Annotated in this window: 44 protein-coding genes (2 of these 44 only partly in view); 10 read left to right on the top strand and 34 right to left on the bottom strand. The window is 70.1% G+C overall.

The features are described 5' to 3' along the window. The 3 genes from WME90_RS48510 to xylB all read left to right on the top strand — a co-directional run. On the top strand, window positions 1-470 hold the 3' end of the coding sequence (locus WME90_RS48510; RefSeq protein WP_437278930.1) for a hypothetical protein. It extends 529 nt beyond the left edge of the window; 470 of the gene's 999 nt are visible here — the last part of the coding sequence; its start codon lies beyond the left edge, outside the window; it ends in the stop codon at window positions 468-470. Between the two features lie 154 nt (window positions 471-624). Further along, window positions 625-1635, top strand: a complete 1011-nt coding sequence (locus tag WME90_RS48505; protein WP_437278929.1) for a zinc-dependent alcohol dehydrogenase family protein — start codon at window positions 625-627, stop codon at window positions 1633-1635. 101 nt (window positions 1636-1736) lie between these two features. Next, complete coding sequence (gene xylB, locus WME90_RS48500; protein ID WP_437278928.1) at window positions 1737-3293, top strand: xylulokinase; 1557 nt, start codon at window positions 1737-1739, stop codon at window positions 3291-3293. A gap of 128 nt (window positions 3294-3421) precedes the next feature. Here xylB and WME90_RS48495 read toward each other — a convergent pair whose 3' ends face one another. The 5 genes from WME90_RS48495 to WME90_RS48475 all read right to left on the bottom strand — a co-directional run bounded on the left by WME90_RS48495 (window position 3422) and on the right by WME90_RS48475 (window position 11684). Then, complete coding sequence (locus WME90_RS48495; RefSeq protein ID WP_437278927.1) at window positions 3422-4753, bottom strand: DNRLRE domain-containing protein; 1332 nt, start codon at window positions 4751-4753, stop codon at window positions 3422-3424. A gap of 299 nt (window positions 4754-5052) precedes the next feature. Continuing rightward, window positions 5053-5862 (bottom strand): metallophosphoesterase family protein, encoded by an 810-nt coding sequence (locus tag WME90_RS48490; protein ID WP_437278926.1) that lies wholly within the window; start codon window positions 5860-5862, stop codon window positions 5053-5055. A gap of 6 nt (window positions 5863-5868) precedes the next feature. After that, entirely contained in the window at window positions 5869-6819 is a 951-nt protein-coding gene (locus tag WME90_RS48485) for a diacylglycerol/lipid kinase family protein (RefSeq protein ID WP_437278925.1), read from the bottom strand. A gap of 260 nt (window positions 6820-7079) precedes the next feature. Further along, window positions 7080-8852: a sensor histidine kinase gene (locus WME90_RS48480; protein ID WP_437278924.1), complete on the bottom strand. Its 1773-nt coding sequence runs from the start codon at window positions 8850-8852 to the stop codon at window positions 7080-7082. Window positions 8853-9026: 174 nt separating this feature from the next. Next, a complete protein-coding gene (locus WME90_RS48475) occupies window positions 9027-11684 on the bottom strand; it encodes a protein kinase domain-containing protein (RefSeq protein ID WP_437278923.1) in 2658 nt (885 codons plus the stop codon). A 59-nt stretch (window positions 11685-11743) separates the two neighbouring features. Between WME90_RS48475 and WME90_RS48470 the strand changes: the two genes are divergently transcribed. After that, a complete protein-coding gene (locus tag WME90_RS48470) occupies window positions 11744-12673 on the top strand; it encodes an FHA domain-containing protein (RefSeq protein WP_437278922.1) in 930 nt (309 codons plus the stop codon). Window positions 12674-12983: 310 nt separating this feature from the next. Next, complete coding sequence (locus tag WME90_RS48465) at window positions 12984-13547, top strand: hypothetical protein (RefSeq protein WP_437278921.1); 564 nt, start codon at window positions 12984-12986, stop codon at window positions 13545-13547. A 42-nt stretch (window positions 13548-13589) separates the two neighbouring features. Here the strand turns inward: WME90_RS48465 and WME90_RS48460 are convergent, their stop codons facing one another. The 4 genes from WME90_RS48460 to WME90_RS48445 all read right to left on the bottom strand — a co-directional run bounded on the left by WME90_RS48460 (window position 13590) and on the right by WME90_RS48445 (window position 17875). After that, window positions 13590-14438, bottom strand: coding sequence for a mechanosensitive ion channel family protein (locus tag WME90_RS48460; protein WP_437278920.1), 849 nt, complete (start codon window positions 14436-14438; stop codon window positions 13590-13592). Window positions 14439-14508: 70 nt separating this feature from the next. After that, window positions 14509-15165 (bottom strand): hypothetical protein, encoded by a 657-nt coding sequence (locus WME90_RS48455; RefSeq protein WP_437278919.1) that lies wholly within the window; start codon window positions 15163-15165, stop codon window positions 14509-14511. 32 nt (window positions 15166-15197) lie between these two features. Further along, entirely contained in the window at window positions 15198-15740 is a 543-nt protein-coding gene (locus tag WME90_RS48450; RefSeq protein ID WP_437278918.1) for a hypothetical protein, read from the bottom strand. A gap of 365 nt (window positions 15741-16105) precedes the next feature. After that, on the bottom strand, window positions 16106-17875 hold the full coding sequence (locus tag WME90_RS48445) for a cytochrome-c peroxidase (protein WP_437278917.1): 1770 nt from the start codon (window positions 17873-17875) through the stop codon (window positions 16106-16108). Between the two features lie 456 nt (window positions 17876-18331). On the opposite strand from WME90_RS48445, the gene WME90_RS48440 reads away from it, so the two are divergent. Further along, complete coding sequence (locus tag WME90_RS48440) at window positions 18332-19546, top strand: D-alanine--D-alanine ligase family protein (RefSeq protein ID WP_437278916.1); 1215 nt, start codon at window positions 18332-18334, stop codon at window positions 19544-19546. 57 nt (window positions 19547-19603) lie between these two features. On the opposite strand, the gene WME90_RS48435 is transcribed toward WME90_RS48440, so the two are convergent. From WME90_RS48435 to WME90_RS48350, 18 genes are all read right to left on the bottom strand, one after another. Continuing rightward, a complete protein-coding gene (locus WME90_RS48435) occupies window positions 19604-20719 on the bottom strand; it encodes a TauD/TfdA family dioxygenase (protein WP_437278915.1) in 1116 nt (371 codons plus the stop codon). 319 nt (window positions 20720-21038) lie between these two features. Then, window positions 21039-21314 (bottom strand): hypothetical protein, encoded by a 276-nt coding sequence (locus tag WME90_RS48430; RefSeq protein WP_437278914.1) that lies wholly within the window; start codon window positions 21312-21314, stop codon window positions 21039-21041. Window positions 21315-21636: 322 nt separating this feature from the next. Further along, a complete protein-coding gene (locus WME90_RS48425) occupies window positions 21637-22497 on the bottom strand; it encodes a carbohydrate ABC transporter permease (protein ID WP_437278913.1) in 861 nt (286 codons plus the stop codon). Continuing rightward, a complete protein-coding gene (locus WME90_RS48420) occupies window positions 22494-23375 on the bottom strand; it encodes a carbohydrate ABC transporter permease (protein WP_437278912.1) in 882 nt (293 codons plus the stop codon). Before WME90_RS48420 ends, WME90_RS48425 begins: the two co-directional genes overlap by 4 nt. Then, window positions 23372-24718: an ABC transporter substrate-binding protein gene (locus tag WME90_RS48415; RefSeq protein ID WP_437278911.1), complete on the bottom strand. Its 1347-nt coding sequence runs from the start codon at window positions 24716-24718 to the stop codon at window positions 23372-23374. The genes WME90_RS48420 and WME90_RS48415 overlap by 4 nt, the downstream gene beginning before the upstream one ends. A gap of 37 nt (window positions 24719-24755) precedes the next feature. Next, entirely contained in the window at window positions 24756-25901 is a 1146-nt protein-coding gene (locus WME90_RS48410; protein WP_437278910.1) for an ABC transporter ATP-binding protein, read from the bottom strand. A gap of 9 nt (window positions 25902-25910) precedes the next feature. Then, window positions 25911-26714, bottom strand: a complete 804-nt coding sequence (locus tag WME90_RS48405) for an HAD family hydrolase (protein WP_437278909.1) — start codon at window positions 26712-26714, stop codon at window positions 25911-25913. Between the two features lie 313 nt (window positions 26715-27027). After that, window positions 27028-28359, bottom strand: a complete 1332-nt coding sequence (locus tag WME90_RS48400; protein ID WP_437278908.1) for an aspartate kinase — start codon at window positions 28357-28359, stop codon at window positions 27028-27030. Window positions 28360-28498: 139 nt separating this feature from the next. Next, window positions 28499-29680, bottom strand: a complete 1182-nt coding sequence (locus WME90_RS48395; protein WP_437278907.1) for a YkgJ family cysteine cluster protein — start codon at window positions 29678-29680, stop codon at window positions 28499-28501. A 580-nt stretch (window positions 29681-30260) separates the two neighbouring features. Next, window positions 30261-31847 (bottom strand): MSCRAMM family protein, encoded by a 1587-nt coding sequence (locus WME90_RS48390; RefSeq protein ID WP_437278906.1) that lies wholly within the window; start codon window positions 31845-31847, stop codon window positions 30261-30263. A 246-nt stretch (window positions 31848-32093) separates the two neighbouring features. Then, a complete protein-coding gene (locus tag WME90_RS48385; protein ID WP_437278905.1) occupies window positions 32094-32666 on the bottom strand; it encodes a hypothetical protein in 573 nt (190 codons plus the stop codon). A 683-nt stretch (window positions 32667-33349) separates the two neighbouring features. Next, complete coding sequence (locus WME90_RS48380) at window positions 33350-36883, bottom strand: DVUA0089 family protein (RefSeq protein WP_437278904.1); 3534 nt, start codon at window positions 36881-36883, stop codon at window positions 33350-33352. 159 nt (window positions 36884-37042) lie between these two features. Beyond that, complete coding sequence (locus WME90_RS48375) at window positions 37043-37684, bottom strand: NAD(P)-dependent oxidoreductase (RefSeq protein ID WP_437278903.1); 642 nt, start codon at window positions 37682-37684, stop codon at window positions 37043-37045. 102 nt (window positions 37685-37786) lie between these two features. Then, complete coding sequence (locus WME90_RS48370) at window positions 37787-38560, bottom strand: endonuclease/exonuclease/phosphatase family protein (RefSeq protein WP_437278902.1); 774 nt, start codon at window positions 38558-38560, stop codon at window positions 37787-37789. Between the two features lie 176 nt (window positions 38561-38736). Continuing rightward, window positions 38737-39303, bottom strand: coding sequence for a cytochrome c maturation protein CcmE (locus WME90_RS48365; RefSeq protein WP_437278901.1), 567 nt, complete (start codon window positions 39301-39303; stop codon window positions 38737-38739). Window positions 39304-39485: 182 nt separating this feature from the next. Next, on the bottom strand, window positions 39486-41186 hold the full coding sequence (locus WME90_RS48360) for an RNA polymerase sigma factor (protein WP_437278900.1): 1701 nt from the start codon (window positions 41184-41186) through the stop codon (window positions 39486-39488). A 41-nt stretch (window positions 41187-41227) separates the two neighbouring features. Continuing rightward, entirely contained in the window at window positions 41228-41911 is a 684-nt protein-coding gene (locus tag WME90_RS48355; RefSeq protein ID WP_437278899.1) for a sigma-70 family RNA polymerase sigma factor, read from the bottom strand. An 893-nt stretch (window positions 41912-42804) separates the two neighbouring features. Beyond that, window positions 42805-43272, bottom strand: a complete 468-nt coding sequence (locus tag WME90_RS48350) for a hypothetical protein (protein ID WP_437278898.1) — start codon at window positions 43270-43272, stop codon at window positions 42805-42807. A gap of 1071 nt (window positions 43273-44343) precedes the next feature. On the opposite strand from WME90_RS48350, the gene WME90_RS48345 reads away from it, so the two are divergent. Continuing rightward, entirely contained in the window at window positions 44344-45429 is a 1086-nt protein-coding gene (locus tag WME90_RS48345) for a hypothetical protein (RefSeq protein ID WP_437278897.1), read from the top strand. 161 nt (window positions 45430-45590) lie between these two features. Here the strand turns inward: WME90_RS48345 and WME90_RS48340 are convergent, their stop codons facing one another. From WME90_RS48340 to WME90_RS48330, 3 genes are all read right to left on the bottom strand, one after another. Further along, the gene (locus tag WME90_RS48340) at window positions 45591-46679 is read right to left on the bottom strand and encodes a hypothetical protein (protein ID WP_437278896.1); all 1089 of its coding nucleotides are present in this window, start codon (window positions 46677-46679) and stop codon (window positions 45591-45593) included. A 237-nt stretch (window positions 46680-46916) separates the two neighbouring features. Beyond that, window positions 46917-47186, bottom strand: a complete 270-nt coding sequence (locus tag WME90_RS48335) for a hypothetical protein (protein WP_437278895.1) — start codon at window positions 47184-47186, stop codon at window positions 46917-46919. 7 nt (window positions 47187-47193) lie between these two features. Continuing rightward, the gene (locus WME90_RS48330; RefSeq protein ID WP_437278894.1) at window positions 47194-48132 is read right to left on the bottom strand and encodes an NAD(P)-dependent alcohol dehydrogenase; all 939 of its coding nucleotides are present in this window, start codon (window positions 48130-48132) and stop codon (window positions 47194-47196) included. On the opposite strand from WME90_RS48330, the gene WME90_RS48325 reads away from it, so the two are divergent. Then, window positions 48131-49123, top strand: coding sequence for a class I SAM-dependent methyltransferase (locus WME90_RS48325; RefSeq protein WP_437278893.1), 993 nt, complete (start codon window positions 48131-48133; stop codon window positions 49121-49123). The two genes, WME90_RS48330 and WME90_RS48325, sit on opposite strands and share 2 nt — an antisense overlap. Before the next feature lie 184 nt (window positions 49124-49307). Here WME90_RS48325 and WME90_RS48320 read toward each other — a convergent pair whose 3' ends face one another. Then, entirely contained in the window at window positions 49308-52490 is a 3183-nt protein-coding gene (locus WME90_RS48320) for a fibronectin type III domain-containing protein (protein WP_437278892.1), read from the bottom strand. A gap of 966 nt (window positions 52491-53456) precedes the next feature. On the opposite strand from WME90_RS48320, the gene WME90_RS48315 reads away from it, so the two are divergent. Continuing rightward, the gene (locus WME90_RS48315; protein WP_437278891.1) at window positions 53457-54086 is read left to right on the top strand and encodes a LysE family translocator; all 630 of its coding nucleotides are present in this window, start codon (window positions 53457-53459) and stop codon (window positions 54084-54086) included. On the opposite strand, the gene WME90_RS48310 is transcribed toward WME90_RS48315, so the two are convergent. The 3 genes from WME90_RS48310 to WME90_RS48300 are packed head-to-tail and all read right to left on the bottom strand — an operon-like array spanning window position 54061 to window position 56317. Then, complete coding sequence (locus WME90_RS48310; RefSeq protein ID WP_437278890.1) at window positions 54061-54852, bottom strand: hypothetical protein; 792 nt, start codon at window positions 54850-54852, stop codon at window positions 54061-54063. The two genes, WME90_RS48315 and WME90_RS48310, sit on opposite strands and share 26 nt — an antisense overlap. A 9-nt stretch (window positions 54853-54861) precedes the next feature. Beyond that, on the bottom strand, window positions 54862-55524 hold the full coding sequence (locus tag WME90_RS48305) for an alanyl-tRNA editing protein (RefSeq protein WP_437278889.1): 663 nt from the start codon (window positions 55522-55524) through the stop codon (window positions 54862-54864). A 7-nt stretch (window positions 55525-55531) separates the two neighbouring features. Continuing rightward, window positions 55532-56317: a 2OG-Fe(II) oxygenase gene (locus WME90_RS48300; protein WP_437278888.1), complete on the bottom strand. Its 786-nt coding sequence runs from the start codon at window positions 56315-56317 to the stop codon at window positions 55532-55534. A gap of 567 nt (window positions 56318-56884) precedes the next feature. Between WME90_RS48300 and WME90_RS48295 the strand changes: the two genes are divergently transcribed. After that, window positions 56885-57671 carry the start of a hypothetical protein gene (locus tag WME90_RS48295; RefSeq protein WP_437278887.1) on the top strand. It continues 2729 nt past the right edge of the window, so 787 of the gene's 3516 nt are visible here — the first part of the coding sequence; it begins with the start codon at window positions 56885-56887; its stop codon lies off the right edge, out of view.

Here is a 57671-nt window from a genome sequence, read left to right as displayed (position 1 = left end):
AGCGGATCGCCAAGGTCCACAAGTCCGCGACCGGCCTCCTGCACCCCCTCGGCGATCTCATCCCGTTCAACAAGATGCCGGCCGAGCACCACCGCGCCTACGCAGAGGCGGTCGTGGATCTCCTCTACGGCGCGGGCGACTACGCCGCGCGCTTCGACCGGCTGGCCGGCGTGCTCGCCGCGGCCAAGGTCGTCACGTGGCCGCTCGTCACGATCCTCGGCGCGCTCGTCTACCCGGACGAGCACGTCTTCGTGAAGCCCTCCTTCTTCGAGAAGCAGGCGGTCGTGCTCGGCTTCAACCTCGCCTACGATCGCGCGCCGAGCGCCGAGGGGTATGCCCGGATGCAATCGCTCGCGCGCGAGCTCGAGCGTCGCCTGCGCGAGCGCGGCCTCGCCCCGCGCGACCTGATGGACGTCTACGCGTTCCTCTGGCGCACGATCTCCCCGTCCAAGCCGTCCACGAAATCCTGACATCCCGCGTCAGGCCGCCCTGCGCGACGTCGTTGGACGCTGCGCGGGGTGGCCCTACGCTGCGCGAGGCGGCCTGAGGCGGCGTGACGCGCCGCCGACGACCCTCGACGCGCGGCCGTGGCCCGCCTATGCGACCCTCCAAGGAGGGTTTCGCATGAAGGCAGCCGTGCTCGAGGCCGTGAAGAAGATCGCCGTACGTCAGGACGTCGCGCCGCCGCAGATCGGCCCGCGCGACGTCCTGGTCCGCGCGAAGGCTTGCGGCATCTGCGGGACCGACGTGCACATCTGGGAGGGCGATTTCTTCCCGACCTTCCCGCTGATCCCCGGGCACGAGCTCGCCGGCGAGGTGGCGGCGGTAGGCGACGAGGTCGAGGGCCTCCGGCCCGGCGATCGGGTGATGGTCGACCCGACGGTGACCTGCGAAGAGTGCCACTTCTGCATGATCAACCGGCAGAACCACTGCCTGAAGTGGAACGCTGTGGGCGTGACGCGCGACGGCGGCTTCGCCGAGCTCGTCCGGGTCCCCGCGAAGAACTGTTATCGCTTCGAGCGCGTCTCGTTCAGCGAGGCGGCCTTCTGCGAGCCGCTCGCGTGCGTCGTCTTCGGTCAGGATCGCGCGCGCATCGAGATCGGCTCGGAGGTCCTGGTCCTCGGCGCCGGCCCGATCGGCCAGCTGCACCTCCAGGCGAGCCTCGCGAACGGCGCCGCCGCGGTCACCGTGGTCGACATGGTCGAGTCGAAGCTCGATCTCGCCCGCCAGCACGGCGCGACCGAGGTGGTGCTCGCCGACAACGCGCTCCAGGCGAAGCTCAAGAAGATCGCGCCCTACGGCTTCGACGTCGTGATCGACGCGACGGGCATCGCCCGGGTGCTCGGCGACTCGGTCCAGTACGTCAAGAACGGGGGGCGGTACCTCGTGTTCGGCGTGTGCGGGCCGCACGACAAGGTCGAGGTCTCGCCGTTCGAGATCTACCGGCGCGATCTCGAGATCATCGGCAGCTTCGCGATCCGGCGGACGTACGATCGGGCATTCAAGCTGATGGAGCGCGGCGCGGTCGACGTGAAGAAGCTCCTGTCCGAGGCGATGCCGGTCGAGGAGCTCCCCCGCGGGCTCGAGATGATGAAGAAGGGCACCGCGCCCATGAAGCTCCAGATCGTGTTCTAGCCGCTCGGCTTCGCGCTTACGAAACTTACGACATTCGTGGTTAGTTAATAGTCGTTACGAAGATCACCGAATACTACGAAACTGCAAAAAGGACGCTTTCCATGGCCATCGTGATCGGAATCGACGTCGGGACCAGCGGCCTCAAGGCCATCGCAGTCGAAACGGAGCGCGGCGCGGCGGTCGCGTCGGCGCACCGCGAATACCCGCTCTCCACGCCGCACGCAGGGTGGGCCGAGCAGGATCCCGAGGACTTCGCCGCGGCGGCGCTGAGCGCCCTCGGCGAGCTGGCCCGCGCCCTCGGCCCGCGCCGCGACGACGTGCGCGCGATCGGGCTGACGGGGCAGATGCACTCGGCGGTCTTGCTGGACGAGGCGCAGGCCGTCATCCGGCCCGCGATCCTGTGGTGTGACACGCGCACCACGGCCGAGTGCGAGGCGATCCGCGCGAACCCGAAGGTCGGCGACGCTGGGCTCGCGCGCCTGGTCGGCAACCGCGCGCTCGAGGGGTTCACGCTGCCGAAGCTGCTCTGGCTGCGGGCGAACGAGCCCGAGGCGTTCGCCCGCGTCCGCACGGTGCTCATGCCGAAGGATTTCGTGGGCTTGCGGCTGACGGGCGAGCTCGGGACGGACGACAGCGACGCGAGCGGCACGCTGGCGTTCTCGCCCGGGGATCGCTCCTTCAGCGCCGAGCTGCTCTCGGCGGTCGGCGTCCCGCGCGCGGTGTTCCCGCGGTCTGCGCCCTCGAACGCGCCGCTCGGCCAGCTGAAGGCCGAGGTCGCGGCCGCCACGGGGCTGCCGGCGGGCATCCCCGTCGTGCGGGGCGCCGCGGACAACGCGGCGGGCGCGGTGGGGCTCGGCATCGTGCGCCCTGGCCGGGCGATGGCCTCGGTCGGCACGAGCGGCGTGATCCTGGCGCACACCGACTCGTGGATCGTGGAGCCCGAGATGCGGTTGCACAGCTTCTGCCACGCGGTCCCGGGCCGCTTCTACCTGATGGGGGTGATGCTCGCCGCCGGCGGCGCGCTCCGCTGGTACCGCGACGTCCTCGGCGACGGGGAGCGCATGGCGGCCGAGATCCGCAAGGTCGATCCGTACGAGATCATCTCGGACACGGCGTCGACGGCGCGCCCCGGCGCGGGCGGCGTGGTCTTCCTGCCGTACCTGATGGGCGAGCGCACGCCGCACAACGACGCGGCGGCGCGCGGCGCGTTCGTGGGGCTGAGCGCTCGGACGACGAAGGCGGACCTGTCGCGCGCGGTGCTCGAGGGCATCACGTTCGGGCTCGCGGACTCGCTGGACCTGATGCGCGGCGTGGGGCAGACGAACGGCGCGGCGGCGGTCTCGATCGACGAGATCCGCCTGACCGGCGGCGGGGCGCGGAGCCCGTTCTGGCGCCAGCTGATGGCCGACGTCTTCGAGGCGCCGGTGGCGATCACGACGTCGACCGAGGGCCCGGCGTACGGCGCGGCGCTGCTCGGCGCGGCGGGCGCGGGGTTGTTCCCGTCGGTCGAGGATGCGGCGGACGCGTTCGTTCATGTCGTGTCCCGGGTCGCGCCGGACGCGGCGCGCTCGGCGCGGTACCGGGAGATCCATGCGGTGTACCGGGGGCTCTACAACGACCTGCGCGGGCGGTTCCGGGAGCTCGGGAAGCTGGCGTGATGGGGTGAGGCGGGGGTCCTGCGGGGCGCGGGACTAAGGCCTTTCTGGATGGCTCGGCGCCCAGCGAGGGAGCTCGCTGGGCGCCTGCCGTCAGCGCAGAGCCTGGGACGACGCCAGGCGACGTGGGTTTAACGCGGCTTCGGCACGTAGCAGAGCTGCATCCACGGCCGCCTCAGATCCGACGAGAAATCGCTGGCGAAGAGCTGGATCTGCTCGCGGTCGTCCGAGCGGAGCAGGATGCCGTAATTCTCCGCCTCGCCGCGAAGCCAGTCCAGGACGAGCCCGGTCACGTCGAACGAGAGGACTTGACCGTCCTCCACGATGGCCTTCACGCCGCCGGAGACCGCGACCGGGGCGGGGTCGAACCCGTCCTCTGCGAAGGAGGCCCAGGATTCGCTCTCGTCCCAGTCCTTCACCACGCGGTGCACGGAGATCGTCGCCGGCCCGCTCGTGCTCGCCACCCGCAGCCCGACACGGGCCATGAGGAGCGTCGCCCCCCGGGGAGGGTCCGCGGAGAGATCGAAGCGGAGCAGGGCGCGACGGACCGCGTCGGTGCCGCGCGGCGCCCCCACGAGGAGATCGGCGCGCCCACCGAAGCTCTGTTCAGGCTGGTCACTGGCGATGTACGTATCGCGGACCTGACCGGGGGTGATGCCGCCGCGCAGGATCAGGCGGCTATCGAGCGTGGACTCCTCGCCAGCGAGCACCTTGTCCAGGAACTCGCTGCGGACGCCAGGGACGGCCACGCGCCCGAGCGCGCCCAGGGCGCCGCAGAAATCGGATCTGGCGACGAACGAGCTCACACCCGCGACGACCTCGACGCCGTTCTGCTGGATCAGCGCTGGACCGCCGCTGTCGCCAAAGCACACGCCGCCCTGTCCGTCCGACTGATCGATCACGATCGTGAGCGGCTCGACCTCGCTGACGCGCGCTTCCGCCCTCCGGCGGATCGAGTTCTGCGCCGGGGTGCCGCCGTACCCCACGACGGTCACGGCGCTCCCGACCGTGACATCGTCGGGCGCCGATGCGAGCGGGATCGGCGTGACATCGAGATCTCCCGCGCCTCTGGCCGTCACGACGCAGACATCGTGGTCGTTGTTGAGCACGTTATAACATGGGTGAAGCGCGACCGAACCGGCATCGACATCCAGCGCCTTTGACGGCTGGAGGAAGTCGGGACCGACGAGGACCTTCTTCGGAGCAGATGGCCAGCAGCAGTGCGCGGCGGTCAGCACGTGGACCTTGTCGCCATCGGCGCTCCGGCGAACGATGGTGCCGCTGCAGCCTCCGTCCAGGGACACCACCGCCGTGTGTGTGTTGTCCGCGCGAGCGTCGGCGCCGATGACCGCTGACCGCCCCTCCCCGCTGTCCTCGCGAGAGACGATCTCGGCCGGTTGCGCGCAGGCCGCCGCCGACAAGAGCACGGAGATGGCCAGCCGGGCCACCGTGAGCGTTCTCATGATCCGACCTCCCCCAGACCACCAGCACGCGGGCGACGCCCTCACGTGTCCTCGAACGTCCCCGATGTTCGTCCGTCCATTAGGAATCTTGTTGGCGATCCCGGCTCCGTCAATCGATCGCGCAGCGCAGCCGCGCTCGCTCCGCAATCCTCGCCCTGAACGAGCGGCGATCGCGAGCCGCGTGGAAAGCGCATCTTCACCCCTCCCGCGAAGAACGCGACGGCGCGCATTCTCCAGAGATCGCCCATTTCACGCCGCGAGCGCGCTTGGCGCCAGCGCTGGAGCCAAGCGGCCCGGGCCTACGCCGCCCGCACCCACCCCCGCGCCGTCTCCTCGAAATGCTCCGCGCGCGCGATCTCGAAGACGCTGCTGTCGGGTTGCCAGGAGTTCCGCTCGATATCGATCTTCCGCCCGTCGACGCGGATCACGTTGAACGCGTTCTGCTCCCCACGCCCGCGCGTCGAGGTCGCCGTGCCGGCCTGGATGATGAGCGAGGAGTGGCCGCCGGCGTCGAAGCGCTCCGCGGAGTGCCCGGTGTGGCTGAGGTGCAGGTGCCCCGACAAGATGACGTCGACGCCGCAGCCCGCGATCGCCGCCATCGCCTGCCTCGCGCGCCCGACGATGACATGCGGCGAGTTCTCCGGCAGATCGAACGGATGGTGCGTGACCACGATCTTCGTGATCTCGGGCCCGAGATCGCACATCCTCTCCTTGATCCCCAGGATCTGACGCGCGTTGATGCGCCCGTCCTTGATGGTCAGCGAACGCGCGGTGTTGATGCCCAGGATGGCGATCTCCCCGTCGAGGTGGAACGGCGAGAGGTCGTCCGTGATGTGGCTCCGGTACCTGTCCAGCGGGCGAAAGAACCTGTCGAACAGGTTGTAGAGCGGGACATCGTGGTTGCCGGGCACCACGATCTGCGGGGACGGCAGCGCGTCGAGGAAGGCGCGCGCCTCGGCGAACTCGGCGTCGCGCGCCCGCTGGGTCAGGTCGCCGGAGATCACGACCACGTGAGGATCGAGCCTCCCTATCCTGTCGATCAGCGGGCGGAGGATCGCCTTGTCGACGCGGCCGAAGTGCAGATCCGACAGGTGCACGAGCGTGCGCACGGTGCGTCATCCCCCCAGCGCAGCGATACGGCGAGAGGGGTCCTCCCGCCGTCGCGAGCCAGCGTTGAGCTCGGACGACAGCGGCGCGACGACGCGCAGCGCCAGAGGCCGCACGCGATAGCAGAGCGGCGTCGCCATCCTGAGGACCTCGCCGTCCGCAGCCACGTAAAGGCGGCGATGGGGCGCCTCCACCCGGAGCGCCGTCGTACGCAAGATGCTGAAATCGGTCGATTTGTGGATGCGTCCGGCGACCGCGCTGGCGATGAGCTTGACCGTGGAGAGGCGGCTCTCCGCGTGCGCCACGCACACGCCGAGCTCGCCCGAGCACGGCGGGCGCTGGCGGCCAATGTCCACATCGCCGAGCTTGAAGTCGTTGTTCGCGACGAAGACGAACGGCGTCTCCAGCTCGATCTCCTGCCCATCCAGGACGAGCCGGAGATGGACGCGCTCGTGCCGCTGGATCCCCGAGGCGGTCGCCAGCGCCAGGGCGACCCACTTGTTGAGCCCACGCCTCTTCCGGAGCGCCTCGCGGCCACGCACGATGCCCGGGTAAATGCCCAGCGTCGAGTTGTTCACGAAGGCGCGACCGTTGACCTCGCCGACATCGACCCGGACGCGCCGCCCCTCGACGAGCGTGCGCACGGCGCCCTCGAGCGTCAGCGGAATACCGAGGTGCTTTGCAAAATGGTTCACCGTGCCGAGCGGAAGGACCCCCATCGTCTTCTCCGTGCCGGCGATCGCGGAGGCGACGGTGTTCACCGTCCCATCGCCGCCCGCGGCCACCACGAGGTCGTAAGGCCCCCGCGCCACCCGGCGGGCGAGCTCCCCCAGCTGCGGCCCCTTCTCGGCGCACAGCACCTCCGCGACAAAGCCGCGCTCTCTCAGGAGCTCCCAGAGCCGCGCTCGCTGCTCCGCCGCGCGGTTCGACCGGGAGGAACAGTTCAGGAGGACCGCCATGGATCGATGCATCACCGTCGCGCTCCCGGCTTGGGTAAAGGGCCCACGCCCGCCCGACAGCGAGAAAGCAGATCGCGCGCCACCGTCCCCGCAGCGGGCGATCGCGGCGCTCCCGCTGCGCCACGCAGCGCGGAGCGTGGCGGATTGCCACGCTCGCCTCGCGCCGCGCCACAGCGGGCGCTCCCGCTCGCCTCGCGCCCGCGCCACAGCGGGCGCTCCCGCTCGCCTCGCGCCGCGCGCCATGCGAGAGCGGGCGTTCCTCAGCGCATGCCGATCCCGCCGTCCGTCTCCAGCCGAGGCCAGGTGAAGAAGAACGTGGCGCCGGCGCCCCGCTCCGACTCGACCCACACGCGCCCGCCCTTGCTGAGCACGATCTTCTGGACGATCGCGAGCCCGATGCCCGTCCCCTCGATGTTGTCACGCGCGTTCAGGGTCTGGAAGATCTCCCATACCTTCCCGTGGTATCGCGGGTCGATCCCGGGCCCGTTGTCCTTCACCGAGAACTCCCAGAGATCGCCCACCTCCCGCCCCCGCACCTCGACGCGCGCGTCGGGGCGATCGGCATACTTCAGCGCATTGCCGATCAGGTTCATGAAGACCTGCTCCAGCGGGACCCGCTCGGCGAGGAGCGTCGGCATGCCCGCCGCGATGTCGATCGACGCGCCCGGAGGGACGGCGAGCAACGCGAGGACGTCGTCAAGGAGCTTCTGGACGTCCACGATCTCGGGCCTGTCGCGGAGCCGTCCAGCGCGCGAGTAGCGAAGGATCCCGTCGATGAGCGCCTCCAGCCGGACCACGCGCGAGCGCAAGAGATCCATGTGCTGGCGCGTCTCCGGCGTCGCCTTGTCCACGAGATCGTCCTCTATCCACTGCGAGAGGTTCGCGATGGCGCGGAGCGGCGCCTTCAGATCGTGGCTCGCCACGTAGGCGAAGCGGTCGAGCTCCTTGTTGCTCCGCTCGAGCGCCTGGATGAGCTGCTGCGCCTTCCGGAACAGGTGCGCGTTATCCATCGCGATGGCGGCCTGCGCCGCGAGGCCGACCACAAGCTTCTCCGCCCGCTCGGTGAAGACGCCCCGCCCGGAGTGCCCGAAGAACAGCCCGCCGATGACATGCCCCGAACGGGAGACCACCGGCACGGCAAGGTAGCTGACGACGGGCAAGTGGCCCTTCGGCATCCCGTGGTGAGGGGCGTTGTTCCCGTAACGCGCGTCCTTCGTGACATCATCGAGCCGCACCACGCCCTCTCCGTTGAAGGTCGGAGCGAACACGTCGGTGTTCCGCGGCATCGGGAACCCGGAGAAGTGCTCTCGATCCACGCCAGAGATGGTGTAAAGCATGTAGCTTTTCCCATCCGAGTTCGTGACGTTATAGAAGAACGCGCCGAACTGGGCGCCGCTCAGCCGGGTGGCCGCGTCGGTCACCGCCTGCACGAGCTTCTCCAGATCCAGCTCGGCGGCGAGCTGCTTGCCCGCGCGATTGAGCAGCTCGAGCGTCTCGCCTTCTTCCTGGAGCCTGTCCTCCGTCTGCTTGCGCTCGGTGATGTCGAGCACGATCGTCCCCACGCCCAGGATGCGCCCGTCCTTCGCCCGCACCGGCGCGTAATTGACCAGCCAGGAGCGCGGTCGCTCCGAAGTCCGCGTCATCCCCGTCACCTCGGCGGTGAACGCGTCGCCCGTCTCCAGGACGCGCCGGAGCGGGCCGACGATGGCGTCGCCCATCTCCGGGAGCAGCTCGGGGATCGTCCTGCCGAGGTGCGCCTCGAGGGGGATCCCGCTGAGATCCGCCAGCGCCTGGTTGAGCCGCACCACGCGGAGGTCGGGGTCGATCACCCCGAGCCCGGCGGTCGTGGCCTGGAAGAAGGCGTCGACGAGCGCGCCGTCCGCCAGAGACTCGTGCAGCGCCTGGCGCTCCTGACCGAGCAGCGCGGCCCCCGCCTCGCCGCGCTGCGGGGACGCCGGGGTGACCTCCACCGCCGTGCACGAGGCCGGCTCGGAGGGCTCCGCCGCTCCTTGATGCGAATCCGTGTTCTCCATGGACCTCGTGGACACAGGCTGTCCCTCCGAGCCTAGCGCTCGAGTGCAAACGCGACATCCGCCGTCTGTCGCCAGGCCGTTCTCTCGGCTCCAGCGCGAGGGGGCGCTGGCGGACGCGGCCGGAGACGACCGCTTTCGCCAGCGCGTTTCCCGGCACACGCCGGCGACGCTCGGCTACACGCCGGCGACGACTGGCCGGGCGAGGCGGAAGCCCACGGCGCTGAAGCGATCCTCCGGGCGCGCGGCAAAGCGGCCTGCTGCGCGGCACGCCGCGGGGGGACCGGAGCTCCACGCGCCCCCGCGGATCGAGCGGAGCCCCGGGGCCGCCGCGTCCGCCGGCTTCAGGCGCGCGATGCGGTCGACCACGGTGGGGCCATCGGGCATCCACAGCTCGGCGCACCAGTCGCGGACGTTGCCGGCCAGGCCCCGGGCGCCGTGGGGGCCCTCGTCCGTCGGATGGTCGTCCACCGGCGCCGGGCTCGCGGGGCCGGGGCGGCCCCCCACGATGCAGGCCCACGTCGGCTCGGGCTCGTCTCCCCACGGGAAGAAGCGCCCGTCGACGCCGCGCGCGGCCTTCTCCCGCTCGAGCTCGCCGACGAGGCGCCACGGCGCGCCGGTGCGCGCCTCGATCCAGGACGCGTAGGCGACGGCGCTGCGCCAGTCCACCGAGGCGACGGGGTGCCGCGCCTGCTCCGCGCGCGCCTGCGGGCCGAGCACGAAGCGCCCGTCCCCGTCGCGCGCGAACAGCGGGATGTCCACGTCGCCGGCGATCGCGCGGGCGACGCGCGGGCACGCCGCCGCCGCCTCCGCCTCGCGCCCGCGCAGGTCGTTCAGGAAGGCGAGGTACTCGGCCTGCGTCACCGGGTGCCGCCGCACCACGAAGCCGTCGACCCAGATCCGGCACGCCGGCAGGCCGTCGCCGGCCTGCGGGTCCCCGCCGGCCGAAAAGAAGCCCGCCGGCACGTAGACGTCCTCTTCGCCGAGCGTCTCCGAGGGCAGCAGGGGCACCACGAACGGCTCTGCGCTGCCCGGACGCACGCCGTCCCAGTGCTCCCCGCGGCCGATCTTCACGGGGTACCGCGCCTCGCGGTACCCGGGCGCGCGGATCAGGAGCAGGTAGCTGCCGCGCGCGAGCGGGACCTCGAAGAGCGGCGTGTGGCCGAGGAGCCCCTGGGGCTCGGCGTGCAGCCGGCGCTCCCGCTCGACGTAGCGGAGCAGCCAGACCTGCGCCCCCTCGGGATCGGTCCGCAGCGAGAGGGCGCCGGTGCCGCGGAGCAGGGCCGCGTGCCGCTCGCGCGCGTGCGCCCTGAGGAACGCCTCGGCCCGCGCCGCGGCCTCGGCGTCGCGCGCCTCCTCGGCCGCGCGCAGGTCGGCCAGGTGGGCGTCGGCGAGCGCCGCGTGCGCGTCGTCGCAGTCAGGAGCCTCGTTGAGCGCCGCGCGGAGCTTCTGGTGCCAGGTCGCCTCGTCCAGGGCGGCGGCGCGGTCGAGCGCGCGCGCCTCGTCCTCGAGCGCCCACCCCTGCGCCTTCTCCGCGGCGGGCGCGAACGACTCGAGGCGCCCGAGCACCGCCTTCGCCTCGGCCCGGAGGGCCCGGGCGCGCGCGCGGAGGCCCTCGATCTGCGGCGCCAGCGCGCGCGACTCCTCGACAAGGGCGCGCGCCCGCTCGCGACGGCGGGCGCCGTCGAGGAAGCCGCGGATCTCCGCGGCGAGCACCTCGGCGCTCGCGTAACGCGAAGGCGGCTCGCGGGCCATCGCCCGCTCGCAGATCGCGATGAGATCGCGCGGGATCTGGTCGCAGCACCGGACGGCGAGCCGCTCGGGCGGCCGCTGGACCACCTGCGCCAGGACGGCCAGCGCCGTGCCCCGGAACGGGGGCTCGCCGCAGAGGAGCTCGTACAGGACGGCCCCGAGGGAGTACACGTCGCTCGGAGGCCCGAGCTGCTCGACCTCGCCGCGCGCCTGCTCCGGGGGCATGTAGACCGGCGTCCCCAGGACGAGCCCCGCGTGGGTGTGGTGGCCGCTGTCCGGGAGCGCGCCCGCCAGCGCGCCGCGCGCGGTCGCGCGGGCGATGCCCCAGTCCATCACGAGGACCTCGCCGAACTCGCCGATCATGACGTTGTCCGGCTTGAGATCGCGGTGGAGGACGCCCTGGCCGTGCGCGTACGCGACCGCCTCGCAGACGCGGACGAAGACGTCGAGCCCGCGGCGCAGCGCCTCGGGCGAGGGGCCGGCCTCGCCCGCGGCGTGCAGCGCGCGGATCAGCGCGCTCAGCGTGCGGCCGCGGACCTCCTTCATCGTGAACCAGAGCTGGCCCGTCGGGAGCATCCCGCAGTCGTGGACAGGGACGATCCCTGGATGCTGAAGGCACGCCGTGAGGCGCGCCTCGTCGAGGAAGCGCGCCCTCCCGTCCGCCTCGTCTTGCCCCTCGATGTGCAGCAGCTTCATGGCGAGCACGCGGCCCATCACGCGATCGCGCACGCGCCGCACCTCGCCCATGCCTCCGCGGCCGATGGCCCCGAGATCCTCGTAGCGGTCCCACGGCCACGCGGGGGCCGGCGCGTGGGCCGCGGGAGGCGCGGCGTCCGGGCGCTGCTCGGCGGCCACCAGCGCATCCCCGGTCGCCGCGGGCGCGCCCCCGGTCGGCCTGGGCGCGCCGTTTGTCGCCACCGGCGCGCCCCTGGCTGCCGGCGGCGCGTCCCGGACCACGGTCGCCGGCAGCTCTTCCGTGCGCGCGGCGTGCTCGGCGAGCACCCGCTGGATCTCCGCGCACGCCGAGGGAGACAGGTGCAGCTCACCCGCCAGCTTCCGGAGGAGTGCCGCGGGATCGCTCATGGGAGGCCTCGCCTTCGACGCGGTTGATGTGGTCGGCGGCGCCATCTTACGCTGCATCCATGGCGGTCTTGAAGCATGAAGCCCACGGCGTTCGGGTGACGCTCCCGGCGCGCGCGCGGGTCGGCCGCGCGCGCGACTGCGCCGTGCGCCTCGGGGACCGTTGCGCCTCCGGCGAGCACGCCGTCCTGTTCTGGGACGGGGCGCGCTGGTGGATCCGCGACCTCGGGAGCACGAACGGCACCCACGTCGGCGGCCGGCGGCTCACGTCCGCCGAGCGGGTCGCGCTCGACGCGGGGACGGAGGTCGTGTTCGGCGGCGACGCCGAGCGCTGGATCGTGGAGGAGGCCGGCGCGCCGGTCACGAGCGCGCGGGCCGAGCTCACCGGCGAGGTGCGCCAGGCGGAGGAGGGCCTGCTCGCGCTCCCGGACGCCGCCGATCCCCGGGTCACGCTCTTCGAGGATCAGCACGGCGCGTGGCAGATCGAGATCGACGGGAGCACCCGCCCGGCCGTGGATCAGGAGCGCATCGAGGCCGGGGGCGCCTGGGTCCTGCGGGTCCCGCCGAGCGCGGTCGACGCCGTCGTGGCGACGACCGCGTCGAGCGCGGCGAGCCCCAAGCTCCTCGGCCTGACCGTCCTGCGCTTCGAGGTGAGCCACGACGAGGAGCACATCGCCGTCTCCCTCGTGCAGGGGCACAGGGTCATCCAGCTCGCCGCGCGCGCCCACCACGAGCTGCTCCTCATGCTGGCGCGCTCCCGGGTGCACGACCGGGACAGCGGGCTGCCCCCGGCCGAGCGCGGGTGGCGCTACGTCGACGACCTGCTCGGCAAGCTGCGGCTCGACCTCCATCACCTCAACGTCAACGTCTTCCGCGCGCGCCAGCAGCTCGCCCGCGCGGGCGTGCTCGACGCCGGCTCGCTCATCGAGCGGCGGACGACCTCGCGGCAGCTCCGGCTCGGCACCGAGGCGATCGAGGTGATCCGGCACTGATCGCGGCCTCGCGGCCGGACCGCCCCCCTCGCGCGTGACCGCCTGTCATCGACGTCGCGGCCAGGCGGATCCAGCTTTCCTCTTGTCGATGCCGGGTGAGGCCGCGGGTCGCGCGTCGTGGACGCGCACGTGCGCCGCCGCCGGAGCGCGCGCCGGCCAGGGCCTGCGCGCCGCGATCGATGCTGTCGAGATCGTCATCCCAGGAGAGAGCGCGACCATGACCAACGAAGCAGACTCAACGCACGTTGCGCCCGCCGAGGGCGCCTCCCTTTCAACGCGCGGCAACGCAAAAGGCCATTTGAGCTCCGGCGTGATCTACCAGATCCCGCCGGACGTGAGGCTCAGGATCTTCTCGACCGTGGATCTCGTCCGGATCGTGGCCATCGGGGCCACCGGGGTCTCCAACGGCCAGCTGAGCTTCCAGGCGCAGACGGAGTACTGGCGCTGGGCAACCACGCTCACCTTCTCGAGCACATTGACCTTCGCGTCCGAGGTGATCCCGAGCTTCACGGCGCCCGCGCTCGACGCGTACCTGGACGCCGTGAGCCCGAGCAACCAGTTCACGGCCCCCCGGAACCCCACCCAGGGCGACTGGACGCAGGGGACGCGCGTCGTCCCCGGGACCCGCACCGGGTTTCTCTACCGGATGCCGAGCCCTGACAACGCCCAGGTGAAGATGGGAGTCCTGTTCGAGAAGGACAACCAGACATCGGCCCTGATGGCGGCCGCCTGGTACGTGAAGACGCAAGCGCCGAGCAACGGCCTCGCGTTCAACAAGAAGATCTTCTCGAACACGCTGACCCGGGTGAGCGGCACGAACCCGAACGCCATCGAGGTGGGCACCTGGTATTATATCCTGATGGGCACGCCCTGACCTCGAGCAGGGCCGGCGGAGAGAGGCACCGCGCGCGCCGCCTCAGAGGAGCGGGGTAGATCGACGCTCCGGCTCCCGGAGGGGGATGTGCAGCTCGCGCTGGGGCATCGGGACGACGATCCCCTCCGCGTCGAGCCGCTGCTTGAAGTGGCGCGTGAGCTCGAGCCGCGCCGGGAAGAAGTCGGGGGGGAGCGTCCAGGCGCGGACGAGCAGGTTGACCTTGTCGTCCGCGAGCTCCACCACGTCGACCGATGGCGCCGGCTCCGGCAGCACGCGCGGCTCGTTCGAGAGGACGTCCCGCAGCGTGGCGACGGCGTGGGCGATGTCGGCGGTGGCGCTGACGCCGATCGTGAGGTCCATGCGCCGGCGCTGCGCCCGGGTGAAATTCTGGATCTTGGCGGACCGGACCTTGGAGTTCGGCAGCGTGATGGGGACGCCGTCGAAGCTCGTCAGCTTGGTCTGGAACACGTCGATGGCGTCGACGATGCCCGAGGTCCCGTCGACCTCGATCGCGTCGCCGACGTCGAACGGGCGGAGCACGAGCAGGACCAGCCCGGCGGCCACGTCCGACAAGGTGTCCTTGAGGGCGAGGCCGATGGTCAAGCCCGCGGCGCCGAGCACGGCGAACAGGCTCTTCGTATCGACACCGAAGCGCTCGAGCACGGCCATCGCGGTGACCGTCAAAATGGTGAGGCGACTTACGCTTGCCAGCAGAGGGACGAGGGTCGCGTCGATCTGCGTCCACTTCCTGCCGAGCGACCGCACGCTCCGCGCGGCCCAGGCCGCGGCCATCCACCCGACGATCGCGATGAACAGAGCGCTCGCGACGCCGGACCCGTGGCTCTTCAGGAGCTCGATCGGCGTGCCCCACGTCGGAATCCCCTGCTCCACTGCGCATCCTCCTCGGCGCCACGCGCGGCGCGCCCTGCGCCGGGCTGTCTCCGCGCGCGGCCGGCGGGAGTCAACCGGCGAACGTGACGAGGCGCCGGAGCCGCTGGGCCCCGAGCTCCACGCCGTTCGCGAGGCCCCGGAGGAGGTGGGCGATGACGTCGTCCTTCGCCGCCCGCATGGCGCGCGCCGGGCGCGCCGCGAACCACGCGAGCTCGTCGGCGACCACCTCCACGAGGGGCTTGCGCATCGAGAGCCAGCGGGCGCACCACGCGGCGAGGGGCGTGTCGCCCTCCACGGTCGCGACGTACTGGAGCAGCTCGACGAGATCGACGCCGTGCCGCATCCCGAGGAGCGTACCGCGATAGGACCTCTCGGTGCTGAGCAGGTGATCGGCGAGGCGCTCGCGCAGGGCCGAGAAAGCCTCGCCGACCGCGAGGCCGCCCGCGCTGATGGGCAGCTCGCGCTCGCGGAGGAGCGGGCAGATCTCCGACAGCGCGGCCTCCGCGTGGGCCGAGACCGCCCGCATGGCGCGCGCCGGCGGCACATCGCCGAGGCGATCCGCCTCGATCCGCGGGTGGATCATCGCCGAGCGCTCCGTCTGGAACAGCTCCCGGACGAGGCTCGTGAGGAACGCTCGCCCTTTCCGGCTCTCTTCCTGCGGCCCGGACTCGTCCCCTGAAAGGCCGGCCTCGCCGTTCATCGCACCGTTGATTTGGAGTTCCTGCATGTTCGTCCCCTCTCCCCTTCTCGCGGGGAACGTCAGGACCTGCTCGCGGCGCGCCGCGCTCCGGTCCTCGCCCCCGAGGTCGTCTTGCGCGAGGCCGCGGCCCCGCCGCGGCGGGCCGTGCCCTTCGTGGCGCGGGGGCGGCCGCTCGCCGTCTTGGCCGAGGTGCTGCGAACCTTTGTCGAGGTGCTGCGCGACCGAGCGCTGGACGCGGCGCTCTTCTCCGCCCTCGCCGCCCTCGCCGGCGCCTTCTTCGCGGTCGTGGACCGCCCGGCGCTCGCCGCGTTCCGCTTGCGGGTCGCCGCGGCCTTCTTCGCCGCCGCGCTCCTCGCGGCGGCCGGCCGCGCCTTGGACGCGGCGCCCCCCTTGCGGCCCCCCTTCTTCGCCGGCTCCTTGTTCACCGGCTTGCCCACCCCCGAGCCCGACTTCTTCCCCCCTCCGGTCATCTTGTTGACGGTCGCCCAGGCCCGCCGCTCGGCCTCGTCCTCGGAGACCCCGCGTTTCTCATATCCCTCTTCGATGTGCTCGGCCTGCCGCTTCTGCTTCGTCGTGTAGCTGGATTTGTCGCCTCTAGGCATGGTGCCCTCCTTAGCGAGCCTGTCCGCCTCGCGGGTCGGCGGCCTCGTTGGAAGCGCCGGCTCGCCCTATGGTGAGAACGTGAGAATCACGAGAACGTGCGAAACGTGCGAAAACGACAGACCGTGCGTGTGGCTCGGGTCCATCGAGCCACGACGTCTGTTGTGTCTATTTCGAGGGGCCAGCAACGGCTGTGCCGTCGGAGAGCGCGACGCCATCCCCTGATGGCGCGTCCGGATTCCCCGTCATGCGCTGCGCCCCCGCGGCGCCGGTGGCCGGGTGACGGGGGCTCGTATCGTGGCAATCGGCCCCGGATGTCGAGGAACGCCTCGGCCGTACCGCGCGAGGAGCGCGGCGAGCCGACGGCTCAGAGGGACTCGAGGTAGGCGACCAGATCGTCGAGCTGCACGGAGGTCAGGGCGGAAACATCGCCGTGGTCGTCGCCGCCGCACGCGGGATCGAAGCGATCGTGAAGCGTCGCCGCGCAGCCGTCGTGCATGAACGGGGCGCGCCCGGAGATGCCGATGAGCGAGGGCACCTGCAGCAGCTCGCCCTTGCCCACGTCCTCGTTCCGGTTGTTCGTGAGCATCGGGCCACCGTGGCACTCCGCGCAGCCCACCTTCTTGTCGTGGAAGAGCACCTCGCCCCGCGCCACGGCGGCGTCGTCCTCGGGCGGCGACGCAGGGAACGCGGGCAGGCTGTCGAGGTAGCGGGCCACCAGATCGAGCCGCCGGGCGCCGGGCTTCGTGCCGCCCATGCGGGTGACGAACACCTCCCCCATCAGGCCCGCGAGATCCTGCAGATCGCCGCTCCAGTGGAGGGGCGCCGTCTTCAGGATGCCGCCGCCCAGCGCCTGCGTCCGCCGCAGGCCCACGGGATCGAAGTCCCACGTCCGGCCGTCCTCGTGCCCTTCGGGGTGGCACGACGCGCACGCCACGGCGCTCACGCCGTTCGGCGGGCGGTGGAACATCTCGTGGCCGGTGTCCCTCACGCTCTCGCCCGGTAGATCGATCTTGCGCCCGTCGAGCACCAGCAGGGCCGCCGGCTCCCGCAGCTGCACGACGATCTCGCCCTGGCCATCGAAGGCCACGGCGACCGGCTGCCCGGCCAGCGGCCGCGCCACGACCACCGGCCTGCACTTGTTGTTCACGGCGTCGCTTTCCAGCTGGTCGATGGGGACGCTCACGACGATGTTGTTGCCGGCCCCCGCCACGGCCACCCGAGCGCCGTCGGACGAGACCGCGAGGTCCACCGGCAGCGAGATACCCGCGATCGCGGCCGCGGGCAGCGACGTGACCGAGTTGTCAGGGACGTCCGCCGCGTCGATCCTGCTGACCGCGCCGTGCACGATGTTCCCGTCGCAGTCGGCCGACTGGTAATAGCCGCCCGGGTTGAGGGTGACCTTCGACGACATCGCGCGCTGGTGCACCATCAGCGCGCCGCCGCCGGCGAGCGGCGCCATGCGCCAGGCCACGGACGGCGCATAGTCCGAGTTGGCGAACCCGTTTGAATGGAAGACGGGGAGCGTGCGGCGCGAGAGCACCGCACCGTCGGGGCCCACGACAAGCGTCTCTGCGGACTTGAAGCGGCTGACCAGGAGCCGATCCCCCTCGACCACGACGTCGCGCAGATCGGAGGCGGGGCGGAGCCTCCGGACGGCGGCGCCTCCGGAGGCGGGGAGCGTCACGAGCTCGCCGCCGGCGCAGGCGACGTGGATGGCGTCGAGCGTGGCGTCGTAAGCGACCCCCCGAGGCGCGCGGCAGACCTCTCTGCGCTCGATGACCGACCGCGCCTCGATATCGAGGGTCACCACGGCGCCGGCGCGCCGGAGCGCCACGTGGACCCGCCCGCTCATGTCCTGGACGAGGCGCCCGGGCTCGTCGCCGCGCTCCAGCAGGACCGCCGCCGGCTCGCCGCCGTCGAGATCGACGATCCAGACGCGATCGCGGTCGGGGTCCGCCGCGACCGCGGTGTGACCGTCGCCGGCGATGATCAGCGTCCCGCCGCTGATGGCCGGCGGCGGCACCTCCGTCACCGTGATCCGCTGATCAGGGTCGTCGGCGTCGAACTGGGCCACCAGCGCTGGATCCCCCGGGCCGCACGCCGTGAGAGCCGACGAGAAAACGCTCGTGGACAAGAGCCCTGCCACCACAAGAGAACGAGAAAGTGACTCACGCATGGGGTCCTCCGTTCGCTGCGCGCGCGAGCTCAGCAAGAAGGATTCCAGGCAGGCGTCGAGATTTGGACGCCCGCGATCGCCGGGCGCCTGTGCGCAGCACGGCCCGGAGGACCGGCGCGGGGAGGGGCGTCCGCCGGCGCGGCGCGAAGGATGGCGCGCGCCGGAGGGTCCCGCCGACCGTGCCCGACGTGCGCCGCCAGCTCCGGGCGCTGCCGTGGACCGAGCCGGCTGAACCCGACGCGCATTGGCGGATGTGCTGGGCGAGGGCAAAGCTCTCTGCAGGAAACGACCTCAGGAGAATCGCGCAAGCCGGTTGCACTCTCGACGGGGTCCGGCAAGCTAAGACCTTGACCATGAATCGCTGTTCAAGGCCCCTATCCCGGGAAAAGCGGCACCCCTTCGAAGCACCCATCCATGCAAGCACGCGAAGCCATCCCCGCTCCAGAGCCATTGTCGAGGCTGGTCAGCCAGCTCGATGAGGCGTATCAGGCCAGCCGGAGCTCCGGCGTACAGGTCGCTCTTCCCGCGCTCAAGAGCTGGATGGATTCGCTCACCCGAACCCTTCGGATCGCGGTGATCTACGGCGGCAGCAAGTCCGAGCCCGACGCCACGCTGTACTGCTCCGCCAATCTCCGGCCGTGGAAGAGCTACTACGACGTCGCCACCGACATCCAAAAGGCCCTCGAGCGGATCGGGTTCAGCGACGTGGCCCTCATTCCCGACGACATGAGGATGCCCGCGCGCCTGAAGGAATTCGGAGCCCATCTCGCCTGGATCAACTCGGCCGGGATGCAGGGAGAGAACTCTATCTGCCATGCCGCGGCCACGCTCGAGATGCTGGGGGTCCCCTACATCGGGCACAGCCCCCTGGATGCGTCGCTGCTGGATACCAAGGATTGCTTCAAGCGGCAGCTGGAATCGCTCCGGATCGCCACGCCCGAGTTCGTCGTCTGGCACCCGCTCGACGGCGCGCCGGAGGAGCGGATCCGGCGCGCGTTCGAGAGCTATCCCGGTCCTTTCGTTGTGAAGCCGAGCACCGGGCGAGCGTCGCTGAACGTGCATTTCGTGGAGGAGAGCGGGGAGCTTTCCTCGTTCGTCAAGGAGGTGTTCGCCCTGACGCGCACGAGTGTCATCGTCGAGCGATACCTGAGCGGCCGGGAGTTCTGCGTGGCCGTCTGCGGCGGCATCCTGCACCGCGGGGATATGTTCTTCGGCAGCCGCCATCCCCACGCTTTCTCCGCGATGGAGCGCCGCTTCGAGCCCGGCGAGCGCATCTTCACCTCGATGGACAGAAGGCCCCTCAGCCACGATCGCGCGATGCCCGTTCCGGACACGGACCAAGCCCTCAAGAGAGACCTGCTGGCGCTCGCCCGCGAGCTCTACTCCGCCCTCCGGCTCAGGTCGCTCATCCGCATCGACCTGCGCGCCGACGAGCACGGGCGTCTTTACGTCCTCGAGGCCAATCCCAAGGCGGATCTAAGGAACCCCCTGAGCCTGGTCGTCATGGGTCTTCCAGAGACGGGCATGTCCTACGAGGATCTGATCTTCAGCCTGCTCGCCGATCGCGCCATGGACCTGTTCCGCTTCAACCGCTCGCGGGTGGAGCACCTGCTGGCGCTGGCTGCGTAAGGAGTCCCTCGTGGTTCCCCCCGGATGGAGGAGCAGCGCCGGGACGGGCTCCTGCTCTCACCTCGCGCGCCCGTGCGAAGCGCGGGCCGCTCGCTCGTCCCGGGGCGGAGTGTGGCGCTCCTTGAGCACGGTAAGGATGCGGCGCTCGCCTTCGAACGAGTTTCGGCCGTGGTAGGAGAGCATGTTGTCCAGCATCATGAAGTCGCCCTTCTGCCAGGGGAACTTCACGGTGTTGGCCTCGAACGCGGCGTGGATCTCCTCGAGGATCGACTGCTCGATCGGGGCGCCGTTGTCGCCGTAAAAGGCGTTGGTGTTCTGCTCGTGCGGCGCGAGCGTCAGGATAGCGCTTATCTGCTCACGCGAGAGCCCGGGTTCGAGCAGCCTCACCGACGGGGTCATGGCGCCCCGGACGTCCGACGCCATCGTGCGCAGGTACGACTGGTTATGGAGAAATAGCTCCCCGGTGATGGGGTGGTAGGCCGCGCCTTGCGCGATGTTCCTCGTCCGAAGCCTCTCGCCGCGCCATTCCGGCTCGAGGCCCAGCTCGCGGCATAACTCGCTGACCTTGCCCTTGTCCGGGGTATCGAAGGACAGCTGCCAGCCCGAAACGATCGCCGATCCCAGGTCTGTTTTCGGGTCGTAGTTGCGGATGTAGAGGACCTCGCGGTCGTGGAACCGCTTGAGGATCCTGGAACCCAGGCTCTCCTGGAAGCTTCGGGAGCTGCAGATCAGCGTCTCCCCGTCCTTGCGCGGGGCCAGGTCGCAGTAGAAAAAGACCTTCATGGGCCACGAAGGCATATAGGCCAGTTCATGGTGCTGCGCGAGCTTCACTCCCGGCGGGGCATACGTGGAGACATAGACGTCATCCGAGTACCTCTCCCGAGGGCCTGTTCCCCCGATGTACTCGAAGCGGACCTCGTCGGAGAGCAGGCCCACGAGCCGCCGGAAAGGCGCGACACCCAGATCGAAGCCGTGGAAGAGGATGCCCCCGTACTCCAGCGTCGCGTCGCGGATGAACCGCTCGTGCCTCTGAACCCAGAGGAAGATGGAGTCGGGCGCGCTGCTCGGCTCCAGCTGCAGGATGAAGCCGTGCTCAGGGAACCGAACCGAGCACTTCACGCCGTCCAGATCTTCGTGCGGCGGAGCGATCTCCTTCTTTCTGTCCAGCTTCACGGTTCCCCGCCTTTCGTATAGTCCTGGTCGAGCCGCATCAGCGACGACGACGACGTAGACCAGGCGCTCCCGAGGGTCATACAAGGCGGGGAGGCAGGGAGAAAAGACTCAGTAAATCTCCCTGTCTCCCCGCCTCCCCGTGATCTTTCTCGGGTAAATTTGACCACCACCGGCGAGGGGGCAGGGACCCGTTGTCATCCAGCGGGGGACTCGCCGTCAGGGGACACGAGGTCGTGTGCGACGTGCGGCGACATGGGTGAAGGGGGCCAGCCCGTTCGGCCGCCCCAGGGAGCCAACCGCCGTCCGCAGCAGGCCGCGATCAGCGGTAAGGGCCGTATCCCAGCTCGTGCTCGATCTTGACCAGCTTGTTGTACAGGCCGATCACGAGCAGGGATGGCGCCCACTGACCGATGAAGTTCGCGATCTGCTTCTTGCCGGCCAGCATGAAGCCGGCTGACACCGCCATCGAGCCGATCGCCAGCCCGAGATAAGTGCCGGACGGAACCCTGGCGGTCCTCTCCTCGATCTTCGTCGTGATCTTGCCCTCTTCCTTCTGCGCCATCTGCTTCTGCATCATTGGTTCGGTCGTGGTCATCGTGGATCTCCTTCGGCAGCGCCCGGCCGGCGCTGCCGCGGCCGGTGCTGCGTTGGCCGCCGCGAGCCGGTGCTATGACCGGGCCAGAAGAAAGGGCGTCCGGACGAGAACAAACCGCGCAGCGAGCTCTCCTGCCGTCGGCGTCGCAGCGCCGTGTGCCGCCAGGTGAACGCCGCATAGGCGAAGCGTGGAGGGCGGCGATAGCCACGATGGCAGGGCTCGATCGCGCCCGACGCTCACTGCCACGTCGATGCACACGCCGGCCGGTAGACCGCTCGATCGCCGGCCTCCGGCGCCGGCTCTGCTCGGGCGCCCGCGCCGCTCAGATCCGCGCCGTCACCGCGCGCAGGATCTGCCGCTGCGCCGCCGCGAACACGAGGAGCACAGGCAGGCTCAGGATCACGTTGCCGGCCATCACGAGGTGCCAGCGGACCCCTGTCCCCTGCTCGCGCAAGAGCGCGATCGCGAGCGGGAGCGTGCGCACCTGGTCGTCGGTCGTCATGACGAGCGGCCAGAAGTAATCGTTGTAGTGAAAGACGAAGCTGAACAGGAACAGCGCCGAGAGCGTCGGCCGCAGCATCGGGCCGAGGATCAGGTAGACGATCCTGAGCTCGCTCGCGCCATCCATCCTCGCCGCCTCGATGATCTCGTCGGGGACCGAGAGCAGCGCCTGACGCACGAGGAACGTGCCGAGCGCGCTCACCCCGAAGGGCAGGATCAGCGCGGCGAACGTGTTCACGAGGCCGACCGAGCCGAGCATCGTGAAGACGGGCACGAACGTCACCTGCGCCGGGATGAGCAGGCATGAGAGCACCAGGACGAACGCGGCGCTCCTCCCCGCGAACCTGAGCTTCGCGAGCGCATAACCGGCCGGGAGCGCGAGGACGATCTGCAGGAGCGCGATGGCCGTCGCCATGAAGACGGTGTTGACGAAATACCGCACCACCGGCACCGCCTGGAGCACCTCGCGGTACGCGCCGAGCTGGATGGCCTGCGGCAAGGGGTACGCCGGAGCGCGCGTGATCTCGGGCAGCGTCTTCAGCGAGGTGATCGTCATCCACGCATACGGCCCGAGCCACACGATGGCCACCAGGAGGAGCACGGCGTCCGAGACGAGGCGGCGCGAGCGCGAGCGCGAGCCGAAGCGCCCCGCGTCGGCGCCGCCGCGCTGCCCCGCCGTCATGACGGCCGCCTCCCCTCGCGCGGCGCGCCCGCGCGGAGCGCCCAGAGCTGCAGGACCGTCAGGAGGAGCAAAAAGACGAAGAAGATCACGATCATCGCGCTGGCCCGGCCGACCCGCAGGTTCACGAAGACGTGCTCGTAGATCGCGTAGACGAAGAGGGTCGTCGATTTGACCGGCCCTCCCTGCGTCATCACGCGGATCACGTCGAACGCCTGAAAGGAGAGGATGAGGCTCGTCGTCGCCACGAAGGCGGCGCTCGGGCGGAGCAGCGGCCATGTCACGTGGCGGAACCGCCGCCACGGGCCGGCGCCGTCGAGCGCCGCCGCCTCGTGGAGCGCGCGGGGGATGTCCTGGAGACCGGCCAGGAAGATGACCATGGCATAGCCGGTGATCTTCCAGACGCTCACCGCGGCCAGCGCGAGCAGCGCCGAGCGCGGATCGCCGAGCCAGCTCATCGTCGGGAGGCCGAGCCAGCGGACCGCCGCCGTGAAGACCCCCTCGGCGTCGAGGATCCACATCCAGAGGAGCGCCACCGCGACCCACGACACGACATAGGCGCTGAACACCGCGCCCCGCACGAAGGCATAGACCGGCCCGGGTCGATCGAGCGCCACCGCCAGCGCGAGCCCCAGGGCGCCGGAGAGCGCCACCACGACGGCGCTGTAGCCGAGCGTGCGGAGGAGCGTGCCGGCGAGCTCGCCGCTCTCGACGAGGACCTCGTAGTTCCGCAGCCCGACCGGGCGCGGGGGCGTGAGCAGGTCCCACGCGTAGAAGCTGTTCTTGGCCGCGAGCAGGAGCGGGACCAGGAAGAACACGGCCAAGAACGCCGCGGTGGGCAGGAGGAGCAGGTAGGGCGAGAGGGGGTGCTTGGGCTTCATCGCTCGCGCGCCGCGCGGACGGCCTCGGAGAGGGTCTCGGCGGCGTCGCGCGGGGCGAGCACCGCCTCTTCGAGCCGGGGCTGCACCGCCTCGCGCTGGACGCGGAACAGGTCCGGAGACCAGGGCCAGGGCGCGGCGTGCGCGAGCTGGTCCACGGCGACGCGGTCGTTCGGGTGCGCGGCGTAATAGCCGCCCTGGGTGAGCGCCTCGAGGCCGCGCCTCGAGACGGGCATGTAGCCCGTCCGCGTCGCCCACGCGTTCGCCTGCGCGGGCTCCATCATCCAGCGCAGGAACGCGAACGCCGCCTCCTGCGCCGCCGGCGCCGCGCCCCGCGGCATCACGAACATCGTCCCGCCCGTGGGCACCGAGGCGCGCACGTCGCGCGGCAGCGGGGCCGCGCCGACCTCGAACTTCCCCGCGCCCGCCTGGCCCGCGTTCTCCTCCAGGTACCGGAGGAACGCGGTCGAGGTCCAGATCATCGCCACCCGGCCCGACAGGAAGTCGGCGTTCGTCACCTGCCACGCGTTGTAGTCGCGCCCCGGCGGCGGCTTCATCGTGCGGTCCTCGTGCACGAGCGTCTGCCAGAACCGGAGCGCGCGCACGCCCGCCTCGCCGCCGAACGCCGGCGCGCCGTCCGGGCCGAGGATCTCGCCGCCCGCCTGCCCCACGAGCGCCGCCCAGAACCACCAGTCGATCGGGCACTCGAAGCCCCACCGCCGCGTGCCGCCGCCGTCGCGCGCGACGAGGCGCGCCGCCGTCGCGCGGAGCTCGTCCCAGGTCGACGGCGGCGACAGCCCGAGCTCGCGAAACACATCGCGGTTGTAATAAGCGATCGGCGTCGATCGGTTGAACGGCAGGCAAACGAGCGGGCGCTCGGCGCCGCCCACGAACGTCCCCGACTGGCCGAGCGCCTCGACAACGTCGAGGTCGCCGCCGGGGGCGGCGGCGAGGAACCGATCGAGCGGCTCGAGCACGCCCGCCTCGGCCAGGTAGGGCACCACCTCGCCGACCACGTGCGTCAGCGCGGGCGCCGCGCGCGCCGCGAGCGCGGTCCGCAGCTTGGCGAGCGCCTCGAAGTAGTCGCCCTGGTACACGGCGTCGATGCGGTAGCGGCCCTGCTCGCGGTGGAACTGGTCGACGAGCGAGAGGAGCACCTCGCGGTTCTTGCCGCCGTAGGCGAACCACAGCGAGGCCTCGATGCGCCCGTCCGGCGCCCGCCGCGCGCAGCCGATCGACCCCGCCGCGGCCGCGGCGAGCGACGCGGCGAGCGCCCGGAGCGCGTCGCGCCGCGAGCGCACGGCGCTCGCCCAGGGCCGCGGCTCCCCCCGCGCGCGCCCGCTCACCGCGCCGCCTCCCCGCGCACGGCGCGGCCCTCCCCGCTCATGACGCCGCCCGCGTCGGGGCGATCCGCGCGCCGGAGCCCGCGTCGAACCAGAGCACGGCGCGCGGATCGAGCCGCGCGCGCACCGCTTCCCCCGGCGCGGGCGTCGCGAAGCCGTGCGCCCGCGCGCGCAGCCGCGTCCCGCCCGCGTCGAGGTACAGGAACGTCTCGGCGCCGAGCGGCTCGGCCACGACGACGCGCGCCTCGACCTCCACCTCGCCCTGCGCCCCGGCGTCGCCCCGCGGCCCCGCCTCGCCGTGCGCCCCCGCGTCGTCGTGCGCTCGATGCCCCGGCGCGACACGCAGGTGCTCGGGCCGCACGCCCGCGATGGCCCGGTCGGGGAGCGCCATCCCCGGCGGGGCGGGCAGCGAGAGCGCCGCGCCCTCGTACCGCCCGCCGGAGCGCTCGAGCGGGATGAGGTTGATCGCCGGCGTCCCCAGGAACCCGGCCACGAAGGTGTTCGCCGGCGCCTCGTAGATGGCGCGCGGCGGGCCGACCTGCTGGAGCTCGCCCGCGCGGAGCACGGCGATGCGATCGCCCATGGTCATGGCCTCGACCTGGTCGTGGGTCACGTAGACCGACGTCGTGCCGAGGCGGCGCACGAGCGCGGCGAGCTCGACCCGGAGCTCGGCGCGCAGCGCGGCGTCGAGGTTCGAGAGCGGCTCGTCGAAGAGGAACGCCGCGGGTGCGCGCACGATCGCGCGCCCCATGGCGACGCGCTGGCGCTCGCCGCCCGAGAGCTCGCCGGGGCGCCGGTCCAGCAGGTGGCCGATGGCGAGCATCGCCGCCGCCGCCTCGACGCGGCGCGCGCGCTCCTCCCGCGCGACCCCGCGCATCCTGAGCGGGAAGCCCATGATGTCGCGCGCGGTCATGTGCGGGTAGAGCGCGTAGCCCTGGAAGACCATGGCGACGTCGCGGTCCTCCGGCGCGACGCGGCTGACGTCGCGCCCGCCGATCGAGACCGTGCCGCCGTCGGGGCTGTCGAGGCCCGCGATCAGCCGGAGCGCCGTCGATTTGCCGCAGCCCGAGGGGCCGACGAGGACGAGCAGCTCGCCGTCGTCGACGTCGAGATCCAGGCCGGCGAGCGCGGGGCGCGCGGCGCTCGGGAACCGGCGGGTCAGGCCGCGGAGAGAGAGGGTAGCCATGGCGGCGGCTCAGGTGGCGAGGAGGACGAGCCCGGGGATCGTACGGGCGACCGCGAGCAGCTTGGGGCTCGGAGAGACCGCGACGGGCACCCGGGCCGCCCTGAGCAGGGCGGCATCGTAGGCGCTGTCGCCGAAGGCCGCGAGCACCGCGAGCTCGGGGAAGATGCGCTCGAGGGCGCGGATCTTCCCGTCGCCATAGGTCGCGGGCGCGCCGAGCTCGGGGGCGATCCGGCCCTCGCGGACGGCCGGGGTCATGGCGGCGATCCGCCCGGGCGCGATGCCGAGGCGCGCGACGGCGCGCTCGATCACGGCGCGCGGCGACGCCGAGACGACGTACACCGGAACGCCGCGCGAGCGCGCCCAGTCGAGGATCGGCAGCAGCGCCGGCCGGATCCGCCCGGCGTGGCCCTTCTCCTCGAGCACGCGGTCGACCATCGCCGCGAGCTCGTCCTCGCGCCACCCCGCGAAGGCCCAGGCCATCATCGCGAAGGCCCGGTCCTCCGGGTAGCGCTCGGCGTTGAACGCCGCGTAGAGCGCGCTCGCGATCTCGTGCGCGCCGCCCTCCGCGGCGACGCCGAACGCCTCGGCCTCGCGGCGCAGCGCCGCCTCCGCCTCGGGACGCGCGCAGCGCCCGGCGAGGAACGCCTCGAAGAGATCGACGCCCACGTCCCCCTCCCAGAGGGTGCCGTCCGCATCGAACGCGAGCGCGGCGCGCGTGGCGTACGTGCCATGCGCGGCCTCGATCCGCCGCAGGATGTCGGTCGTGCTCTCGCGCGGGATCGTCGCGCTGCCGTCGAGGTGTGCCGCTGTCATCGTCTCCCCGGGGCCGGACGCCGCGTCCGACCGAGGACTACGCCTACAGCGGCGCCCGCGTCGCGTCACGCCTGTCAACGCTCCGTCACCCGGGCGGCACCGGGTGCATCGGGGAGAAGGCTGGATGGCCACGGCGTGCGGGAAGGAGGGAAACCGCAAGGGCGCAAGGGGCGCAAGGGAACAGAGATACACGCTGTTCCCTCTTCCCCTATCCCCCTCTTCCCCTCTTCCCCTTGCGTCCCTTGCGCCCTTGCGGTTTCTCTCCCCCTCTGCCGAATTTCTCGGGATTTTGACGCGTTCGTCGCGCTAGGCGCTACCGCGCCTTCTCGAAGAGGGAGCGGTGCAGCACGGCGACCGAGGAGGCGACGTGCGCGTCCTCGATGACCATCGACAGGTTCACGCTGCCGGTGGCGTAGCTGAGCATCTCGACGTTGACGCCGGCCTGGGCCATCGCGTCGAGCACCTGCGCGGCGACGCCCTTCTGCTTGGGCAGGCCCTGGCCGACGATCACGAGCGTCGTCCGGTTGGGCAGGACCTCGCAGGCGCCGAACCGCTCGAGCTCGGGGAGCGCGCGGCTGAGCTTCCCGAGGTCGTCGGTGGTCATCGAGACCGACACCTCGGACGTGGTGATCACGTCGATCACGACCTCGTGCCGGGCCAGCGCCGCGAGCACCTGCGCGAGGAAGCCGACCTCGCCGAACATCCGGGTCGAGCTGATCTTGAGCACGACCTGCCGCTCGCGGTAGGCGATGCTCGTCACGGGCGGGGACGCGGCGTCGGTGTTGAAATCGATGACCGTGCCGGGGTGATCCGGCCGGTTCGTGTTGAGCACCCGCACGGGGATGCCCTTCTCCATCGCGGGCAGGAGCGTGGAGGGGTGCAGGACGCGGGAGCCGAAGAACGCGAGCTCCGCCGCCTCGTCGAAGCGCATCGTGGGGATGTTCCGGGCCGTCTTCACGACGCTCGGGTCGGCGGTCATCACGCCGTCGGTGTCGCTCCAGATCTGCGCCTCCTCGGCGCCGAGCCCCGCCGCGACGAGCGTGGCCGTGAGATCGCTCCCGTTGCGGCCGACGGTCGTGATCTCGCCGGCCTCGTTGCGGCCGACGAAGCCGGTGACGATCGGCACGATCCCCTCCGGGACGCGCTCGGCGAACATGGCCTTGATGCGGGCGTCGAAGCCGGGCAGCGGGCGCGCGCGGCCGAAGTTCGCGTCGGTGACGAAGCCGAGATCCCAGACGTCGTAGGCGCGGGCCGGCACGCCGCTCCGCGCGAAGAAGTCGGCGATGCAGCGGACGGCCATGCGCTCTCCGAAGCTCGCGATGTAGTCGAGGCTCCTCGGGCTGAGCTCCTTGACCAGGCTGATGCCGCGCAGCAGGTCGGCGATCTCGTCGTAGAAGGGCGCGAGGAGGTCGGGCGCGCAGCCGAGCGACTCGGCGACCGCGCGCTGCTTGTTCACCGGGACGGAGGGATCGAACCGCCCCGTGGCGGCGGCCTTGGCAGCGTTGATCAGCGCGTCGGTCATGCCCTTGTGAGCGGAGCTCACCACGACGGGGCGGCGGTCCAGGCGAGCTCTGACGATGTGAAGAACCTTCTCGATCTGCGCGCGGCTCTCGACCGAGCTGCCGCCGAACTTCATGACGATCATGCGCGTGCCTCCATGGGCCTGCTGGGCCCGGTGGGCGCGAGGATAGTCGCGGCCAGCGGTTAGGCGAGCCCGGCTTGCGTTGACGCGAGGTGCTAAGAGCCAGCCCGGTAACGCGGACCGAAGCGGGCGGACGAGGGTCCTACGCCTCGGTCGCCAGGAGCGCGCGGAAGCTCTCGCGCTTCGTGAGCAGGAGCCAGCGCAGGTTCTTCATGAGCTTGCCTTGCTCCGAGAGGGCCGCGTGGCTCAAGAGGACGAGCTCAGCAACGCTGATGCCCTCCCGCACGTCCTCCAGGGAGACCTTGACCCTGCCGTCCGCCGCGGCCCGGCAGCGGGCAAAGCGAGAGATCACGACCGTGGCGAGCGAGAGGTCGAGCACGGCCGCCAGCAGGTGTCGTGGCGCCGAAAAGATGTGTCGGCGCTGGAGCACGAGGCGCAGGTAGTCCTTGACGGCGACCCCCTCGTCTCCGTCGAGGAAGCGGTCGACCGTGCTCACCCGCTGGAGCTTGAACGGCTTTGGGATGAACAGCATATCGACGGTGCCTCGCCCGAGCATCCAGGCGGCCTTGTTCCCGAAGCTGCGCAGCGCCTGGAGCTCCGTCCAGGAGGCCTTCCCGACCCGGTGGGACTCGCGGACCCGCGATGGATAGCAGAGGTTGCCGAGGAGATAGGCAAACAGCACCCGCGCATAAAAAGAGGGCTCCTTGCGGGGCGCGAGCGGCGCGATCTCCTCTCCGCCGGCCTGCCCGAGGGCGGCGTCGACCGACGCGTCCGTCGCGCGCCCGTTGCCCTGGGGGAGGGCGCGCTCGAAGGCCGCCGTCCAGTCGTAGAGCCGCGCCAGCGTCGACGCCGGCGACGCGCCGGTCGCGAGCTGCTCTTCCCAGTGCCTCGCGGCGCGCAGGTAGTGCGGCTGGGGGAGGATCACGCCGCTCAGCGTCGCCAGCGCCTTCGACATCCGCTCCGTGTCGCCTCGCTGCTGGAGCTTCGCCTTGAGCTGGCGGTCCACGGGCTTGCCGTAGTTGTCGCGGATCGACGGGCACAGCTGGGAGAGCTGCGCGACGACGGCATCCTTCTCGTCGCGAACGAACCCGAAGGGGAACGCCTGACACGATTTCGGGATGTACTCGTGGCCGAACCGCTTCTGCATGCTGCAGAGCATGTCGTCGTCGAGGAAGACGCACTGGAGCTGGCGGTCCCGCTCCCGCACGGGCAGGACGCCGCGACCGATGACGAGCGCCCCCTCTTCTCCGACGCGCTCCCGCACCCAGGGCTCGGCGAGATACCGCCTGGCCTCGTCGCCGCTGAAGCGGATGTTCCACGGCATCCGGCAGCACCGAGCTGGGCAGTCGCGGCACTCGAACTTCTGATTCGGGGGATGACTCGGGGGAGCGATGAGCTTCGTCGCCATGGGGCGGCGGGACGATACAACGCTAGGGCGATCTGCGCTCGATCCCCGCGTGCCACGGGTCCATCGCGCCCGGCGCGGCGCAGCGAGCCAGTGGGCTCAGGCGTGGCGAGCGCGGCAGCGACAGACAAAAAGACAGCGCCGCCGGGGCCTCAGGGGGGCGAAGGCCGCGCCGGCGGCGCTGCCCTCCATGTTGCACTCCCCGTGCCATCCGGCGGATCCCTAGGTCGCCCCCTGAATTGCGGACGTGCGTCAAGGACGTCCCCTTTCAGGTTTCGTTTTTGAAACGCCACGGTCTCAGCATTGAACGATCGTAAGGTCTATTTTCTTACCACGACATTTCGTCCAGAATGAAACAGTTCCAGTATTCACGGCAATTTTCGTCGTCGGATGCTTTGCCGTATTCCGTGATGCGAGCGCTGAACCTGAAAATGCGAACCGGCCGTCCAGGAGGCTCTGCCTCCGGACAGCCGGGCGATCGCAGCCGTCGCTGTGCTAGCTACCGCAGCGGGAGCGCGGCCTCCTTGCCCTTCGTGCTGGGCAGGTCGATCACCTGGAGATCTGCCGTCGTGACCTCGCCCGACTTCACGCGCGCGCTGGTCCCGATGCTCGTCGACTCGACGTTGACGATGTAGCCCCCGGCCGGGAGCCCGGACACGCGGAACGAGCCGTCCTCCGCGGTGACGGGGTGGTACATGCCGATCGCGCCATCGTCCCCGATCGGGGTGGCCATCATGAGGCGGGCCCCCGGGAACGGCTTGCCGCCCACCGTGACGCGGCCTCGGATCTCGCCGGTGCCTCGCGGCGCGAACGAGATGTCCTGCTGCGCGCTCTTCCCCTCCTCGATAGCGATCCCCACGAGCATCGCCTCGTCACCCCGCCGCATCATGACGCGGAGCTCACCGGGCGGTACCTGCTCGAAGAGGAAGCGGCCCTCCTCGTCGCTCACCGTGTTCACGAAGCCGATAGGCCGGTGCATCAGCGTGAGCCGGGCGCCGGCGACCGGCTTGCCATCGGCGTCGCGCGCCACACCGGAGATGCTGCCGCCGGAGGACATCACGAGCTTCACCGGCTGCAGGCCATCGCAGCTCGAGACCTCGATCTCGACGGTCCTCACAGCGTTGCTCCCGTCATAGGCACGGACGGCGATCGTCCCCTTCGGCACGTTGGGCAGGCTGAACAAGCCGTCGTCCTCTGTCTGCGCCTGCGCGGCGGCCTCCATGGCGAGGCTGCTCATCTCGCCGACGGCGAACAGCGACTCGGCGTCGACGTACACCCCCGCCAGCGGGGCGCCGGACGCGTCCACGGCCTGCCCGGTCAAGGTACATCCCTTGGAGAGGGTCAGATCCATCTTCTCGACATCGCCGGGGCGCACGCTGAGGTTCGTGGAGAACGCGGGCGCGAACTCCGCCGCCGTCGCCCTGACGATGACGTCCCACGAGGGCAGCTGGTCGATGCGGAACGAGCCGTCCGGGCTCTCGAACGTGCGAGAGAACAGGGGCGGCGTCGCCGGGGTCTCCGCCGTCACGGTCGAGAGGACATCGATCGAGAAGCGGCGCACGGGCTCGCCCCGCTCGTCCAGCACGCGCCCCTCGATGACGCCGCTCTTCGGCAGCACGATGCTCACCGCCTCGCCGGGGAGCGCCGTGGTCGCCGTGGTCCCGTACCCCTCGAGGCTCGCGCTCAGCTGATAGGTGCCGTCCGGGAGCGCGAGCTCGAACCGCCCGGTGTCGTCGCTCTTCACGGAGCCCACCGTCGAGAGCACGTTGCCGGCGACCTCGAAGGTCATCGCGGCGACGGTCGCGCCACCGAGGGTGTTCCCGTCCGTGCCGTAGACACGCCCGCTGATCGTGGGCCGGGCCTCCGGCCTCGCCGCGGGCGCCGCGCCGCGCAGGAGCGCCCTGTTGCGGTACCGGGTGTGCGTCTCCGCTCCGCCCGCCGGACCGGTCGCGGAGGCCACCGGCTCGTCCGTCGGACGGAGAGCGAGGAAGATGGCGACACCGGCCAGGGCGGCCAAGAGCAGTCCGCCGGCGATCCACAAGGGCCGGCGGGAGGGGTTCCGTTGCGACGTACTCGGTTGCATCATTGTTCCTCCAGACGAGTTGACCTGGCTAGAGCCCCAAGCCCGGAAGCTCGGCGAAGCGGAACGAGGAGGGGCTACCGGCGTTCGCCGGCGCCCCTCCTCGTTCCGCGCGACGCGACCGACGAGCGCCTCCCCGACCTGCCCGGGGCCGTTACTAAGGGCTTTCTGCGGGGAGGCTCTCGCCGATCGGTCGCGCGCCAAGCGCCGTCTCAGAGCCCGGTGAAGACCGGTCTCAGCGGCACACCGGCGTCAGAAGCACTTCGGAGAGAACGTGTGGGAAACGGGCATCGCCCACGGGTTACCGAACGTGATCACAGCCTTGATCTTGCCGCTGTCCTCATCCTCAATCCCAGAGAAATTGCAGATGGTCGCCTTCTGGAGGCGTGTGTTGATGCCGACGCTGGGCGGGACCCCCGGATCCGTGTTCAGCTCGACCTTTCCGTCCACGGGCCAAAAGGAGTTCATGTCGCAGTCGGCTCTCCCGATCACCGTCGTCTGGCATACAAAGAGGTTACCGAACTGGGCGGCGCCCGGCGCAATCGGGGCTCCCCACCTGGCGGCGTAGCAGCACTTATCGAGGAACGGGCCCGACTGCTCTACCAGCTGGAAGGCGGCGATACCGACAGACAAGGGCATCGCCCTCAGCCCGGACCTCGCGGTCACCTCGTAGTGGCAGTCGTTGCGGATGGCCATGGCGCTGCCCGAGATCGACGTGACGGTTGCGAAAGCGAGCGCCCAACGAGCAATATTCTTCATGAGAAATACCTCCGAGGAATCGAATCTGTGGTGAAGTTTGATGCAGATACCTATCCAGATCGTCACCCAAGGGATGCACTCCCTCGGGGCCTGAGCCAGGAGAGCGATGTCAGGACGGGTGCGACGCACGTCGTCGTCGCCCCGTCATGGTCACGCTCCCGGAGGAACCCGCCCCGAGGTCATGGCGCGAACAACAGGAGACTATTCTCCCCGCGGACTCACGCAAGCACTTTTGATTGGCATATTTCCGGTCGAGATCACGACGGAGTTAGAACCATGGAGAATACCGGCACTCCGCGATTATGCGCTGATATCCTCTGCTTTGGACGCACCCTATGGCGCTCCTACATCCAGCCGAAGTATCACGCACCCGCGCCGAGAGAGGCGCTGTGTGGCGGCGCGGCGAACGCGCGGTCAGGCCCCAAATCGCGGAGGACGCCGGGGCGGGCGCGCGCCGCGGGCGCGAGCGAGGAACAAGGCAGCTCCGTGCCGCCCCTGGCGCTCAATCCATGAAGACGCTTGTGGGTCTCGTCCCCCCATGCGACTCCGATGAGCACCGCGGAGCGACACCGCGCGGAGGCGCTCCGCCACGCGGCCATCTCGCGATGATGGGATATCGAGACATCGAATCGAATCACCGCGCGGCGGCGGGTTCGTCCCGGCCTGCCGGCGGCGCGCGGCGCCGGACGCGCGGCGTCCCGGCCAGACGGGCCACGGCGTCCGCGGACGTCCGGCGGCGTCCGCGCCCGTCAGCGGAGCGTGACGGCCAGCCGGTAATCGAAGAGGGCCGCGGAGCCCTTGGCGCCGGACGCGGCGCGGACGCGGAGGAAGTACCGCCCCGCAGCGAGCGCGTGGGCTCCGGGGTGGCGCGGGGCGTCCCCGGTGCCGTCGAGGATCGAGCAGCTCCCCCGGCCGCCGTCGTCGTCGTCCGCGATGAGCGAGCCCTCCGCGTCGATCAGCGAGAGGCGGCTGTCGATCTCGAGCGACTCGCACGTCTCCTCGCCGCCCTCGATGATCTCCGCGCGGATCGACCCACCCTGCGGGAGATCCACGGCGTAGAAGTCGAAATCGTCCGTCGTCCGCGCGCCAGAGATGAATTCATCGGAACCGATGATTCCGTTCGCGGTGGCGACGGTGCCATTCGGCTCCTCCTCGGCGCCCGCCGGCGCGAGGATCTTGGCCTGGAGGAGATAGAGGGGAAACGCCGCCCCGCCCTCGCGCGCCGCCACCTCGACGTCGTGGTCGCCGGCAGGCAACGCCACGACGAGCGCCGAGCACCCGCCGATGCCGCCCGCGTACTCTGCGTCGGAGAGCCCCTCGTCCGTCACGACCGTCGCGCCCGCCGCGTCGAGCACGCGGAGCGTCGTGCGCAGGCCTCCCTCGCAGCCCGCGGCGGTGCCGTCGAAGACCTCGAGGCGCACGACCGAGGCGACAGGCAAGCTCAGGCGGAACACGTCCCTGTCGCCGCCCGCTGCGAGGCTCGCCGCGACGAGCTCATCGCCCGAGATCACGAGATCGCTCGCACCGGCCTGCGCGGGGGTGTCGTTCGGCTCGATCTCGGCGGTCACCGCCTCGAGCTGGCAAGCGGCGCTGCACCCGTCGCCGCCCGCGGCATTGCCGTCGTCGCACCCCTCGGGCGCGTCGACGAAGCCGTCGCCGCAGACCGGGAGCCTCTCGCAGCGCGCGCTGCAGCGCGCCCCGCCGTCGCACTCCTCCGCGCCCTCCGTCACGCCGTCGCCGCATGAGGCGTGGAGCGAGACCCGCAGCGTGTAGCGGGCCCCTGGCTGCTCCGGGAAGCCGCTGACGCGGAGGTAGTATGTCCCTGGATCCAGGTGGCGCGCCGCGGTGCCGCCGGGGCTCCTCGAGTCGATGAGCGAGCAGGCGCCGATACCGCCGTCGTCGTCGGAGGCGAGCACGGTCGCGCCGTCCGACGAGAGGAGGGAGAGGACGGTGTCGACGCCATCGGCGCACCGCGCGGGGCCGCTCGAGTCGAAGGTCTCGATCCGGAGATCGGATACGGTCGTGAGCCGCAGGGCGAAGAGATCGACATCGCTGTCCGGCTCGATCGCGCCGGACACGAGCGCTCCCGGCGCCACAGCGCCGTTCGCGTCCGCCTCGGCAGGGGTCGAGTTGGGCTCGATCTCGGCCGTCGCCCCCTCGATCCGACATGCGGCGTCACAGCCGTCCCCGCCTGTGGCATTGCCGTCGTCGCAGACCTCGGGCTCGTCGATGAAGCCGTCGCCGCACACCGGGGTGCGCTGGCACGTCGGCCCGCACGCGGCGCCGCCGTCGCACTCCTCCGAGCCCTGGACCAGGCCGTCCCCGCAGACGGCCGTCGTCCGCGCGCGCACGGTGTATCCAGCGATGGAGTCTCCGCCGTACTCCCGGACGCGCACGTAATAGACGCCCGGCGCGGCGACGGCGGCGCGGACACGTGAGCACCTGCCCTCACCGCCGTCGTTGTCCTCGGCCATGACGGCCCCGTCCGGCCCGAGGAGCTGAACCATGGTATCGACGCCACGGCACGAGGTCGGTCCGGTCGCGTCGAAGGTCTCCACTTCCAGCTCGGCCACGCCGGGGACGTCGACGGCGAAAAAGTCGACCTCTCCCGGCGGAGAGATCGACGCGGTGAACAGCACCCCTGCCGCGGTCGCCTGCCCCTTGGTGGCCTGCCCTCGCGCGTCGTTCGGCTCGATCTCCGGGACGGTCCCCTCGAGCTCGCACGCGGCGCTGCAGCCATCCCCGCCCTCGGTGCCGCCGTCGTCGCACGCCTCGGCGCCGTCGACGGAGCCGTCCCCGCACACGGCGATCCTCGCGCACTCCGGGGAACACCCCTCCCCGCCGTCGCACGCTTCGCCCTCCTCGATCACCCCGTTGCCGCAGAGCGAGGTGAAGGCGACGAGGAGGTCATACCCGGGGATCGTGGCGTCGTTGTTGAACTCCTCGACGCTCACATAATACTTGCCTGGCGGAAGCCGGATCGCCCCGTCCGCGACGCTGGGATCGATGAGCGAGCAGGCCTCGGGGCCGCTGTCGTCGTCTCTCGCCAGCTCCGTCGCTCCGTCCACGTCGAGCAGCCGGAGGAAGGTGTCGACTCCATCGGCGCAATCGTTCAGGCTCCCGCGGCTGAACGTGGCGAGCTGGACGTCCGCGAGGCCCGGCACCTCGAAGGCGAAGACGTCGACATCGCCAAGGGGCTCGATCGCCGCGGAGACGAGCACGTTCGGCCGGAGCGCGGCGCGCTCATCCGCCCCCGCCGTGGTGTCGTTCGGCTCGACCTCCGGCGAGCGGATGTCCAGCTCGCACGCGGCGTTGCAGCCGTCGCCGCCGACCGTGTTGCCGTCGTCGCAGAGCTCGGGATCCTCCAGCACGCCATCGCCGCACACAGAGGTGTCCAGCCTGAGCGAGAGCGTGTAGTCGAACGTCGCGGGCTCGGCTTCAGGGGAGATCTGCACGCTGACGAAGTAGTCGCCAGGGCTCAGCTTGCGCAGCGCCAAGGAAGAACAGTAGTCGTCGTCTGCGACATCGTCGTTCTCTTCGATGCTCGCCAGGTTCGCGTCGAAGATCGTCACATAGGTATCGACGCCGAGCGAGCCGCACCTCGTGCCCAGCGGGCCATCGAGCGTCTCTGCCTTGATGCGCCCGATCGTCCCCTCGGGGACGGTCACCGAGAAGACGTCCACGTCGGATTCGGGGTCGATAAACGCGCGGATCCGGCCGCCGGGCGCGATGGCGAAGGCGTCGTTGGCCGAATCGAAGCCGTCGTTCGGCTCGACCTCACAGCCCGCTTCGACCTGACACGCGCGCGAGCAGCAATCGCCGTCCTCGTCGTTGCCATCGTCGCAGGCCTCCGAGCCGCCCAGCGCGCCGTCACCGCACCCACCCGTACACACGCTCGGCGCTCCGGCGCAGGCGAACCCGGGCTCGATCGCGCAGCCCGGGTCACACCCGTCGCCGGCCGCCCGATTCCCATCGTCGCACTCCTCGACAGGAGCGCCGACGGCTCCATCGCCGCACACGGCGCTTGCCACGCCGCCCTCTCCGCCGCTGCCGCTCTCTCCGCTGCTGCCGCCTTCTCCGCCGCCGCCGCCTTCTCCGCCGCTGCCACCACCGCCGCCGCTGCCACCGCCCTCTCCGCCGTTGCCGCCACCACCGCCGCTGTCGCCCGCGGCGGGCTCAACGATCTTGCTGCGGTCCGCGGTGATGAGGAGCTCGCACCCGGTCAGGGCGATCGGCGCCAGACCGAGGAACAACGGGAGAGCGGTCCTGAAAGAGACGATCATGGTTTCTGAGGCCTTTGCTCGACGGCATCGCGGCGACCATGGCGTTCGCGGCATTCATGGCGATCACCACAGTCGCGCCGCAGGCTCGCCGCAACGGCGGGCGCGGCAGAAGACCGATGCTCTGCGGCTGCGTCAAGGGACGACGAGAGCGCCGCGCCCTCAGTACGTCAGGGCGACCGCTTTGCGGAGGTGCTCGTCGCTCTCCAGCTGGGAGAGCATGAAATACGCGACGTCCTCGCGCGAGATCGTGGGACCGCCGAGGAAGTAGCCCCCCGGCGGCGAGGCGTCGACGCTGGCGCGGCACTCCTTGGTGAGCCGCCCATCCGTGAGCTTGGGGACGCGCACGACGGTCCAGTCCACATCGCTCTGGCGCAGGGCCTCTTCCATGCGCAGCATGTCAGAGTACCTGTTGCGGAGCAGCGGCTTGACCAAGACACGGAACCAGAGCGCACTCTGCTGCTCCTCGCCGATGCCCGCCGCGGTGACGGCGATGAGGCGGCGGACGCCGTGCTCCTTCATTGCGCGCAGGACATGGGTGATACCCTCGGAATAGACGCGCGTCGGCCCCATGCCGCGCGACCCCAGGGCCGAGAGGACGGCGTCGTGACCGGACACGGCGCGCGACACCTGCTCGGCATCCATGACGTCGCCGCGGAGCGCGCGCAGCCGCTCGTGGTGCGGGACAGGGATGGTCGCCGGCGTGCGCGCGAATGCGGAGACGTCGTGTCCGAGCTCCAGGGCCTGACGGATCAGCGCGGCGCCCGTACCCCCAGTCGCCCCCAAGATCAGCAGCCTGCTCATGAGCCACCAGCGTACTCGGTCCGCCGCGGCCGGTACAACATGCGCGTGAATGCCTCACGCACCGAGATCCGCTGGAGATCCGCGCGAGCGGCGCTCGGCCCGTCAGGCGCCGAGCCGCAGCCACGCGGCCACGCCGTGGTGATCCGAGCCGGAGAACGGCGCCCGCTCGCAGCGCGTGATCGTCCACCCCTCCCCCGGTTGAACGAAGACATAATCGATGCGGCGCAGCGGCAAGCCGGCGGGCCAGGTGCCGCCGACCTTGCCGGGGTGCGCCTGCGTCCAGGCGTCGAGCCAAGAGCCGTTTCCGGCGCTCGCCTGGAGGTAACAGACCGCCTCCTCGCTCGGGAGCGCGTTGAAGTCGCCCATCAGCACGGCGCCGTGGCTCCCCGACTTCTGGCGCTCGCGCGCGGCGAAGCTCACGAGCTCGCGCACGGTGCGCGCCCGCGCGCGCTTCGACAGCGACAGGTGCGTGACGAGCACGTCGACGACCGCGCCGGCGTGCCGGATCGCGGCGCGCAAGACGACGCGCTGGCTGTCGCGCTCGAACGGATCGTCGCGATCGAGCGTGAGCGCCTCCACGGAGTGGTCGAGCACCTCGATGTCCTCACGGCAGAGCAGCGCGACCCCCTCGCACTCGCCGCTCGCGGCGACCCTGCCCGGCGCGAACCAGGCGCGGTATCCGCCGGCGAGCCGCGAGAGCTCTCCGGCCTGGCCGAGGTCGCCGCTCGGCATCGGCGCGTGCACCTCCTGGAGACCGATGAGCCCGGGGCGCAGATCGCCGATGAGCCTGGCCAGCATCGTCCGGCGCCGCTCCCAGAGGGCGACTCCCCCCCAGATGTTCTGCGTCAGGACGACGAGGTCGCGATCGTGGCTCAAATGCCTCCTCCTCGGGCGTCGGTCCGGGGATTTGTCTTAACCAGCTTGTCGAGGAGGCTCAAGGGCCCGTGAGCGAGCCAGTCAGCGTCTTGCTGGGGAGCGGGGGGAGCAGGGAGAGGGCACCGGGCGAGTCGACACCGCGCGCGTCGACGCCGCGCGCGGCGTACTGGAATCGCTCAGTTGAGCGAGAGCGGGCCCGCGGCGGGCTGGGCGCCGCCCTTCATTTCGTGCGAGTTGGGGTCGTACTTCGAGGTGCACTTGGCCATCACGAGGCTGGCCTCGAAGTCGCCGGCCTGCGAGAGCGCGCCCTCGACGGTCACCTGGACGCCGCCGCTCGGGACGTCGCGGAAGGTGTCGGGGATGACGCACTGGGCGTAGCGCACGGGCAGCGCCGCCTGCGTGCCGTGGATCTGGAAGCGGTACTCGCAGGGCGAATCGCGCTTGACCAGCGTGCCGGGGACGAGCTCGCCCTCGACCCGGACCTTGCGGCCGGCGAGCTTGTCCTTGGACGCGAGCAGCTGATCGACGGGCGTCGCGTAGACGGCCGCTTCCTTGAAGCCGACCAGGAAGAGGGCGACGAGCGCGCCCACCATGACGAGCAGCGTCGCCAGCAAGCCCAGGCTGCGCGGCCGGTGCGCCTTCGGCGCCGGGCTCGCCGTGGCCGGCTTCACCACCGCGGGCGTATCCTGCTGCTCTGCAAGAGACAGCGCGTGGGCCAACTCGTCGTCCAGCTTCTTGCTCATCGTGGATCCCTTCGGCCACAGGCTAGCCCGCACCCCACGGCCGGTCGAGCACCACCTGCACGACGTCGGGTCCGGCCTGCGACGCCATCCGGCTGCGGCGGACAGCCGTACCGGAGTTCTCCCTTACAAGCGGACCCGACGGCACCGTGCGCCCGTCCGCGGAGGTGTCGAAGCGCGGGCCCTCATGGGCTGCTGTTCATGGCCGCCTCGATGGCGGGGAGAAACACGGCGTGAGGGAACGCCGCGCGGAACCGCTCGGCTCGCGCGCTGGCGTCGGCGCGCCGCCCGGCCTGGACGAGGGCCTGGATGGCCAGCGCCTCGCGCAGCTGGGCTCTCCGGCTGCGCGGGTAATTCCGCTCGTGCAGGGCCAGCACGTCGAGCGCCTCGTTCGCCTTTCCTTCGCTGAGCGCGAGGCCGGCGCTGCTGAGCAACGCGCTCTCCTCGGCCGTGTCGCGCTCGCTAGGCGGAGCTGGCTTGCGGGAGGGGACGCGTGACGGCGCTGCGGCCGCCACCTCCACGGCCGCCGGGGGCCCAGCGCTCACGACGGCGTCGGCCACGGCGAGCCCGCCCGCGGCGCGCCCGCCGCGCCCGGCCCTGGCGCGCTCGGTTCGCTCGGGTGCGGCGCCTTCGACCTCGGCGCGCTCGGTTCGCTCGGGTGCGGCGCCTTCGACCTCGACGCGCTCGGTTCGCTCGGGCGCGACGCCTTCGACCTCGGCGCGAACGGACACCACCGGCGCCACAGCAGGCGGAGGGAGCCCGGCATAAACCGCGCCGGCGCCCACCCCGGCTCCCCCGAGGAACAGCGCTGCACCTGCCTTGATGAGCCTGGAGCGCGCGATCGTGATGACCGGCGGCATGCGCTTCCCGCCGGTGGCGCCGGTGGCCTCCACCGCGTTGTTTCCGAGACAGCGCCGGTGAGGCGAGGAGGCGCCTGTATGGGGCTGTGTTGCAGGGCTGCCGGAGAGGCCGTCCGCGCCGCGGGCCAGCCCTCCGGTCGAGGCGAGCGATCGCTGGAGCCGCGCCCACAGCGGTCCGGCGAGCTCCTGAGAAAGGCCGAGCCGGACCCTGCCTGCGTCGAGCAGCATCGGCCTGTCAACCAGGGCGAATGGCGCCAGGGCGAAGCGCAGGCCACGAAGGCCAAGCGCGTCCGGGTCCCGCGCGGAGAGCCGTTTGACCGCAGCCGTGAACTCGCTGCGGGCGCGTCTCAGCCGATCCCATGCGGTGTTCACGGGGATCTGGAGGGCCTGAGCGATGTCGCGCATGTCGCTTCCCTCGAGGTCGTAGAGCACGAACACCGCTCGTCGTTCCCTCTCGATGCGCTGGATGAGCTCGCGGACGATACGCTGGGTCTCGGCCTGCGCGACCCGGCGCTCCGCGTCGAGCCCGGGGTCCGCGAGATCGATGGGCTCGGAATCGTCGAGCGCGAGCAGCTCCCGCTGGTTCCGGGCGAGCTGCAGGTGGCGAAGGGCGACATGCGCGCTGATGCCCGCCACCCACGGTTTGAGCGACAGGCGAGGATCGTGGTCCTCGAGCCGCCGGTGAACGACGAGAAACACCTCGTGAGCGACGTCGTGAAGATCCCGAGACGCGACGCCGAGCCGCCAGAGCACCACGAGGACGTAGGGGAGCAAGCTCTGATAGACCTGCTCGAACGAGGGCCGCGGGGGCGAGCCGATGGCGGGCGCAGGATCCCGATCGGGTACGGCAGCGGGCTCTGGGTCGGGCGCAGGCGTCATCTCCAGGAGGGGCGCAGGCGCCGCCTCCGGGGCGGGAGCAGACGCAGGTGCCGGGTCGGGCGCTGGAGGGGGCGCTGGGCGTGCTCGGGGCTCTTTCATGGATAGGTAGTCCGGCGAGACCGCCCGGCTCGTTGCGAAATCGTACATGGGCTCGACGCGACCGGCCGAGCGGGCACCGAACGGAGGCCTCACCCCGGCGCCGGCGTCACCGAAGGGCCCCCTCGGCGAACGGCAGCCTCGAACGGCAGCCTCGGTGAGGCGAGCCTCTCGGCCAGCGCCCTCCTGGCGCGACGCAGCCGGCTGGCGGCGGAATCGGGGTTCATGCCGCGCGCTCGTGCCCAGGCGACGAGGCTCAGGGGCCCGGCCGCCGCGAGGAGGACCTCGCGATGGCCGCTGGGGAGCGCGGTGACCTCGCGTAGCGCGGCACGGGCGAGGAGCTCTCCCTCGATCTCGACAGGCGCCTTGCCGGCGGGCGAAAGGGGCGCGTTGCACAGGATCTCGCGGCGGACGCAGGCGCTCTCCCGGTAATGGGACACCTGGCGCCAGACGACGCCGTGCAGCCATGCGCGCATCGCCGCGCGCGGGGGCCGCAGCGGGTCCGGGCGGTACCTGCGCGCTCGGATGGCTTTCCAGGCGCCGAGGAGCACAGTCTGGAGGAGATCCTCTCGGTCGCGGGCGGGAACGTGGAGCGCGCGGAGCAGGAGGGCGACGAACGGCCGCTCGGCCCAGAGGGCCTCGACCGAGGGCGAGACCGCCGGGTGGATCGCCTCTTTCGGCGCGCTGCGCGCGCGGCGGCGAGTCCGGGATCCCGGCGCATCGAGAGACAGGCGGCGGCCCTCCCGCCGGGGCGGGGTCGGCAACGAGGTCTTCATCGGAGCGGTTTCCGGGACTGCCCCGCTTCTCGTTGCACAATCGACGGGCCCGTACCTACGGGGCGCCAGAGCGCTCGTTCTGACGGCAGGCGGGGGACGGGCGCTCGATCACGGGGACAGCTCGCGCCCTCGTGAAGGGCGACGCGGGCTGTCGCCTGGCGAAAGATGAGAAAGGTATCTCGCTCTTCGTAATGCGATCGAACCGGAGGTGGTCTACCCGGGATGGTCTGGCGGCGCCCTGGGGGGTCCCTGTTAACGTGGCGGCACCTGGCGTGGCGCGCCCTCGACAGCGCTGCAGATCATGAGGAGAGGCGATGGCGGCGCGGGCGCAACGTTGGCAGCGCAACGTTCTCCACTACTGCGGGTTCCCCTCGTCCTCCAACCCCAGAATGGCCACTAGATACCCCTGCCGCATGGCACCCGTCCGTCCCACTCGACGGACGTGGGCCCGCTGCTTGCCTCGGTCGCCGGTACCATGCGAATCGTTCCAACGGTTGCCGCCCTCGTCTCTCTCCATGGAATCGCTCTATGTGTTGCATCTTGTGCCATGCAGCCATCAGAAACTTTCTCTGAGACGGAGATCGACACACCAACCAGCGATCCAGGAGCTGCCAACCTGACACTTGACGACGAGACGGACAACGGTCCCACGACCGAACCGGAGGCGATCGGCAGCTTCAAGGTCATCCGCTGCAAGAGATATGAGCACGGCGCTGACTGCATGATGAAGTGCGCCGATGCAGGAATATCTTGTCCGGCCGGACGAAAGCACCCGTACAAATCCAACGTCAAAACTGGACTACTGTGGCAGTGCAGAGGCCTCAGCCTAGCCACCAGCTGATGGTACTACTACGAGAACGGAGATAGCTGTACGTTCTTCTTCGGAGCTCCCGTCATGTGCCGCTACCTGGGTGGAACTCCTGATTGAGAGAGCGCGCGCAGAACGCTGCGTCCCGCGCCGCGCGCTTCCAGTCCTGCCCGAACAGAGACTCCATGCACTGAAGTGCGAGCGGGCAGAATTCGGGCGATCGCTCTCCGCCCGAGAGCGCGGCGGAACCTAGGCTGCGGAGTCGCTGCATCCGCTCGACGTCTTCCACGGTGATGGGTGTAGGACCGTGCAGGCGACCTCGGATTTGCTCCGCCATCACCCCTTCGGCGGCGGTCAGGGTGTTTTCCCACGCCACGGGATCCACCTGGAGATCGGCGTCGCCGCGCTCGATCGCGTCGGCGAGGATGCGGATGTAGCCGGCGGCGTAGACCACGGTCATGGTTGCCCAATCGAGCAGATCCTCGTCCTCTTCGCTGAGCAGATCCTCTTCCTCTTCGTCGTCGTTGGTGAGGGGCTGATCCGGGTGAGGCATGCCCGGAGTGTAGATCGGAGTCACGTGGGCAGGGGGCGCCGGCGTCGCTTTCGCGCCGATTTTTGTTGATATTCAGAAAAGCCAACAAAATCGCGTGCGGGACAAACCTCCTCCATGTGCAAATTTGTTAACTTACGCTAATATCAACAAAAGGAGACGCTGGTTTCGTGCATGGGTCGAAGGGCGTTCCTGTGCGCGATAATGGAAGCTTACCGAGCACCAGACGGCGCCTGGCTCCCCTCGTCTGCTGGCGGGGACGCACGGCCAGGCGGGCTCCTGGCACCGCATCTCGCTCGGTCCGCTCGCCCCTTGTGCGGGGCAGGCACCCTGGCATGACATTCGCGCGGCAACTCCTGCGCAACGCTCCCCGTTGCGCAGGAGGTAGCTCCGCGCAGCAGAATCGCCCTGGCCGTGGCTGCCCTCCTGGGAGCGGCAGCATGCGGGGCGGCGGACGAAGCGAGCGATGCAGAGCGGAGCGACGCGGAAGACGTGGATCAGCGCGCTGCGTGCGCGGCGGCGCGTCCGGCGGCCCGGCGCATGGGAGGACTGGCGGCGGCCCTCCCGCCGGGGAGGGCTTGGCAACGGGGTCTTCATCGGAGCGGTTTACGGGACTGACCCGCTTCTCGTTGCACAATCGACGGTCCCGCATAACCGTGGGGCGCCGGAGCGCTCGTTCTGGCGGCAGGGGGGGACGGGAGACGGGCGCACGACACAGCTCAGGCCCTCGTGAAGGGCAACGCGGGCTGTCGCCTTGCGAAAGATGAGAAAAGCACCTCGCTCTTCGTAATGCGATCGAACGGGGATGGTCTGCCCCAGCATGGATCTGGCGTCGCCCTGGGGTCCTCTGGTAACGTGGCCGCGCTTACTACGACGGGCGCTCGACAGCGCCGCAGATCATGAGGAGAGGCGATGGCGGCGCGGGCGCGACGTTGGCGGCGTGGGATCGTGGCGGTGTGCCGTGCGAGCACGCTCGGGCTGGGGCTCGGGGTCGCGTCCGGCGGATGCGGGAACCCGACCACGTATCTGTGCCCGTGGGATGAGAACCAAGGACCCAAGGGAACGCCTTGTGAGGTGCTCGAGCCCCCCGATGCCGGCGGCGTTGGCGGGTGCGGCGGTGGTGGCGATGGCGGCGATGACTGCCCGGCCGAGGACGACACGGACGTCGCCATCGCATCCGATTTCGGCGACCTGATCCCGGCGGCAGAGGTCTGCGCAGGGCAGTGCGTGCCGAAGGAGCCGCTCGGGTGGTCCGAGCCGGCGCTGCTCTGGATCGGCTCCCCCGACGGCGTGCCGAGCTGCCCTGCGACCGCGCCGATCGTCGGCTACGAGGGCTACGCGGATTTCGCGGCTCCGGCCCCGCACCAGTGCCCCGCCTGCGCGTGTGACCCGCCAGAGGCAACGTGCGAGGTGCCGACGGATTGGAGGGCCTACGCCAGCTTCCCGTGTGGCGGCCCCGAGGCTCCCGCAACCTCGTTCGCTGCCCCGGATGGGTGGGACGGGACCTGCACCCCGGTGAATGCCGTCGAGGCCGGACGGATCTGCGATGGCGCCCCGTGCGTGCAGTCGCTCGCGATCCAGGCGCCTCGCGTGGTCTCCGCAGGTTGCGCACCGAGGGTCGCGGAGGCGCCGGAGAACCCCGACGAGCCCGCGACGGCGGGGAGCTTCGTGCTCGTCGCCCGGGCGTGTACCGGAAACGCGTCCCCCCCGTGCGCGGATCCAGGCATGACCTGCACGCCGGCACCGCCGCTCGGCGACGCCGCACCGCCGGAGGGGTTTCTCACGTGCATCCACCACGAGGGAGAGCTGGACTGCCCCGCCACGTACCCGGACCGGCACGTCTTCTACGCCGGTGTCGAGGACACGCGCGGCTGCGCGCCTTGCGGCTGCACCGAGCCCGCCGGAGCGACCTGCAGCGTGCTGACCTCCGCGTTCAGCGACGCAGGGTGCTCGCAGCTCGTCGCGGGTCAGGTGATCACCTCCGACGCCCCCGACTGCGGGACCGTCGCCTCCGGAACAGCGCTCGGGAGCAAGTCGGTGAGCGTCGTCAGCATCGATCCCGGACGATGCGAGCCGTTCGGCGGCGAGCCGGTGGGCAGCATCGCGCCGACCGCGGCGGCGACGTTCTGCTGTCACCGCACCAGCCCTGTACCGGCCTGAGTCGACTTTCGTTCCGCATGGGGCGCAACGACGGCCTCGCCAGGAGGTGGCAGGCCGCGAGGGACGCGCCCGCGACCCCACGGCGCCGCGCGCGCTCGCAGCCGCCTCATGGGAATCGCTCCCGTGGGCGCGTCCGATGCTTCGCGAAACCGCACGAAGATTCAGAAGAAAGCAACCAGGCGGAGAGCCACCGCCTCCGAGACGGGCGCCGCGGACCACCCTTCTCCATGGAGCGGTCGAACGTGCGGCCGAAGTGTGTTGAGCAAGAGGTCGCCGGTGAGCTGCCCGGCTAGGCGGGCCGAAAGCAGCACCTCCAGCCCCGCACGAAGCCCGAGCGCTGCGTAGGGCAGCGCATCCTCGATGCCGGTGCTGTCCCTGACGTGCCACACCCCGCCTGCCGTGGCGACGGCGCAGCCGAAGAACCAATCCGCGTGACCGCAGGGAACCACTGAGCCGCTCAGCCCCGACACGCCGATGGTCCAGCCGCGGTAGGGCTCGGCGTCGATCGGGAGATCCCCGCGGGCCTCCAGCGAGAGCGAGAACGTCTCCCAGCGGGCGCCGGCGAACCCCGAGAACCCGACCGCCACCGACGGCGCCACGCCGGCGCCTAGCAGCACTCCGGCGCCCAACTGGAGGCGCGGGCGATCCGGTGGCGGCCTCGGGCGCGGAGCGGGTCGAGCCGGCGCAGCGACGGGGGCGGGCGGCTTCGAGGCCAGCGCCCCGGGCGGCGCGTCCGGCGAGACAGGCGGAGCGGCGCCCCTCGGCGCCGACGGGGGCGGCGCCGAGGTGGGAACGCTCTCCGGTGCAGGCCGTGGTGGCAGCAACGGGCGCATGACGGCGCTGAGGGCGAGGCCGATGTCCTCCACGAGCACGCCACAGATCGCGCTCGAGTGCTCCTGGCGGCCGATCTCCCGGCCATCGCGGTCATATAGCGCGATTTCTCCCTGGAACGCCGTCCCCTTGCGCTGGATGACCACCTCGACGTGCCACGCGCCGTCGCGCACGAACGGGTCGACCCCGCCGAGCTGGCTCGCGGCGATCTGCCGGAGGCTCGGCTCCTCGGGACACCCCTCGGTGCCAGGCCCTCGCGTGTAGGACAGCCGCGCGCCGCGCGGCGCGAGCTGCGCGAGCGCCACGGGCGCCGCCAGGAAGAGCGATGCGGCAAGGGGCAGCGCGGCGCGGTTCATCCTCCGGATCCGGTCGCGGGCGAGGAGCGGGCCGGACACGAGCGGAGCTCCCTCATCGGTCATCCGTCGTCATCGGGCGTCATCGGTACTATTTCCGGGAAGGTCCCCCGGATTGTTGAGAAATCGTGCGCCGGCGTAAAAGAAGGCACGAGGTTTACCGGCGACGTTTCCCCGAACCTGCGGGAGATGTCACCTGGGATTGGGACTGAAGCGGCGTCGCGAGGTGACCGGCGAACGGTACCGCCCTCGCGCGATGGGTGGGATGGCCGTCACCTGCCGGCGGCCGTGCGCGGAGCAGCGCTATCCGATCGGCTCGGGCTCGGCCTCGGTCTTCTTCCTGGCGCTGGCGGCGCGGGCCCGCTGATCGGCGCGCCGCTCTTCCTCCGCTGCGTCCTCGTACGGTGAGAGCAGCCGGTCGCGGAGGAGCGCGTGCGTCTCGTCCTTGTCGTCGTCGTACTCGGCATGGACCTGGACCAGGAGCGTGCCGTAGGCCTCGTGCCACGCCTCGACCGCCTTGACGGCCGGATCCGCGGCCTTCGCCTCGGTGACGCCGAGCTCTGGAATCCCCACCCCCAACTCAGTCGCCGTCGTGCGCAACCGTGATCACGACGTTTCCCTTCTTGTGCTCTTGCTCGACGTATCGGTGGGCGTCGACGATGTGTTCGAGCGGATAACGCCGATCGATGACGGGTCGCAGGGCACCGGCGTCGACGAGGGCGGTCAGCTCCTCAAGATCGCCTGCCGACAGCTCCGGTGTCCCATCATCGACCGAGATCGAACGGCCGCCGGGGACGAGCGCGTCCTTGCACGCAGAGCGGAGCGCCGAGGTCTTTCGCTTACCCACGGCGTCGAGCACGACATGGTAGCGAGTCCCTTCGGGGAGCGACCGCTCCGTCGTGTAGTCAATCACGTGGGTGGCGCCGAGCGTACGGACCAGCGCAGCATTGGCCGGGCCACACACCGCCGTGACTTCGGCTCCTGCATTGCGTGCGAGCTGGATGGCCGAAGTCCCCACGGCCCCCGATGCTCCGTAAATCACGACATGTTGGCCTGGCTTGAGCGCCGCGCGGCGGAGACAATGGAGCGCGAGCAGGCCGCCATAGGGAATGGCGGCGGCCTCTTCATCGGGGAGGTTTCGGGGCGCGATTGCCACGGTGCTGGACTCGCGGAGGCAAGTGAACTGGGCGTAGCCCCCGAGGCGGAACTTGGTAAACGCATAGACTCGGTCACCTGTGCGAAAGCGGGTGACCGATTTCCCGATTTCAGCGACCTCACCTGCGACGATGAGCCCGAGAATGCGGCGTCGAGGCCCTCGAAAGCCGAGTACGACCTTCATCATCCAGCGCATGAAGAAGGGGGCTTCGGGAAGGCCGCTGCGGATGAACCAATCGCTCGAGTTGACGGAGGAGGCGCGGACCTTGACGAGGATCTCGTCGACCCTGGGGATGGGCTTCGGGACATCGTCGATGAAGAGGACCTCGGGGGGGCCGTAGCTCGGGCAGATAGCAGCCTTCATGGCGAGGCAGGGTGTCGCGACGGGGCCGTGGGTGTCGAGGGGGCAGCACGGTTCGGCCTGCGTTTGGGGGAGCGCGGTCGGGCGCGCACCGCACCTATCCGCAGGGTTGGCGGGTGATGGATGCGGCGTTATCGTTCCGCGCATGAAGCCTGGGCGCGCAAGCCGGACCGCGGAGCTCGTGTGCATGGGACGTGCAGCGGCGCACGGCGCGACGACGGTGACGCGGTTCTCCGATCCGACAGCGATGGCGCTCCTGCCCGACGAGGCGCGAGCCCGCGTCGAGCGCTTCCGTGCAGGCGTCACGCCGAAGGGACTACGCGGGCGCCTCGGCCGCGCGTACCTCGAGCGCCAGTCGAAGGTGATGGTCGCGCGCACGGTCGCGATCGACGACGCCATCCGTGGGGCCGCGTCGCCGCAGCTCGTCATCCTCGGCGCCGGCCTCGACGGCCGCGCGTGGCGCATGCCCGAGCTGCGCGACGTGGTCGTCTTCGAGGTCGATCACCCGGACTCGCAGCGCGACAAGCGGTCGCGCGTCGCGGCGCTCTCCCCGTGCGCGCGGGACATCCGCTGGGTACCCGTCGACTTCGAGCGCGACGCCCTCGACGGCGCGCTCGCGAAGGCGGGCCACGATCCCGCGCGCCCGACCACCTGGGTCTGGGAGGGCGTTGTCATGTACCTGACCCCGGCCGACGTGGAGGCGACGCTCGCCGCCCTCGCACGGCGATCGGCCGCGGGCAGCCGCCTCGTCATCGTCTATCACAGCCCCGCGCTCATGCTCCGCGTGATCGGCCTGCTCGTGCGCTTGCTCGGGGAGCCGCTGCGCTCCGCGTTCACCGCCGACGCGATGCGCGCGCTCCTCGCCAGGCACGGCTTCGGCGTCGCCGCAGACGAGGACATCCACGGTATCGGCGCCGCGCTGTCTCCCGACGTCGATCGCGCGACGACGGCGGTGAAGCACCTGCGCGTCGTGACAGCGGATCGCCTTTCCTGAAGCAGAGAGCGCGCGACGCCGCCCGACAGCGATCGCGCTCCACTTCCGGAGCCGGGGGGCCGCGCCCTACCTGCCCACGTTCCCATGAACGAGCCGCCGCGACGCTCGCGCTCCCGCCCCGCCGGTTCGCCGCGCCACGCTTCGTCGCGCAGCGAACCGGCTTCTTTTACGTACGCGCAGAGGCTCAGAACGTCGCGAAGTACGCCCAGGGCTCGTTCCCGGCGCTGGCCTGCATGCAGTAGCCGCCGTTTCGCGTGGCCGGCAAGGTGACATTGGCGCCGTTGCAGGTCACGAGCACGCCGTTGATGCGGAAGGTCCGCCCCGCGGCGAAGTTGCCGCAGTTGAGCCCTTGCAGGCTCGCGACGGTCTCGTGGCAGGTGGCCGCAGTGCCGAGGTTGCCCGACTGGTAGCTCTGGGTCGAGAACACGACCGGGCTCGAGCAGAGGCCGCTGCAAGGAGCGCTGCCGCCGGAGCCGCCGCACACGTTCGGAGCGCCGCCGCCGCAGGTCTCGGGAGCCGTGCAGCTACCGCACGAGCTCACGCTGCGCGGCGCGCCGCAGTTGTCGACGCCGTTCACGCTGCCGCAGCTGGCGCCGAGCCGCGCGCAGAGCTGGGCGTCGCTCTCCGGCGTGCAGGTTCCGCCCGTCACGTCGAAGACGAGCTCGGCCGTGTCGAAGAGGCCGTTTTGATCCGTGACCCGCACGACGGCCGTGCTCAGCCCGCCGGAGGGCGGCGTACCGCTCAGCGTGCCGTCGCTCGCCACCGTGAGCCAGCTCGCGCCGCTCTGCTTGGAGTACGTCAGCGTGTCGCCGAGGTCCGGATCGGCAGCCGTCCCCGCGAGCGTCTGCCCGGACAGCGCCACGTTGACCGTGGCGCCACGCGTGATCGGATCGAACGTGAACCCGGGCGCGCGATTGTCGAGGTAGAGCGCCGAGACGCCGGGAAACTCGGACTGCGCCCTGGCGAGCTCGAGCTCGAGCTGCGGAGTCCAGCGGAAAGCGAGCCGGGCCTCGTCCTCGAGGTCCACCCCCGCGGCGCCCGAGCAGAAGTGGATGAACTCGCCGAGGTTGAGCGGGCGACCGCCGTAGCTGCTGTTGATCGTGGGCAGATGCTCGGCGAGGAGCTCGAAGAACCCGGCCAGGAACCGGCTGCCCTTGTGGTCCGCGGCCGTGTTGCCGAACTCGCCGGCATAGAGCGGATAGTACCAGTCGCGGAACCAGTGAACGCCGTAATCATCGGTTCTGAGCAGCATTTCCTCGTAGAACTGCGAGGCCATGTTCGAGGGGGTCGTGGTCAGGTGCAGGTGCACGTCGTAACCGAAGATGTCGGCCCACTTGCTGTCACCCCAGGCATTGAAGGCGGGCGAGCCCGCGAGGCCGTTGTTGTTGCTCTCGACGATGTGCCCCATCTCGTGGATCAGCGACTGCAGGGCCCAGCCGTAGTCCGGCACCGACCAATCCTCGGTGTTTGTGAAGATGATGTTTCGATAGGAGGCTTCGTCGCCCGAGGCGTATATGACTCCCGCGGCGTCGTAGGCGTCGCTGCCGTCGTCACCCGGAGCGTCGTCCTGGTTTCCGATCACGTAGAGGATCGGGTCGACCATGCTGCCGTAGGTGCCCTTCGCGTACGCCCAGGCTTCGCTGATGATCGGGTTCACCCAGGTGACGCCGGACGGGTTCGGGACGTACTCGTCGAAGTACGTGGCGATGTGCGCGTCCGAGTAGGTGCGGGTTACCGTACGATTCTGGCCGCCGTACCAGCCGTTCTCCACGAACGACAGGGGCGGTGTGTTCGCGGTGGTGGTCGCGCTCACGGGTCCGACCGTGCTCGAGCTGCCCGCCGCGTTCACCGCGCTCACGCGAAAATAGTAGGTCTGGCTCGGCGCCAGCGCCGTGGCGCGGAACTCGGTGCTGCCGGCGCCCGTGGTCCCGACGACGAGACCGGAGGTGAAGCTCGAGTTCGTGGCTCGCTCGACGCGGTACGACGTTTCGGGGTTGAGCTGCCCTGCGTTGTCCGTCCAGGTGAGGCGGATCTGATTGCCCGACAGGACCTGCCCGTTCAGGTTGCCCGGCGCGGCCGGCGCGGCGAGCGAGGCGCTGCTCGTGCCGAAGAGCCGCCACTCCGCGAGCTGCGTGCTGACGTCGTTGTGGTTGGCCTGGATGTGCAGGCGGTAGTGGCTGAACTCCAGGTGCTCGGGGTTGCAGGCGTACGTGCGCGTGCTGTGGCGGTTCGTGAACGACTGGTTGGTTCGCGTGTCGAGCACGGTCCAGCTCGCGCCGTCGTTCGAGCCTTCGAGCGTCCAGTCCTTCGGATCGCGGACCGGGAAATCGTTGGCGGACGTCAGGCTGTAGCTCTGGACCACGGAGCTCGGCGTCTCGAGCCGGATCCAGGTGCTGGAGCTCGGCTCGTAGTACTTCGAGAACGGATTGTTGTCCGTGACCTTCGTGACCTCCTCGCCGGTGACTTCGTTTCCAGGGTGCTGCTCGACGGGCACGGACGAGGAGAGCGCGGTGATGTCCTGGAGAGCGGCGACCCCCGCGGTCGTGGCGCGCGCGGAGACCGCGGACGGGAACCCGCGCACCGCGCCGTTCACCGCCTGCACCTGATAGAGGTAGCCCGTGCCGGGAGCCAGGTTCGTGTCGGTGTAGCTGGTGGAGCTCGTGAAGAACTCCGTGGTGCCGCTGCCGTCGTCGTTCACGCGCTGCACGTAGTAACCGGTGGCGTTCGCGGCGGGCGTCCAGGTCAGCGTGACGGCGCTCGAGCTCACGCTCGGCGCGCCGAGCGCCGGAGTGCCGGGCCTGGTGCCCGCCGCCACCGAGCCGCCGACGCGCAGCTCGGCGAGCTGCAGCTCGTTGTAATCGTCGTCGTCGCTGAAGTTATCAGTGACGTTCAAGCGATAGTAGAGGTACGCATTCGAGTTCGAGAAGGTGTAGGACTGGGTCTGGTGCCGCGAGGTGAAGGACTCGTTCGTCCTCGTGTCGAGCACGTGCCAGGTCAGGCCGTCGTAAGAGCCCTCGAAGGTCCAGTCGCGCGGATCACGGTCCGGGTAGTCGTTGGCCGAGGTGATGTCGTACGAAACGATGATCGACGGAGCCTGCATCCGGTACTGGATCCAGTCTCTGCGGCGGGGCATGAAGAGCTTGGTGTCGATGTCGCCGTCGTGCACCTTGTCGATGCCCTCGTCACCCGGGAGATTTCCCCACATATCGCTGACGTCGTCCGTGGACGTCGGGGTCAGATCCGTGCCGGAGAGGGCCGCTTGCTGCGACGCGATCGCCTCGACGGAGTCGGACGAATCGAAAGAGACGCAGGCGGGAAGGCAGAAGAGCGGGAGCCAGAGAGGTGCGAGGGTACGACGTTGGCGCATTACTACTTTACCTCGTGATAGATGAAGCAAAATGGATCGGGAAACGGCGCAAACCCAAAGGCGCCGTTTCGTAGAAGCGATTCGAGGACGTGAAGGGCGAACCCTGAAACATCCCCGCGAATTTTTCGGGGAGATTCACAGGGAGACGGGGAGAAGGGGCGTAAAGTCCCACCGTTCTCTCTGTCGCCCTGCTCGATTTTCCGCCGACATTGCCAAAAAAATCGGGTTGGTCAAGGGCGAGCCCTGAAACATCTCCGCGAATTTTTTGCGCGGAGAATTCACAGGGAGGCGAGGAGAGGGGGCGTAAAGTCCCACCGTTCTCTCTATCGCCCTGTTCAATTTTCGGCTGATATTGTCGACAAAACCGGTTTGGTCAAGGACGAATCGACACGCTCAGCTCCGGTGGCGGAAGATTGTTGATGCGAACCGCTACTCCTGCCAATGCGACGCGGTATCCCGACGACAGCACCTCCGAGCGCACCAGCAGCGCATCGCGACGGCGCGCCGCCTCGCCGACGTCCCCCCACGCCCCTCTGCACGCCGGCCGGCGTCCCCCACGCCCCGCTGCACGCCGGAGGGGTCGCGCTCTCGATCTCCACGGCGGCGAAGGGCTGGCGAGCCTCCTGCCGCCCCCCGGCGCAGGACGACCGCTTACCGGCTTTTGCGTCCCCCCTCCGCGGCTCCGCAGGGCTCCCGACGGGCCCGCGCGTCCCATAACGATCGGGACGGTCGTCATGGCGGTATCCGGCACGACTCGCCTTTTCACGCGATGTCGAACACGGGCACCGCGTGACGGACGTCGGCACTTTCCATGGGCGAGCGGACGGTCATGACACACGGATTGCTGCTCACGCAGATCTAGCTGAGCTTGCCCCATGCCTGCTCGATGCACAAGCCAGCGTGTCAACGGACAGGACGGCGACAGACCTTGACCGTCCAACGGCTTGGCTTTAAGGAGCCCACGAAATGCTCGCGCCCCTGGTTTACGCGTTCGGCGTATTCCTCCTGGCCCTTGTCTCACCGGGACCAGATTTCGCCGTCACCGTCAAGAACAGCCTTACCCGGGGGCGAAGAGCCGGACTGCTTTGTGCCGCGGGCGTGACGCTGGCCAATTCGCTGCACATCCTCGTCGCGAACCTCGGGGTGGGGGCCGTCATCGCGAGTTCTCCTCGTGTTTACGCTGCCCTGGTGTGGGCGGCGGCTGTCTATCTAGGCTACCTGGGGCTCCGCCTCCTGCTCTCCAAGCGGACCGCACCGCCTTCTGGCCCGCATCAGGAACCGCCTTGTCGCCGCAAGGAGAGCGCGCTGCGCTCCCCGCTGCTCGAAGGCTTTCTGGTCAATGTGCTCAACGCGAAGGCGATCCTGTTCTGGGTCAGCTTCTTCTCCCTGGTGCTCCGGAAGGCGCCGCCCGTACCTGTCCGCGCAGGCTTCGTTGCCGCGATGATTCTGACGCTTCTCGGCTGGTTCTCCTTCGTCGCTCAGGTTCTCTCTCGGCCGCGGGCCCGAAGATTCTTCTTCGAGCACGAGCTCGGCTTCAATCGCATCATGGGGCTGCTGCTGATCGCGCTGGCTATCCGGGTGGGCGCGACGACGTGAGGAACCGTTCGATCTTGCGGATCCTCATCTCGACGTCCTCGATACACTTCGCGATTTCTCGCCGATAGTCCAGACGCCAGGCTTCCTCGGTAATGCGGTGCCCCACCCGCCAGAAGACCACGTAGCTCATGAGCACAGAAAGGTCGCGCTTGATGTCGAGGATATCAGGCACGAACGCCGGCTCGGCGAGGCTGAGCAACATCTGAGATCCAATCGAGTACAAATGGGAGAAGTTCTCTTGCACGACGTGGCGCTCGGTGTCCAGGTAGAAGAGCTCCGCCGCGTTCTCGACGATGGGCCTGGAGTCCATGTAGGCAACACAGCGATTGGCCAGGGCACGCAGCTCTTCGATCTCGGCGCGACACAGGCGCCCTCCGTCGATCTCATCCTCTTTTCTCCATCCTTCAGCGAGGCGATAGCCGAGCCCACGAACATTGCGGATCACCTGCAGCGCCAAGCCAGCGCGCAGCAGATCCTGCCGAGCCCCATGCACGATCTTATGGATCGTTCGTTCGAGGCTCGCTGGAGATCCGACGGGATAGACCACCCGAAAATGAGCGAAGATCGCCTCCGACGAGGCCGTTTCAGGATGGAGGCTCGCGATGAACTGGATGAGCTCGCTGTGCAGCACGCTCTTGAAGCGGTGCTCGAGCCCATCGATCCAAAATACGACGTCACCGGCTACCAGACGGATCTGCTGAGCGCCATCAGGGCACGACAGCTTCACAACCCCACGCCGCAAGCTTCGGTCCGTCGAGCGGCTCATGTTCAGGAATCAGGGAGGTAGCGCGTCATAAGCGACGCGAACACGGTTCCCTTTCCTCTTGATGCTCAGGACTCGTATAACGGAGATCTCGGACAGAGACCGCACGTGGGTTCCGCCGCAAGGTATCGGAGGGAAGTCCCCGATCTGGATCGCTCGCGAGCTGTACGGATCACCCGTCACCTTGACCTCGATGGGCTTCGAGAGGAGCTCTCCCAGGCGTGTCGAGAGCTCTGCGGCAAGCCCATAAAAGCTGGAAGCTTCCGCCTGACCCTCGAACTCGACGCGCGCTTCTCCTGGCCACTGATGACCGGCCACGGCGGTCAATCCAGGCTGAAGGCTTTCCAGCACCCCGGCGATCAGGTGCCCGGACGAATGATAGACCGAATTCAGCCTCCTCCCGGAAAAGTCGACTGCAAAGCCGTAGGTTCCTCCGACGGACAGCCCAACGAGCGAGTCCACGAAGTGGTCCACCATGCCGCCGTTGTGAGCCACGTGCAGCACGCGCGCCGGACCAATGGTCCCTCGATCCGACTTTTGACCGCCTCCCTGAGGGTGGAACCAGGTCTCAGCCACTCGGACGACGGGGCTCTCACCTGCGATGAGCTCGGTCACGACGACATTCCCTGTCGCATCGGCTCGCTCCAGATAAACCCTTTTTGTGCTAGACTCCATCTCCCGCCTAGCTCCACATCATCAACGTCTGGTTGACGCCCTGGCTTGCCACGAAGCAGGACCAGGTAACGCGCTCGCCTTGGCGGGCGTTCTCGACCGCATGGACGAGGTTCGAGTTGAACAGGATCAGCTCTCCCGTCCTGGGAGAAATGCGGACGGGATCGTGTGCCAATACAGCTCCATTAACCCCGTAGCTTCCTTGGACTCCCGCTCGCTCGTACTCCTCTCGGGACAGCGACATCGGCCAGATCAGCAGGTCACCACCGTCCTGAGGCATCTTGAGGTAGATATTCGCCGCGAATTGCCCCTCAATCCTCTCAGCTTCGTCAACCCCCGGCGCGTCCCAGGCGAGGACATCTTGATGCGGCTCGGCGCCCACTCCTGCACCGAAGAAACGAGCCAACCCGACGAACATCTTCTTTCCTTGCAGGGTTCCAAGCCTCGATCCACTCGGCCAGATCTCGTCGAGAACGAGGCGCAGCTTATCGATCGGGCTGAGGTATGGTTCGCAGCAGGACCGCATTTCGTGGATCCATTCGACGGCCTTGGCGTAGTAAACCCTCCGAAGGTGCGCCGACGCGACAGACTCAAAGAACGCTTGGCCGACGCGGGCGATCTCGGGCGCGTTCATATATTTCCCATACATATCAGACCTTCGCATCCGGGCAGCAACCTGGAGACCGATATCCTCCGGATAGAAATTCGGGACGCGCAGCGCAACGACCTCGCCATCCATCAACGCGACGAGCCCTTCTCGATTCAGCGGATTCGAAATCATTACCGCGGGTTTCATGTGCTCCCCCCAGTCCTGTTTCTGCGTCCGACATCGGCGTCGGCCTGGGATATTGTAAACGGGAGCCGGGGAAGACTCTCTTCCCGTAACGTTCCGGGCGAGGTCCCCGCGAGGAGCTGGAACGGAGCTAAACGTTCGATTCACCGCAGAGCTCGTCGTGTCTTCAGAGCTCGTCCGGCACCGCTGCCGCGCGCGCTCTCTCCGCTGAGCGCATACCATCCGAGTGGCTCGGCATCCGAGCCCAGCACGGAGCCCGCAGCTCCCTGACATTGGGCCCGGACATCGGGTGCTTCAGAGGCTGACCTACTCGTTGGTTCGGCTCTCGCGGCTTGGGGTCCAGGTCTCCTGACCCATGGTCCAGCCGGAGGCCCACAATCGCGGATCGCGCTCTGCCATCGCTGCACCTCGCCCCTCTTGGCGTCCTCTCTGCCATTTCCGGACCAACCGCGAGCGTGCGACCGATGCCCGCGCTAGGCTCGGCCGCCGCTCCGGGCAGCCACGCGGACAAGGAGACCCGAGCGCGAGCGAAGGATGCGTCGTCCCCGATCCCCCCTCTCCCCCCGATCCGTGATCCCTGCCCTGCTCGTGCCGCTCGCTTGCGGCGCGGGCGCGTGCTCCGGCGGCTCCTTGCGGGACGCGCCCGCACAGACCGGCACCGCGGCGCACGCGCCCGGCATCAGCCCGGCCCCCGCCTCGGAGAGCGCGCCCTCGACCGGCGCCGCCGCGATCGCCCTCGCCAGCGTTGCTCCCCCCGGGCGCACGCCGCTCGGCACGGCGACAGCACAGCCGCTCTCGTTCACGATCGAGCCGTCGCTCGACCGACGCTCGGTGCTGTTCCTCTCCAAGCTGTCGTCGGATCGCGCCGGCTGGGTCAGGCGCCTCGACGCTGCCACGGGCGAGCTCGGACCGCCGCACCTGCTCCTCGACGAGGACCTCGCCGGCGCCCGCTCCTCCCCCGACGGGACCACCACGCTGCTCACCTCGCAGGGCGGCGAGCTCTGCGTGACCGCCATCCTCCCCGGCGAGACCTCGGCCGCGTCGCGCACGTGCGCCCCGATCCGCGCGCACGCCATGGCCGCCGTGGGCGAGCGCGTCGCGCTGCTCGAGCTCGCCGAGGTCGCGCCGCGCGACAGCTCCACGACGCCGGCGCAGCGCGCCGCGCGCGAGCGCTCCGCCGACGCGAAGCCCGCGCGCAAGGCCCCGGCCCGCAAGGCGACGGCGTCGAAGCCGAAGCCGGCGGGAAAGACGTCCGGCGCGAGCGGCAAGGCAACTCGGAAGAAGAAGCGCGGCGAGCATCGCGGGCGCGAGGGGCGGCCCACGAAGACCGCACGCTCCGCGCCCCGGCCGAAGCGGC

Origin of the sequence: Sorangium sp. So ce375, assembly GCF_051473855.1 — a bacterium.
Taxonomy (GTDB): Bacteria; Myxococcota_A; Polyangia; order Polyangiales; family Polyangiaceae; genus Sorangium.
Note: the sequence above shows the minus strand (reverse complement) of the source record. Positions and strands in the feature narration are given on the sequence as shown.

Bases quoted from the DNA above. Each gene is read 5' to 3' on its own strand.
- WME90_RS48505 (WP_437278929.1), top strand. From the start codon at position 625: ATGAAGGCAGCCGTGCTCGAGGCCGTGAAGAAGATCGCCGTACGTCAG.
- xylB (WP_437278928.1), top strand. From the start codon at position 1,737: ATGGCCATCGTGATCGGAATCGACGTCGGGACCAGCGGCCTCAAGGCC.
- WME90_RS48495 (WP_437278927.1), bottom strand. From the start codon at position 4,753: ATGAGAACGCTCACGGTGGCCCGGCTGGCCATCTCCGTGCTCTTGTCG.
- WME90_RS48485 (WP_437278925.1), bottom strand. From the start codon at position 6,819: ATGGCGGTCCTCCTGAACTGTTCCTCCCGGTCGAACCGCGCGGCGGAG.
- WME90_RS48480 (WP_437278924.1), bottom strand. From the start codon at position 8,852: ATGGAGAACACGGATTCGCATCAAGGAGCGGCGGAGCCCTCCGAGCCG.
- WME90_RS48475 (WP_437278923.1), bottom strand. From the start codon at position 11,684: ATGAGCGATCCCGCGGCACTCCTCCGGAAGCTGGCGGGTGAGCTGCAC.
- WME90_RS48470 (WP_437278922.1), top strand. From the start codon at position 11,744: ATGGCGGTCTTGAAGCATGAAGCCCACGGCGTTCGGGTGACGCTCCCG.
- WME90_RS48455 (WP_437278919.1), bottom strand. From the start codon at position 15,165: ATGCAGGAACTCCAAATCAACGGTGCGATGAACGGCGAGGCCGGCCTT.
- WME90_RS48450 (WP_437278918.1), bottom strand. From the start codon at position 15,740: ATGCCTAGAGGCGACAAATCCAGCTACACGACGAAGCAGAAGCGGCAG.
- WME90_RS48440 (WP_437278916.1), top strand. From the start codon at position 18,332: ATGCAAGCACGCGAAGCCATCCCCGCTCCAGAGCCATTGTCGAGGCTG.
- WME90_RS48430 (WP_437278914.1), bottom strand. From the start codon at position 21,314: ATGACCACGACCGAACCAATGATGCAGAAGCAGATGGCGCAGAAGGAA.
- WME90_RS48425 (WP_437278913.1), bottom strand. From the start codon at position 22,497: ATGACGGCGGGGCAGCGCGGCGGCGCCGACGCGGGGCGCTTCGGCTCG.
- WME90_RS48420 (WP_437278912.1), bottom strand. From the start codon at position 23,375: ATGAAGCCCAAGCACCCCCTCTCGCCCTACCTGCTCCTCCTGCCCACC.
- WME90_RS48410 (WP_437278910.1), bottom strand. From the start codon at position 25,901: ATGGCTACCCTCTCTCTCCGCGGCCTGACCCGCCGGTTCCCGAGCGCC.
- WME90_RS48405 (WP_437278909.1), bottom strand. From the start codon at position 26,714: ATGACAGCGGCACACCTCGACGGCAGCGCGACGATCCCGCGCGAGAGC.
- WME90_RS48400 (WP_437278908.1), bottom strand. From the start codon at position 28,359: ATGATCGTCATGAAGTTCGGCGGCAGCTCGGTCGAGAGCCGCGCGCAG.
- WME90_RS48395 (WP_437278907.1), bottom strand. From the start codon at position 29,680: ATGCCGTGGAACATCCGCTTCAGCGGCGACGAGGCCAGGCGGTATCTC.
- WME90_RS48390 (WP_437278906.1), bottom strand. From the start codon at position 31,847: ATGATGCAACCGAGTACGTCGCAACGGAACCCCTCCCGCCGGCCCTTG.
- WME90_RS48380 (WP_437278904.1), bottom strand. From the start codon at position 36,883: ATGATCGTCTCTTTCAGGACCGCTCTCCCGTTGTTCCTCGGTCTGGCG.
- WME90_RS48375 (WP_437278903.1), bottom strand. From the start codon at position 37,684: ATGAGCAGGCTGCTGATCTTGGGGGCGACTGGGGGTACGGGCGCCGCG.
- WME90_RS48365 (WP_437278901.1), bottom strand. From the start codon at position 39,303: ATGAGCAAGAAGCTGGACGACGAGTTGGCCCACGCGCTGTCTCTTGCA.
- WME90_RS48360 (WP_437278900.1), bottom strand. From the start codon at position 41,186: ATGTACGATTTCGCAACGAGCCGGGCGGTCTCGCCGGACTACCTATCC.
- WME90_RS48355 (WP_437278899.1), bottom strand. From the start codon at position 41,911: ATGAAGACCTCGTTGCCGACCCCGCCCCGGCGGGAGGGCCGCCGCCTG.
- WME90_RS48350 (WP_437278898.1), bottom strand. From the start codon at position 43,272: ATGCCTCACCCGGATCAGCCCCTCACCAACGACGACGAAGAGGAAGAG.
- WME90_RS48340 (WP_437278896.1), bottom strand. From the start codon at position 46,679: ATGACCGATGAGGGAGCTCCGCTCGTGTCCGGCCCGCTCCTCGCCCGC.
- WME90_RS48325 (WP_437278893.1), top strand. From the start codon at position 48,131: ATGGCGAGGCAGGGTGTCGCGACGGGGCCGTGGGTGTCGAGGGGGCAG.
- WME90_RS48330 (WP_437278894.1), bottom strand. From the start codon at position 48,132: ATGAAGGCTGCTATCTGCCCGAGCTACGGCCCCCCCGAGGTCCTCTTC.
- WME90_RS48320 (WP_437278892.1), bottom strand. From the start codon at position 52,490: ATGCGCCAACGTCGTACCCTCGCACCTCTCTGGCTCCCGCTCTTCTGC.
- WME90_RS48315 (WP_437278891.1), top strand. From the start codon at position 53,457: ATGCTCGCGCCCCTGGTTTACGCGTTCGGCGTATTCCTCCTGGCCCTT.
- WME90_RS48310 (WP_437278890.1), bottom strand. From the start codon at position 54,852: ATGAGCCGCTCGACGGACCGAAGCTTGCGGCGTGGGGTTGTGAAGCTG.
- WME90_RS48305 (WP_437278889.1), bottom strand. From the start codon at position 55,524: ATGGAGTCTAGCACAAAAAGGGTTTATCTGGAGCGAGCCGATGCGACA.
- WME90_RS48300 (WP_437278888.1), bottom strand. From the start codon at position 56,317: ATGAAACCCGCGGTAATGATTTCGAATCCGCTGAATCGAGAAGGGCTC.